This window comes from Amycolatopsis sp. La24 (assembly GCF_029087445.1).
Lineage (GTDB): Bacteria > Actinomycetota > Actinomycetes > Mycobacteriales > Pseudonocardiaceae > Amycolatopsis > Amycolatopsis nivea.
In genome coordinates, this window is sequence record NZ_JARACH010000041.1 from 1 (window position 1) to 54,704 (window position 54,704).

Here is a 54,704-nt window from a genome sequence, read left to right on the forward strand (position 1 = left end):
CGGCGAGGATTTCGTAGGCGCGGACCATCACGACGGGGTCGTTGTGCTTGACCGAGATCTTGATGTCGTGGAAGTCGTGCTCGGCGAAGAGGGAGGCTTCCCACATCGCCGATTCGGCGAGGGCTTCGGGGGTGGCCTTGCCGTATTTCTCGAGCAGCCGCTTGTCCAGCGAGCCGGCGTTGACGCCGATCCGGATCGGCGTGCCGTGGTCCTTCGCCGCCTGGGCGATTTCTTTGACCTGGTCGTCGAACTTGCGGATGTTGCCCGGGTTCACCCGCACGGCGGCGCAGCCGGCCTCGATCGCGGCGAACACGTATTTGGGCTGGAAGTGGATGTCGGCGATCACCGGGATCTGCGACTTCTTCGCGATCGCGGGCAGCGCCTCGGCGTCGTCGGCCGACGGGCACGCGACGCGCACGATGTCGCAGCCCGCCGCGGTCAGCTCGGCGATCTGCTGCAGGGTGGCGTTGACGTCGGAGGTCAGCGTCGTGGTCATCGACTGCACCGAGATCGGGTGGTCGCTGCCGACCCCCACCGACCCCACCATCAGCTGGCGGGTCTTGCGACGCTCGGCGAGAACGGGCGGGGGCAGAGCGGGCATACCTAACGCGACGGTCACGCTTCCAGCGTACCCACCCCACCCGGGCGCGGTTCAACGAAGTCAGCCGACGCGGTGAGCAGCGTTACCCCCGGTCGGGCGGCCGGGGACGCGCGCGTGACCCGCCAGGTGCGCGCGGTTACTGCAGGCGGATCGGATTGACAATGTCGGCCGTCACCGTGAGCAGCGTGACACCCCCGCCGATGACCACTAACACCATCGTGATCGCGGACAGCTTCGTGTAGTCGACCGGGCCGCCCGCGGGTTTGCCGCGCAGGCCGCGCAGCCAGTCGCGCACCCGCTCGTACCAGACGATCGCGATGTGCCCGCCGTCCATCGGCAGCAGCGGCAGCAGGTTGAACACGCCGATGAAGAAGTTCAGGCTGGCCAGCAGCAGCAGGAACACCTGCCACAGCCCGGCCTCGACCGCCTCGCCGCCGAGCCTGCTCGCGCCGACGACGCTGACCGGGGTGTCCGGGTCGCGCTCGCCGCCGAAGATCGAGTTGAAGACCGCCGGGATGCGCTTCGGGAAGGCCATCAGCCCGTCCCACGTGCGGGCGAACATGTCGCCGGTGAACGACGCCGCGCCGCCGAACGCGCCGAGCGGGCTGTACTGGATGCTCCGCGCGACCCCGACGCCGACCGCGCCGACCGATTCGGTGCCGCCGTTCGCGGCCGGGCGGGTCACCTTCGGCACGTCCACGACGAACGTCTCCTGCTTCCCGCCGCGGTCCACGACCACCGGGACCGGCCCGGAGACCGCCTTGACCTGGGTCACCATCGCGTCCCAGGTCGGCGTCGGCTTGCCCGCCACCGAGACCACGACGTCGCCGGGCAGCAGGCCCGCCTTCTTCGCCGGGGCCGGGTCGCCGGGCTGGCAGACCGGGTTGTTGACCTGCTCGACCGTGGTGCCGCCGCGCACGCAGTCCGAAATGGTCGAAACGATCGGCTTCTGGTCCACGTTCGGCAGGCCCATGGTCGCGGCCATGACGAACAGCACGATGAAACCGAGCAGGAAGTGCGTGATGGAACCGGCCGACATCACGACGGTCCGCTTCCAGGCCTTGAACCGCCACATCGCGCGCGGGGCCTCTTCCGCGGTGACCTCGTCGAGCGCGGTCATGCCGGCGATATCGCAGAAGCCGCCGAGCGGGATCGCCTTGAGGCCGTACTCGGTCTCGCCGCGCCGGAAGGAGAACACCGTCGGCCCGAAGCCGACGAAGTACCGGCGGACCCGCATCCCGAACATCCGGGCGGTGACCATGTGGCCCGCTTCGTGCAACGCGACCGAAACACAGATCGCGAGCGCGAAGAGCACCACGCCGATCACATAGGCAAGCACGGGCCCTGCACCTCACCCCTCAGCCGCGGCCCGCGATGCGGTGGCGGCAGGTTCGTCGTCTTCCACGGCTCCAGGCGGTGAGACCACCCGAGAAAGTTCCGGGTTCAAGTATCCGCCGCCAGCGTGAAACCAGTGTTGCATCGACCGGCGCGGCTTCGCGCACCGGTCGCGCTCATCCCAGCAGCTCGGCGGCCCGGGTGCGCGCCCACTGCTCCGCGGCCAGCACGTCCGCGACGTCGCGGGGTTCGCGCCGCCATTCGTCCGCGTCGGACACCACCTGCGTCACCGTGTCCACAATCGACAGGAACGATGCCTTGCCCGCCAGGAACGCGGCCACCGATTCCTCGTTCGCCGCGTTGTAGACCGCGGGGAGGCAACCGCCCGCGGTACCCGCTTCGCGAGCCAGCTCGACTGCGGGGAACGCCTCGTTGTCGACCGGTTCGAAGGTCCAGCTCGCCGCGGTCTCCCAGGAGCACGCGGCGGCCGCGCCCGGCACGCGATGCGGCCAGTTCAGCGCCAGCGCGATCGGCAGGCGCATGTCCGGCGGGCTGGCCTGGGCGATCGTGGAGCCGTCGGTGAAGGTGGCCATCGAGTGCACGATCGACTGCGGGTGCACGGTCACGTCGATCCGCGCGGGTTCGATGCCGAACAGCAGCGACGCCTCGATCAGCTCCAGGCCCTTGTTCACCAGGGTGGCCGAGTTGATGGTGATCAGCGGGCCCATCGACCACGTCGGGTGCGCCATCGCCTGTTCGACGGTGACCTCGCCGAGGTCCGCGCGCTTCTTTCCCCGGAACGGACCGCCGGACGCGGTGAGCACGAGCCGCGCGACCTCGTTGTCCTCGCCGGAACGCAGCGCCTGCGCCATCGCCGAATGCTCGGAGTCGACCGGCACCAGCTGTCCCGGCTTCGCCGCGGCGAGCACCAGCGGACCGCCGGCGATGAGGGATTCCTTGTTGGCCAGCGCGAGCGTCGCGCCGGTGGCGAGCGCGCGCAGCGTCGGGTCGAGGCCCTGCGAACCGGGCAGCCCGTTGAGCACGACGTCGACCGGCACCGATTCGATCAGCTCGGCCACCGCGTCCGCGCCGGCGAGGATGCGCGGGAGGCGGAACTCGCCCTTCGCGTACCCCCTGCGCTGGGCCTCGGCGTACAGCGCGAGCTGCACGTCTTCGACCGCCGTGGGCTTCGTCACGGCGATGGCCGCTACTTCGTGCGCGATCGCTTGCTGGGCGAGCGCCGCCGGATCGGAACCTCCGGCGGCGAGGCCGGAGACGGTGAACAAATGCGGATTACGTGCGGCGACGTCGAGCGCCTGGGTTCCGATGGACCCGGTGGAGCCCAGCACGAGGATGCTTCGCGAAGTAGTCATCAGCAAGCATTATGGCCCGGGTCGTGTCCGCGTGGCGGCCAGCGGTGTGGGATCATGCGAGGGCACAACGTCAGGCGGTTTGAAGGAGTGGTCGTGGCAGGCAAGGCGGTCGAGAAGCGCCCCGAGGTCGACCCGCGCGACGAGCCGTCGGCGGAGTGGGGCTGGCACGGCTCGTTCCCGAAGGCCACCCGCATCGCGGGCTGGGTGTCCGCGGCCATCCTGCTGGTGATGATCAAGGGCAACCACGAGAACAACACCGAGAACGTGTGGCTCGTCGGACTGGCCGCGTTCCTCGTCCTTCTCCTGCTGCTCGACCTGCGCAAGAGCCGCACCGCCTGGCGCAAGTAAGCCCTGGCGCGGGCGGCCCCGGATTCGCTAGTTTCCGGGCTCATGAAGCCACGCTGGGCCGCGCTCGCGGCCGCCGTCATCGCCGGTCTTTCCCTGTGCACCGCGGCCCCGGCCAGCGCTGCCCCCTCGGTGAAGCCGCCGGTGGTGAGCTGCACCTTCACGCCGACGCCGGACAACCCGGCGGCGCGTCCCGTGCTGCGTCCGCTGCCGTTCGCGTTCACCCGCGGGACGGTCGACGTCACCTTCCACTACAACTACGGCCCGGTCACCGTGCGGCTCAACCGCGCCGGGGCGGCCCCGTGCGCCGTCGCGAACATGACCAGCCTGGTGCTGCAGCACTTCTACGACCGTTCGCAGTGCTGGCGGCTGTCGAACTCCGCGCGCCTCGGCGTCCTGCAGTGCGGCGACATCTACGAGGTCGAAAAGGGCGGGCCGGGCTACAAGTTCCCGGACGAGGTCACCGGAGCCGAGACCTACGAGCGCGGCACCGTCGCGATGGGCAACCAGGGCCCCGGCACCAACGGATCCGAGTTCTTCATCGTGCATTCGTTCGCGCATATCCCGGCGAACTACTCGGTGCTCGGCAAGGTGGTGCGCGGCATGGAGGTCCTCGACCGGATGGTCGCCGACGGCATCATCCCGACCGACCCGAACGGCCCGCTCGACGGAGCGCCCAAGCACCCGGTGAAGATCCGCTCGGTCAGCTTCGGCTGGTGAGCCTGCAGGCCCGCAGGAAGACGCCGACGAACCGGCCGTGTACGGGAACCGAAACCCTCGCCTCACCAATACTCGTCGGGGTTGGCCACGACATCCCGCGCCAGCTCACGCACCTGAACACGGTCATCGTCCACCAGCGAAGCGATCACCGCCCTCGACTCAGGCGTGTCGATATGCAGCAACGCATCCATCGCCCCCAACGCGACGTCGTAATTCACAAACCGCTGCGACCCGCGTTCGACGCAAGCCCCGAGATCCTCGCACTCTCGCAGCCGCTCCTCCATCTCGTCGTGCGACAGAGAAGCGTCCATGACAACTTTCTCCACCTCCGCACAGGTAAGCATCAGCCCGCAAAACCCTTCAGCTCGTCATATCGATATCCGAGGATTCGCGTCCGGTGAAGATCCGCTCGGTCAGCTTCGGCTGGTGACGCCCGGCGCGTAAGCGCGCAGGAAAACGCCGACGCCGGACCGGACTAGCGCTTCCCAGTCCTCCCCCGGTTCGGCCGCGGCGGCGCTGCCCGCGGTGAGCTGCACGAGGTGCACCGCGGCCAGCGACGGGTCGTCCAGCTCGAGGCGGCCTTCCGCGGCGAGTCTGCGGAGATGCCCGGCCAGTGCCAGCCGTACCCGGGTCGGGCCGCGTTCCTTCCACGCGGCGACCGTTTCCGGAGCGATGTGGTCCAGGTCGGCCTGGATTTGGCGCACCAGCGCCCAGTGCGGTTCGGTTTCCGGATCGCGTTTCGCCCACTGGAGGCCGAACTCGACGAGGTCGGCCTCCAGGTCGGCGATCCGGCCGAGGAGCTTGTCCGCGACCGCGATCTGCCGCTGCGCGACCCGGTCCGAGCTGTCCAGGATCACGGCCCGGAAGAGCCCGGCCTTGTCGCCGTAGTGGTTGTAGATCGTCCGCGACGAGACGCCGGCCTCGGCCGCGAGCACGTCGATGCTGGCGCGCGAGTAGCCGTCCCGCGCGAAGACCCGCAGGGCGCCGTCGAGCAGAGCGCGTTGTTTGTCCGTCCGCACCGGCTCAGTATGCCGAAGTACAACGACCGTTGCAAAAACTACAACGAGCGTTGTACCTTCGGGGCATGACTTCTCCGCTTCGCATCGCCGTCGTCTCCGGAAGCACCCGTCCCGGCCGCCGGGCGACGCAGGTCGCCGAATGGACCCGCGCCCGCGCCGCCGCCTTCCTCAGCGACCGGGCCGAGGTGCGGGTGCTCGACCTCGCCGAAATCGACCTGCCGTTCCTGGACGAACCGCTGCCCGCCGCGCTCGGCGGCTACCGCAACGACCACACCCAGCGCTGGGCCGAACTGATCGACGGCTTCGACAGCTTCGTTTTCGTGACGCCCGAGTACAACCACTCCATGCCCGCGGCGCTCAAGAACGCCATCGACTTCCTGTTTTCCGAATGGGCCGACAAAGCCGCCGGTTTCGTCAGCTACGGCACCAACGGCGGCACGCGCGCGGTGGAGCACCTCCGGTTGACGCTCGCCGAGGTGAAGGTCGCCTGCGTGCGCTCGCAAGTCGCGCTGGGACTGTTCACCGACTTCGCCATCCCGGACATGGCCGAGCCCGGCACCTTCACTCCCGCCGAGCACCACGAAGGCATCCTGACCCGGATGCTGGGGGAACTTGTCGACTGGTCGACCGCGCTGCGCACCCTGCGAGCTTCGCGATGACCACCGTCGCCGCTCCCATCGACCGCGCGACGTGGCGGATCTGCTGGATCATCGTGTTCGGTGCGTTCGCGAGCGGACTCGACGCGTCCGTGGTGACGATCGGCCTCGACTCGATCAGCAGCGATCTGGGCGCGGATCTCTCGGTGACGCAATGGGTCGCGAGCGGCTACCTGCTCGCGCTCGCCCTGTCGCTCCCCTTGACCGGCTGGCTCGCGCGACGTTTCGGCGCCGGCCGCGTGTGGCTCGTCGCGCTGGCCGCGTTCACCGTGACGTCCGGCTTGTGCGCGGCCGCGCCGGACGTCGTGCTGCTCATCGCTTTCCGGTTCCTGCAAGGCTTGGCGGGCGGTGTCCTGATCCCCGCCGGGCAAACCGTTCTGGGACAACAGGTCGGCGCCGCACGGCTGGGCCGGGTGATGGCGACGCTCGGGATCGCGGTGAGCGTCGCGCCCGCGCTCGGCCCGCTCGCCGGAGGCCTGATCCTGCACGGGCTTTCGTGGCCGTGGCTGTTCCTGATCAACCTGCCGATCGGGGCGGTCGGCCTGGTTCTCGGCCTCCGGTACGTGCCGCGCGGCTCCCGCGAGAACCCTGGCGGGATCGATTTCGTCGGCCTGGCCCTGATCGCTGCCGGGCTGCCGTTGGTCCTCTACGCCATCACGACGTGGGGCGACACCGGGCAACTCGAGTGGCCGATTCTGGTGCCCGGTCTCGTTTTGCTGGTGTGGTTCGTGCGGCGACGGCATCCGCGTCCGCTGCTGGACTTTTCCCTGTACCGCAACCGGCTTTACCGTGCCGCCAGCCTCGCCGCGGCTTTCAACGGGGCGCTGATCTTCGGCAGCGGGATCGTGGTGACGTTGTATTTCCAGCTGGGTCGGCACCTGGATTTCGTTGACACCGGCCTGAGTTTGCTCGGTTTCGCCGGTGCTACGGCAGCGATCGCGCCGGTGACTGGGCGAGCGGTGGATCGGTACGGCGCCGCGCCGGTCGCGTTGGTGGGCGCGGTGCTGGCAGTGGTGTGCACGGTGCCGTTCGCGTTCCTGCCGGTGGACGCACCTGGTGTTCTCGTGCAGATTCTGCTTGCCGGGTATGGGGCTTCGGTGGCTTTGGTGAGCATGCCGATGGGGATCGCGGCTTACAAAACTGTTGAACCGTCCCGGCTTCCGGACGCGGCCGCGCAGGTGACGATCCTGCTGCGGGTGGGCGGCTCGCTCGGGGGCGCGGTGTTCGCGGTGCTGATCGCTGGACGGTTGCCGGACGTCGACGCGGCTTTCCGGCTGGGATTCGCGGCGATCAGCGTGGGAGCGGTGGGCGCGCTGGGGACGGCGTGGATGGTGCGGAGGGCCTCGTGAGCGGCACTCCGGTGAGAACCGGCGTCACCGCCCACGACATCATGACCGCATGAGCACACCCCCGGACGGTCTCCCCGTCTACCGAGTCCTCACCGGTCCCGACGACGCTGCCTTCTGCCGCCGGGTCAGCGAAGCCCTCGCGCTCGGCTATCGCCTGCACGAGGGCCCCGCGTTGACCTTCAACGGCGAGAACGTGATCGTCGCCCAAGCCGTGCTGTGGCCCGCTACCGATCGCTCCGGGGAGACACCAGCTCGCTAGGCCCGCCGCCGGATTCCCCGGCCACCGCGGCCAGTTCCTCGCCCACCGACTCCGACGACTTCTTCGTGTCCTTCGTCAGCAGCGACGCCACCGCGCCGATCAGGCACACCACGATCGCGAAGCCGAACGCCACCGCCAGGCCGTCCTGGAACGGGCCCGAGATCAGGTTCGGGAAGAAGCTGCGTCCGGTCAGGAAGCTCGCCTGGTCGGCGGGCAGGTGGGCGAGCTGGCCGCCCAGCAGCTGCTGGATCGGGTTGTATCCGAGGAACGCCGCGAACAGCACCGCGACCGCGGGCAGGTGAGCGACCTGCTGCGCGGCCGCCTCGGGGACGCCGTGCTGGGTCAGGCCCTGCGACATCGCGATCGGCAGGTGGTCCGACAGGCCGGCGATGATCAGGCTGAAGAAGAAGCCGATCGACAGCACCATCGCCGCGTTCTGGAAGGTCGTCATCATGCCCGCGCCGGAACCGCGCGCGTCGGCTGGAAGGCTGTTCATCACCTCGGCCCGGTTCGGCGAGGAGAACATGCCCATGCCGATGCCGTTGAGCAGCAGGATCCCGGCGAACGCCCAGTAGTCGAAGTTCACCGGCAGCAGCGTCAGCAACAGGAACGTGAGCGCGGTGATGACCAGGCCGCCGGAGGCGAGCGCGCGGCTGCCGATCCGGTCGGACAGGATGCCGGACGTCGGCGCGGCCACCAGGAAGCCGATGGTCAGCGGCAGCATGTAGATCCCGGCCCACAGCGGCGTCTGCTCGAAGGTGAAACCGTGCTGCGGCAACCAGATTCCCTGCAGCCAGATGATCAGCACGAACTGCAGCCCGCCGCGCCCGAGCGACGCGGTCAGGTTCGCCAGGTTGCCCCAGCTGAACGAGCGGATCCGGAACAGCGACAGCCGGAACAGCGGGTTCGGCACCTTCGTCTCGATCACCACGAACGCGATCAGCACCGCGACCCCGCCGATCAGGCAGGACAGCACCATCGGGCTGCCCCAGCCGGTCTGCGACGTGCCGTACGGCTGGATTCCGTAGGTGATCCCGACCAGCACCGCGATGAGGCCGACCGCGAAGGTGATGTTGCCCCACCAGTCCATTTTCGCGTGCTGGCGGACGCCGGTGTCGTGCAGTTTGACGTACGCCCAGATCGTGCCGATGACGCCGAAGGGCACCGACACCAGGAAGATCAGGTTCCAGTTCACCGGCGCGAGCACGCCGCCGACGACGAGGCCGAGGAACGAGCCCGCGATGGCCGCGACGCCGTTCATGCCGAGCGCGAGCCCGCGCTGGTTGGCCGGGAAGGCGTCGGTGAGGATGGCCGACGAGTTCGCCATCAGGAACGCGCCGCCGACGCCCTGCACGATCCGCCAGCCGATCAGCCATAGCGCGGCCGCGTCGCCGTCGAACCAGGTGATCGCCAGCATGATCGAGGAAACGGTGAAGACGGCGAAGCCGAGGTTGTACATCCTGGCCCGGCCGTACATGTCGCCGAGCCTGCCGAACGCCACCACCAGCACCGCGGTGACCACAAGGAAGCCCATGATCATCCACAGCAGGTAGCTCGTGTTCGACGGTTCCAGGGGGTTGATGCCGATGCCCTTGAAGATGTCGGGCAGCGCGATCAGCACGATGGACGAGTTGATCGTCGCGATCAGCATCCCGAGCGTCGTGTTGGACAGCGCGATCCACTTGTACCGCGGACCGAGTTCCGCGATCGAATACGTCCTGCGCTCCGCCACTGTCGAAAACCCCTCTCCCAGCCGTTCCCTTAGCTAGGCTAAGCAAGTTGCTTGCGGTAGGCAACCAACAAAAGAAAACGACTGGGAGACAAGGGTCACAAACGGATGACTATCCTTTGTGGACTGTTTACTTTCACTCGGTCGAGTTACCGCTGGACGGGACCGCCGACGACCTTTCCGGGGTTGAGGATCCCGTGCGGGTCGAGGGCGTTCTTGACCGCGTGGTGCAGGTCGAGAACCGCTGGTCCCAGCTCCTTTTCGAGGCCGGGCCGCTTCAGCAGGCCGACCCCGTGCTCGCCGGTCACCGTCCCGCCGAGTTCGAGCGCGTCGGCGACGATGTCGTCGAACGCGGCCTGCGCGCGGCGCTGCGCGTCGTCGTCCCCAGCCGGCGTGATCAGCAGCGGATGCAGATTTCCGTCGCCGATATGCGCGATATTGGCGATTTGCGTATTGTGCCGCTGCGCCGCCAGATCGATCCGGGCGAGCATTTCCGGCACCAGATGCGTCGGCACGCAGACGTCCTCGGTGAGCACCGGGCCGAGCCGTTCGAGCGCCGGGTACGCCAGCCGCCGGGCGGCGAACAACGCGTCCGCCTCGGCCTCGTCGGTCGACTGCGCGGCCCAGGTCGCGCCCGCCTTCTCGAAGCACTCCACCATCACCGCGGCCTCCTGCCCGCCCGGCACGTCGCTGCGGCCGAGCAGCACCACGTTCGCGTCGGCGGACAAGCCCATGTTCTTCCAGGCGTCGACCGCGGCGAGGCAATGCCGGTCCACCAGTTCCAGCGCCGACGGCACGATCCCGGCCGCGCGGATCGCCGCCGCTGCCTCCCCCGCCGCGACCGTCGAGTCGAAGTAGCCCGCGACGGTCGCCTCCGCCGCGCGTTTCGCCCGCAGCCGCACGGTGATTTCGGTGATGACGCCGAGCGTTCCCTCCGAACCGACCATCAACCCGGCGAGGTCGTACCCGGCGACGCCCTTCGCGGTGCGGCGGCCGAGCCGGACGAGCTCGCCGGTGCCGGTGACAACCTGCAGCCCGAGCACGTAGTCGCGGGTCACGCCGTACTTCACGCAGCACACGCCGCCCGCGTTGGTCGCGACGTTGCCGCCGATCGTCGACCACGGCGAGCTGGCCGGGTCCGGCGGATACCAGAGCCCGTGTTCCGCGCAGGCCGCGCGGAGATCGTCGTTGACCACGCCGGGTTCGACGACGGCGAGCCGTTCCACCGGGTCGATCTCCTTGATCTTGGTCATCCGGTCGGTCGCCAGCACGACGCAGCCTGCCAACGCGTTCGCGCCGCCGGACAGTCCGGTTCCCGCGCCGCGCGGGACCACCGGTGTGCCGTGTTTGATGCATTGCCGCACGGTCGCCTGCACCTCGTCCGCGGTGCGCGGGCGGACCAGGACCGCCGGTTCGCCGTAGGGGGCCCACTCCGCCTCGTCGTGCGCGAAGCTGCGCAGCACATCGGGGTCCCGCACGATCCGGTCGTCCGGCAGGACGGTGTGCAGGTCGTCGATCAGCATGGGGGCTCCCGTGTTCTTCCGGTCCGCTTTTCCCCGTCAGGTTAGGTCGAAATCCGGGCGGCTCGTTCGACGTATCGGTGAGAGCGAGCTTCGAGGAGGCAGCCATGAACCGCACCGACACCACCGTCACCCGCCGCGGGATCTCGATGCTGCGTGCCGTCGCCGCCGGGCGCGGGCGGCTGACCTGCAGCTGCGAGCCGGATCTGTTCGTGGACGGCCTGCCGTGCAGCGACCAGTTCACCGCGCACGCGCTGGCGCGCGCCGGTCTGCTGCGCGCGCGGGAGTCCGGGCCGTTCGGGCAGCCGGTGCCCGCCGTGCTGACCCCGGCCGGGGAAGCGCTGCTCGCCGCCGCCTGACCCGGCTACGCTGACCAGCGAGAAACGGGAGGGCGGAGCAGATGGCGTCCGGAGCATCCGGGACGGAGTCGGCGCGGCGCAGGCGGCGCACCACGGTGGCCCTCAAGGAGTCGCTGCGGGAACTGCGCAATCAGCTGTCGCTGCTGAACCACCAGGTCGGCGGGCGGCTGAAGCTCAAGGACGTCGACCTCGACTGCCTCGAACTGATCTCGACCGGCGGACCGCTGAGCCCGAGCGCGCTCGCCCGCCGCGCTGGTTTGCACCCGGCGACCGTGACCGGCATTCTCGACCGCCTGCAGCGCGGCGGATGGGTGGTGCGCGAACGGGATCCCGACGCGGCCGACCGGCGCGCGGTCACTGTGCGGGCGGTGCCGGGCCGTACGCAGGAACTGTTTCGGGTGTACGGCGGGATGAACTCGGCGATGGACGACCTGTGCGCCGGGTACACCGAAGACGAACTCATGCTGATCGCCGGGTTTCTGCGCCGCACCGCCGAAGCGGGCCGGGCCGCGACCGAGGAGCTCTCCGGGGAATGACAGAAGGGCCTCGCCGCTTCGCCCGAGCGCGAAACGACGAGGCCCCGGTATCTGTGCGGCTCAGCTGTCGAGCGTGCCGTACACGATGATGTTGTCGAGATAGCTCTTCTTTTCGGCGTCGAACGCGCCGCCGCACGTGATCAGGCGGATCTGCGAGTCGGTCGTGTTGCCGTACACGGCTTCGGTGGGGAACGTCTTCTTCGCGATCTGGTCCACCTTGGTCACCGTGAACGTGGCCTTCGACCCGTCCTTGCGGCCGATGACGACCTTGTCGCCCTTCTTCATCTCGTGCAGCCGCCAGAAAATGCCCTTCTGGTGGTTGCCGTCGATGTGGCCGAGGACGACCGCCGGTCCGACCTGGCCCGGTTTGGGCCCGAAGTGGTACCAGCCCGCCTGCAGCGGCTGGTCCACCGGCGGCACCTGCACGGTCTTGTCGTCGTTGAGGCCGAGCGGCACCAGCGACGAATGCGCGTCGATGCTGGGAACGTCGAGCGAGACCGGGTCCGCGACCTGCTGCGCGGCCGCCGCGGAACTCGCCGGGGCCGCGGCCGGCGGAGCCTGATCCGCCGAACCGCAGCCGAGGAGGGCGAAGTTCGCGACGAAAGCCAGCAGCAGCGCGAAAAGCCCGAACCGGGAACGCGTCACCGGGCGGTCACCGCGGCCAGCGTGCCGTCGCCGGTCTCCGGCGCGCCGACCGGCACGACCGTGACCTGTCCGGGGCCTTCGGCGGGCGGGGTGCCCGGCTTGCTCGGCTGGGTGGTCGGCGGCGTGGTGGGCGGGGTGGTCGGGTTGCCCGCGACCTTGGCGCAGGTGGCCGAGGCGAGGACGATGTCGCCCTTGCCGAGCGCGCCGGTGGCGGCGCCGCCGAGCAGCTTGACGTGCAGCGCGTTGACGGTGAGGCTGCCGTCGGAGTGCTTGATCTGCTCGTTGACGATCACCTGCAGCACGCCGTCGATGCCGAGCTTCTGGTTCGGCTTGGTCGACACCGGGAGCTTGCCGATCTTGCCGAGGTCGAGGCCGGCCAGCTCGGACGAGGCGGTGATGCCGTCCGGGGTGGACTTGCACTCGGAGCTGATCACGCGGGCCTTGGGGGTGGAGCCGGCGAGCGGGGCGAGCACCGGGAGCGCGGCGTCGACGATCGAGGCCTTCGCGTCGACCGGGCCGTTGCTGCCGTCCTGCTTCGCCGAGCTGCTGATCACCTTGGCCGTGACCAGGCCCTTCAGCGGCACGTTCACCACCTGCGCGGACTCCGGGCCCTCGGTCGAGGAGGGCGCGATCTTGCCGGTGTCGACGGTGATTCCCTTGTCGCCGAGCACGCCGGGCAGCAGCGAGACCGAGGCGGACGCGCCGTAGGCCGAGCCGGCCGGCGCGTCGGCGGCGAGCGCCGGCGGGGCGACGGCGGCGGCGAGCAAAGCCAGCGCGGGAACGGCGACCGCGACGGTCCGTCCGCGCAGCAGGGCAGAACGCATGAATTGTCCTTCCGAACATCAAGAATGGAGCCGCCGCACGGATCCCCGAATCCACGCGTGACCGAGCACAACTGTCGGTCCCTGGCAGGCCGCGACATTATCAAGATGCCCGGGAAACGCAAAGCAAGATCCGTCGCGCACCGCGCCCGCCCGCCGGTTCCGGTGACCACAATTATCGCAATTTCACCACTAAAGAGTGATGTAACGCGACGCTGGCTCCGCGGTTTTCTCACGCTGAGCTACCGGAACCGAGGCCCCGATGGCGGATTGCCCTTCGCCCCACCCGGAGGAGTGATCCTGCGGAGGGTATTCGTTGACCACCCTCCGCAATGTGACCGCTACCGTCGCCGACGCCGCCATTCCCGGTTCGCCAATTCGTCCCGCGACCGGGTTCCGGGCGGGCGGAAATTGTCCACAATGGAATCAGCGCGAACGGAACGAGCGAACGGGAAAAAGGGTACGATTTTCTTGCCCAGGGCGGTGACCTGCGGCGACGCGCGATTGTGGACAGTCCGAAAAGGACTTCGGGCGCGTTCTCGGCTACTCCACGGTGACGGTCACCTGATAGAAAATCCCGGTCCGGTCCGGGAACACGAGCGCGCCGCGTTCGTCGACCATCTTCCAGAGGACGTGGCAGACGCCGGTGCCGGTCGGCGTCACCGGGACGCTCACCTCCACCAGCTGCCCCGGCTCGGCGTCCGGGACCGGGACGCGCGGCGGTGACGGGCACAGCACGGTGGTGCCGCCCGCGACCTGCAAGAAGCGGCTGCGCCACGGGACCGAGCCGGTGTTCTTCAGCCGCCAGATCTTCGTGAACGTCTGGCCGTAGCGGGCTTTCGCGCCGTCCGGGAAGGTGACGTCGCCGGGCAGGCCGTCGCCGCCGAAGCCGGACGAGTCGCCGGGCAGCGGGTAGTGCGGGGCGGCGGCTTCCTTGTCACGGGCGGACGGCGTGGCCAGGACCACGACGGCGGCCACGAGTCCGAGGACGACCAGCACGGTCGCGGCGACGACGATCGAACCCCAGCGGCGGGTCTTGGTCTTCGCCGCGGATGCAGCGGGAACGGCGACCGGTTCGGGGACGGCGGACGCAGCCGGAACGGCGGGCGCAGCGGGGACGGCGGCCGGTTCGGCGGACGGAGCGGGCACAGTCGGATCGGCGTCGGGCGGCAGTTCCGGCGCGGGGGAAGGTTCGCCCGCCGACGGCATCCGCTCCCCCGCACCGGGCCGATCGGCGGAGGAAGCCCCTTCTGCCGAGTCAGAGCCCCACCTCGACTGCCCCTCGGCCGCCTCTTCCCAGCGCGCCAGCCACTCGCGGCGCACCGTCTCCTCGTCGCGGCCGAGGCCGGTCACCGCGAGGCTGCGGACGAACTCCCAGGTCGTCGGCCAGGACGGCGCGCTGCGGCCGCGCGTGGCGGCCGAAAGAGCGGACTTCGACGCCGCCGCGCCGAGTTCCGTGCGCATGCGGTCGTAGGACGGGTCGCCCGCTTCCCGCTTCAGGTCCAGCAGAGCGCAAGCGAAACGGGCCACCGGGCCCGAGCCGGCGTCGGGCACGATGTGCTTGCGACCCCGGCGGGCCCCGGGCTGCCCGGGCGCGGGCTCGCTCATGACACCTCCAATGATCGACATCGACCCTTGGAGGTTGCCAGGCGGCCCGGGGCGGCGCAGCCCCGGGCCCGCCCGGCGAATCAGCCGCGGAGGCTCAGAGCTTGCAGCCCTTCTGGATGCGCGCGACCGTGTGGTCCGCGCCGATGTGGAACTTCTTCTTGCCGCTGGTGCCGCCGTTGGTGGTCATGCACTGGACGCTCAGCGCGCCGTCCATGTCCTTGAGCACGATGCCCGCGGACACCTTGTGCGAACAGTGGTTGTTGAAGTAGACGGTGACGTTCGTCAACCCGTCGCCCCAGGAGTAGTTGGCCTTCTTCCCGGACGGCTTCGTGCACTTGATGCTCGCGGTGTGCTTGCTCTGCGCGCTCGCCGGAGCCGCGGTGTCCGCCGACGCGGCGGGCGCGGCGATCCCGGCGAGTGCGATCCCCAGCGCGGAGGCGGCCATCAGCGTCTTGCCGATCTTCATGGGTGTTCCCCTCGGACGAATCGGAATGGAGTACAGCCGGGAAATCCCGGTGCACTCATCCCAGCGCGCCGTCCGTTTTGTCCTCAACCGCTCGCTGTCCACGGTCAATGTCCGGGGCTGTCCACGCAGGTCAGCGAATTGTCCACGGCTCAGTCAGCCGGGCCGCGCAGGGTCAGGACGACGCGTAAGACGTGTTCGACCGCCGACTCGAACATCGCGGCGCGCAGTTCGCCGCGCGTCTCGAGGTTGCGCGCGGCGAAGTCGAGCATCCGTTCCGGTCCGGCGCGGCGGACGAGCAGCGCCGCGACCTCCTCGAGGTCGAGGCTCGGGTTGTCGAGCCGGGCGAGGGCGAACTCGATGATGAGCTCTTCGTCGGTCACACCTGTCAGGGTAATCACAAAGCAGGGGTCAGCCGTCGTTTCGATAGCGGCCGTAGGGATAAGCCTCGACCAGCGTCACCCGCACAAGCGCGCCGCTCGGCACCTCGTACTCGCGCTGCTCCCCCGGCTTCGCGCCATGCAACGCCCGCCCAAGCGGCGAGTCCGGCGAATAAACCTCCAGCCCGCCGCCCACCTCGTCGCGCGCGGCCAGCAGGAACGTCTCGGTCCCGCCGTCGTCGTAGCGGACCGTCAGGACCATCCCGGGCTCGGCGACCCCGTCGTCGGGCGGGTCCTCGCCGACGACCGCGTTCTGCAGCAGGTCCTGGAGCTGCCGGATCCGTGCCTGCCGGTGCTGCTGCCGGTCGAGCCGGTCGTGTTCGCCCGCGCCCTCGTCGAGGTCGGGTTCGCGTTGCAGGGCGGCGAGTTCCGCGGCGAGGCGGGCGTGCGCGTCGGCAGTCAGCCAGGGACGCGAAGAGGTCGTCGACATGAGAGGTGCCTTTCGGATGACGTCCGTGGGGGCCGGGCAAGCAGGAGGCGTCCAGCCCCCACGGACTTTCGAGGAGTCCCGCGGCGGTCAGCGGGGCTCGGGCTCGGTGCGGCGGTCGAGCACGCCGGCGTCGGCGGCGAACCAGCCCGCTGCTTTCACGAGGATGTCCCTTTCGGTGCGCAGCAAGGCGTTCTCCGCGCGGAGGAAGAGCAGTTCGGCGTGCTCGTCGCCGGTCAGCGGGACGGGTTCGGCGGACACGCGCGGGTCACCGCAGCGGGTCGAACGGCCGCAGCGCTTCCGGGAGCCTGCCGGTGACCATCTGCTCGGCGAGCAGCTTCCCGGTGACCGCGCCGTGGGACAGGCCCCACATGCCGTGCCCGCCCGCGACGTACATCCCGGGCGCGCCGGTCCGGCCGATCACCGGCCGCCCGTCGGCGCTGACCGGGCGCGAACCGACCCAGACGTCGGTGCGCTGGTCCCAGCGCAGGCCCTTGAGCAGCGGCCGGGCCGAGGCGATGATCGCGTCGACGCGGGCGGGGTACAGCGGGTCGTCCGGCTTGCGGAACTCCATCGTCCCGGCCACCCGCAGCCCGCCTTGGTACGGCGTGCACGCGACCCGGATGTCGGGCAGGTACATCGGGCTCGGCACCGGCTCGTCGGTCGGCACGGTGAAGGAGTACCCGCGGCCGGCGCGCACCGGTACGCGCACGCCCCACTTGCGCGCCAGCTCTCCCAGCCAAGCGCCGGTCGCGAGCACGACGGCGTTGGCGTTGACGGTCTGCCCGTTCGCCGACAGGACGGTGTAGGCGTACTCGTGCCGGCGGATCGCGGCGACCTCGAACCGGTGCCGGATCGTGCCGCCTCGGCTGACCACCGCGCGGGCGAGCGATTCGACGAACCGGCCGGGGTCGACGTACCGCTGTCCGTCGAGCCGGATGCCGGCCCCGATCCGGTCGGTGACCTGCGGGAAGTGCTCGCGCAGCTCCGGTCCGGCGAGCTGGGTCCAGGACACCTTCTGCCCGGCGTCGCCGAGCCGGTCCAGTTCCTTGACCAGCGTTTGTGCCTTATCCGAAGTCTCGAACAGGGCGGTGATGGGCGCGTCGATGGTCGGCGCTTCGACGCCGTTCGCGGTCAGGATGTCGAACGCTTCGAGGCATTCCTCGTTGAACGGCAGGTTCGCGCGCACCGCCCGGTTCCAGGACCGGTGGGTGCAGTTCGCCGCGAAGCGGGCGAGGAACTGCCACAGCCGCGGGTCCGGGGTGGCCGGGACGTGCAGCGGAGCCTGCCGGTCGAGCAGGGTGCGCAGGCCGTAGCGGAGGACGGCGGGTTCGTTGAGCGGGATCGCGAGCCCGGGCGAAAGCCAGCCCGCGTTGCCCCAGGACGAGCCCGCCGCGATGCCCTCGCGGTCGACGACGGTCACCCGCACGCCGCGTTCCTGCAGGAACCAGGCGGTCGACAGGCCGACGATGCCCGCGCCGACCACGATCGCCGAACGCGGCCCGCCGTCCTTCCGGTCGAGATCGCCCATGTGTTCCTCCGCCGATGCCGTGCCGCTGGTTGTGCTGGTGCGGCCAGGATGACCCGGATCCGGCGGACGGGCTTTGTCGAGTTCGGCCAAACGGATCAGGTCCGTTTGTCCGGATCGGTCAATCCTGCGGATCGGCGACGGCCAGTTCGATGATCATCGCCAGCCGTTTCGCGGGCAGATCGAGCCGCAGCGGCGTCACGTCGGCCATCTTCCGCAGCCGGTAGCGGATGGTGTTGGGGTGCACGCCGAGCCGTTCGGCGGCCTCGGTGAGATCGCCCTGGGTCTCGAGCCACGCGCGCAGGGTCGCGACGTAGCTGGTCGAGTTGGCCGCGTCGTGCCTGGCCAGATCGGCGATCGGACCGCGCGCCGGGGCTCGTCCCGCTGCCGCCGCGGCGCGCAGGCGGAGGATCAGGATGTCGTCCCAGGACTCGTCGTACGCGACGGTCGCGCCCGGCTTCGGGCGGACGTCGTGCAGCGCGAGGCACTCGTCGGATTCCCGCCTGCTCGCGGGCAGGTCCGCGGTGGACGCGGGCGCGCCGATCCCGGCCGCGACCGTGACCTGCGCGGGCAGTGCGTCGCGGATCCCGCCGATCCACGCGCGGGCGGTTTCGACGTCCTCACCGGGCAGAACGGTGTAGACGGTGTTGCTGAACAGCGTGCTCCGGCCTGGCCGCGACCAGCCGAACCCGGTGGTCGCGCGCTCGAACGCGAGCAGCAGCGCGGCGTGCCGTTCGTCGGCGATGTGCGCCTGGAGCGCGACCACGCGGAACCGGCCGGGCGGCAAACCGAGCCTGCTCAGCACGGCCGCCGCGTCCGGAGTGCCTTCCAGCAGGCGGATCACCAGGTCCGATTCGACCTGCCGTTCGAGGTCGGCGCTCGCTCGCGACCGCAGCAGGTGCAGCCCGACCGTGCGGGAACTGTCGTGCAGGACGGTGCGCCGGACGTCGGACAGCGGCTCCTCGCACTCCACCCAGATCGACCCGAGCGTCTCGCGCCCGGCCCGGACCGCGACGACCATGCGCCCGGTGAGCCCGTGCCCGGGATCGGCCTCGACGAACAACGGCTCGTCCGAAACGGCGAGATGCGCGAACACGCCGCGGCGCTCGAACAGCTCGCGCACCTGGTCCGGGACTCGCCTCCCAAGGATCGTCTCCAGCCGCACGCGGTCCGCGCCCTGCTGACGGCTGGAGTACGCGAGCACGCGCGACAGCTGGTCCTCGATGGTGACCGCGCTGCCGAGTGCGTCGGCGAGGCTGTCGGCCAGCGCGAACAAGTCGGTCGGCCCGCGGCCGGATTCCGTCTCGCGGCCTTCGAGCACCAGGCCGTAGACCACGCCCGCGAGCTGTCCCCACGACACTTCCGGGTCCACGAGCAGCACCGCGACCTGGCTGTCCACCTCGGGTCCCGGCGGCGTCACTCCCCGCACCAGCACCACCGACGCCCGTGCTTGAGCGGCCCGTTCGACGGCTTCCGCCACCGAATCGACGCCGACCGCGAGGTAGACGTCGCCGCGCAACTCGCGCGGGTCGGCGGGGTCGTCCATCACCACGTCCCGCAACGCCGCTTCGCGCGCGACGGGACAGCAGCACAACCGCGCGCCGTACCCACCGAGGACGTTGACGAGCCGATCCAGCGTGACCATGCCCTGTTCATACCTGACGTATCGTGGGGGGTCATGCGAGCGCGGGTCGAGGACGTGCACGAGCTGGCGCTGGGGATGCCCCACGTCACGGTGGTGCGCGGCTCGAAGGAAAACCCCGTCTACCAGGTCGGCGGCAAGTCGTTCGTGTTCTTCCGGACGCCGCGGCCGGACGCTTTCGATCCGGAGACCGGCGAACGGTATCCGGATGTGATCGTGATCTGGGTGCCGTCCGAATCGGACAAGCAGGCCCTGGTCCAGGACCCGGACAGCCCGTTTTTCACCACTCCGCACTTCGACGGCCACCTGTCGGTGCTGATCCGCGCCGCGCATCTGGGCTCGCTGACGCGGCAGGAACTGGCCGAGGTCGTCGAGGACGCTTGGCTGTCCCGAGCGTCACCGCGCCGGCGCGAAGCGTGGCTGGCCGGGACTCGGGCTCGGTAAGCGATCAGGAATCAAGAAGCATCCGGGGTGGCGCCGGATTTAGCGTTTACCGCATGACCTCCTTCGAATTCGTCACCCTGGACGTTCCCGATGTCGCCGCCGCCGAGCGCTTCTACACCGCCGCGTTCGACCTGGGCGACCGTCTCCGCTTCCGGCATGCCTCCGCGCCGAGCACCGGTTTCCGCGGATTCACCTTGTCGCTCACCGTTTCCCAGCCCGCGAACGCCGTCGCTTACCTGGACGCTGCCCTCGCCGCGGGTGCCACCTCGCTGAAGCCGGCGGCCAAATCGCTGTGGGGTTTCGGCGGAGTGGTGCAGGCTCCCGACGGCGCGATCTGGAAGGTCGCAACCTCCACGAAGAAGGACTCCGGCGCGGGAGTCCGGGAATACGACCAGATGGTTTTGCTGCTGGGCGCGTCGGATGTGGCGGCGACCAAGCAGTTCTACGTCCAGCACGGGCTCGCGGTCGGCAAGAGCTACGGACGCAAGTACGTGGAATTCGAGACGAGCCCGATCAAACTGGCGCTTTACGGCCGGAAGGCGTTGGCGAAGGACGCCGGTGTGCCGGAAGAGGGCTCCGGCGCGCATCTCCTGACCATCGGCGGGGACGCGGGACGGATCACGGACCCGGACGGGTTCGCTTGGGAGACTTCGGTTCTTGCCGAGTGAGGGGCGCGGGGTCGTGAGTGTTCATGCCGGTGAGAACCGGCGTAAACACTCACGAGAACACGCTCAGCGCGCCCCGCTCTCCGGGCAATAACCGGAACACAGCAACACCATCCGCGTGAACTGCCCGTCCGCGTCGTCGTCCACGTATGCCTGCTGTTCCACCGCGAACCACCCCTCGCCGAGCCGTTCCGCTCGCACTCGTGCCCGCCAGCGCAGGTGCAGTCGCGGGCCGACCCGGTCCACCTCGCCCTCGGCGAGTTCGAAGTCGTCGACCTCGCCGAACCACTGGGTGAACGCGGCGGTGATCTCGGCCGGTCCGTGGAATTCGCGCAATCCCGGCGGCAGCAGGGCGGTCAGCCGCACCGCACTGTCCATTGCGGACGAAATCCGCGCGAAGTCCTGTCTGCTCAATGCTTCGATGAAGGCGCCCGCTCGGGAGATGCGGGAGGCCTGGAGTTGTGTAGTCATGCCTCAGGTTTACGGCGCGCCGCACCGCCGGGGATCGGGCAACTGCCCGATCTTTCACCCGGTCAGCCCGCGGCGCATCGCGACCAGCGCGGCCTGCGTCCGAGTCGTCACCCCGAGTTTCGCGTAAATGTGCTCCAGATGCGTCGAAACCGTCTTGCGGGACACCGTGAGCGCGGCGGCGATCTCCGGATTCGAGAGTCCGCGAGCCAGGTGCAGCAGGACCTCGGTCTCCCGCGCGGTCAACCCGTCCGGCGTTCGACGGACCCGCTGACCCGCCGCTGCCAGAACCGCGCTCACCGCATCGGGATCGAGACGTCCGGCGCGGGCTTCGGCGGTCAGCACCTGCGCGGCCGCGTCGGGAACCAGCGGCGCGCGGTGCGGACGTGGTTCGCCGAGTGCGTGGTAGACGTCGGCGGCGGCGAGAACCCGGGACGGCATCGGCAGGGCGTCGCCGGAAAGCCCGTGCGGGTAACCGGAACCGTCGAGGCGTTCGTGGTGGTGCGCCGCGCAGCGGGCGACCGCGGCGAGGCCGGGCATTCCGGCGAGCATCCGTTCGGTCAGGTACGGATGCGTGCGGGCGCGTTCGGCCTGCGCGAGCGACCACGGCCGGGTCGCGTTCCAGATCGCGCTCGGGACGCCGATCATCCCGATGTCGTGCACCCAACCCGCGCGCCGGACCAGCCGGACGTCCGGCACCGGGAGACCGAGCCGGGTCGCGCCGTCCGCGGCGAGTGAAGCGACTCCGCAGGAATGCCCCAGCCGCGGCGGGGATTTGAGGTCGGCGAAGTCGGCGAACGCCTGCAATGCGCGGTCGAGTTCGTCCTCGGTCAGCTGCGCGCCGAGCCTCGGGTCGAGGGCGATGACCTCGTCCCAGGCCTGGATCCGGTCCAGTTCGGCCAGGATGTCGCCGCGGTGGTTCAGGAAGCAGTCGACCAGCTCCGGATCGAACTGGGTGCCGCGGCGTTCCCTGGCGACAGTAACCGCGCCGTCGACGCCCGCGCTGTCGTGGAAAGCCTCGACGTTGTCGGCGAGCTGCACCAGCCGGATCGCCGGGTCGAGGTCCGCGCCGCCGGCGTCGCCGGGGACGCCGCGGCCGTCCCAGCGTTCGAAGGACTGCAGCAGCGGACGGCAGACGTCCTCGCCGAGGTCGAGCCGTCCGGCCAGTTCGCTCGCGCTTTGGCAGTGCGCCTGCAAGACCTGCTGCACCGACCGGCCCGCCGTCGCGAGGAACCGGCCGACGAGCGCGGCGCGGCGGAGTCGCGGACCGCCGCGGCCGAGGTGCCGCAGGACGAACATCGCCATCGCGACCCCGGCGAGGTCGCCGTCGTGGCTGTCGGCGTACAGCTCGGTCTCGTCGCCGAACAGCTCGGCCAGCTCGCTGGTGTCGGCGGCGCAGCCCACCCAGGTCAGCAACGACGTGTAGTACGCCGCCGCGCGCACGCTGTCGTCGGCGCCCGCCGCGTCGGCCAGCCGCAGCGCGATCACGGTCTGCCGCAGCACGCGCTCCATCGGGCGGCCCATGCCGAGATCGGCCACCAGCGACAGGGTGGCGACCAGCTCGGACAACCGCACCGGCGCGGCGTTGCTCACCCCGGAAAGTCGCCGCTGAAACTCCCGCTGTTACGCCGGACGGGGCAGGGCCGACTTCCAGGCAGAGTCCGGAGGTGCGCGATGGCGACCGAGGTGCCGACGTTCTGCCCGCTGTGCGTGTCGAGGTGCGGGGCCACCGCGACGGTCGAGGACGGGCGGCTGCTCGCGCTCCGCCCGCTGCCCGGCCATCCGACCGGTGCCGCGATCTGTGTCAAAGGCAAGGCCGCGCCGGAGATCGTCGCGCATCCGGACCGGCTGTTGCATCCCCTTCGCCGCACCGCTCCGAAAGGTGCGGCCGACCCCGGATGGGAGCGCGTCAGCTGGGAGGAAGCACTGACGACGATCGCGTCCCGGCTGAACGCGATCGCGGAGGAATCGGGTCCGGAAGCGGTGGTGTTCGGCAGTTCCTCGCCCTCGACGTCGGCGATGTCGGACACCGTCGAATGGCTGACCCGGCTCCGGCGCGCCTTCGGGAGTCCCAACTTCGTCAGCTACATGGAACTCTGCGGCTGGGGGCGCCGCCTCGCCACGCTGTACACCTGGGGCGAGCCGGTCCCCGGCGCTTACCTGCCCGATCTCGAGAACGCGCAGTGCATCCTCTACTGGGGCTACAACCCGTCGGTCTCGCGGCTCGCGCACGCCACCGCGACCACCGCCGCGCTGCGGCGAGGGGCCAAGCTCGTCGTCGTCGATCCCCGGCGCGCCGGGCTGGCGAGCAAGGCCGACGAATGGCTGCGCGTCCGCCCCGGAACGGACGCGGCGCTGGCGTTGTCGCTCACCCACGTGATGATCGAGAATGATTGGTACGACAAGGAATTCGTCGAACGGTGGACCAACGCGGCGAAACGGGTCAGCCCGTCGCGCCGGGTCTGGGACCTGATCGCCGAGGAGTGCGCGAAGTACCCGCCCGAGGTCGCGGAGGAGATCACCGGCGTGCCCGCGGAGCAGATCGTCGCCACGGCCCGGCTGCTCTGGGAACACCGTCCGGTCGCGTTCTACACCTGGAGCGGGCTGGAGCAGCACAGCAACGCGACCCAGACCGTGCGCGCCATCGGCCAGCTCTACGCGCTCACCGGATGCATCGACGCGCCCGGCGGTAACGTGCTGTTCACGCCCGTGCCGACCAACCCGGTCGACGGCCGGGAGCTGCTGGCGCCCGAGCAGCGCGCCAAGACCATCGGGGTGCGGGAGCGTCCGCTCGGACCCGCCCGGTTCGAGTTCGTCACCGGCGAGGACCTCTACCGCGCGGCGCTGGACGGCGTGCCCTACCGGGCCCGTGCGCTGGTCAACTTCGGCGGCAACCTGGTCATGGCCCACGGTGACAGCGCGCGAGGCCGGGACGCTCTCCGTGCGCTGGATTTCTTTGTCCACACGGATTTGTTCCTCAACCCAACCGCGGAGCAAGCAGACCTCGTGCTGCCCGCGACGAGTGCGTGGGAGACCGAAGCGCTGCGGGTCGGTTTCGAGACCAGCCAGGCCGCGCAGTCGACTGTCCAATTGCGACAGCCCCTGGTCGCCGCGCGTGGCGAGGCTCGGCCGGATCTGCGGATCATCTTCGATCTCGCCGTCGCGCTCGGAGTGGGCCATCAGTTCTTCCACGGCGACATCGAGGCGGCCTGGCGACACCAGCTCGCGCCCAGCGGTCTCACGCTCGACCAGCTGCGCGCCGCCCCGGAAGGAATCCGCCTGCCGTTGCGGACGGTCTACCGCAAGTACGAACGGAGCGGCTTCCAGACGCCGTCCGGGTTGGTCGAGTTGTACTCAGAACCGTTGCGGGTACATGGATATCCGCCGCTGCCGACCTTCGCCGAACCGTCGATCAGCCCGCGGTCCCGGCCGGATCTGGCGACGCGCTACCCGTTGATCCTCACCTGCGCGAAGTCGCTGTTCTTCTGCGAAACCCAGCACCGGGAAATCACCAGCCTGCGCAAATCCGCACCCGATCCCGTCGTCGAACTCCATCCCGAAACCGCCGCGGACCGGGGAATCTCCGCCGGGGATTGGGTTCGGTTGGAGACGCCGTTGGGGAGAATCCGCGCGAAGGCGAAGTTCAACGGCAACCTGCGCCCTGACGTCGTGTGCGGACAGCACGGCTGGTGGCAGCCCGCCGACGGACTCGGCCAGCCCGGCTACCCGCCGTTCGGCGACGACAGCGCGAACCTCAATCTCGTGCTGAGCCAAGGCCCGAGCGACCCGACCAGCGGCAGCTCGCCACTGCGCGCTTCGCTGTGCGAGATCACCAAAGACGGCTAGCTCCGAGCCCGCGACAGCGCACCCAAGCTGATGTCGACGATCGCGCGAAGCTGCTTCTGGTTCGCCCCAGCCCGGCTCATCACCGCCAACGACTGGTTGACCGCCGCGAGGTGCACGGCGAAGTCATCCGCGTCGGGCACCTTCCCGGCACGCAAGGCGGTCCGCAGCCGCGCGTGCTGACGGCCCAGGACTTCGGTCGCGCGCGCCGCGATGCCCGGGCTCAGCACCGGGATCGCCATCGCCGTCTGGGCGACGAGACATCCGTCCGGCACTTCGGGGTCAGCGATGCGGTTCAGCGTGACATCGAAGAACTCCCGGACCGCCCCCAGCGGTTCCTCAGCCGCCTTCGCCAGAGCTTGGTCGTACCTGTCCCCGTAGCGCGTCGCGTACCGGTCCAGGCAGCGCAGGTACAGCGCGTCCTTGTCGCCGAGCGAGGAGTAGATGGAACTGCGGTTCAGCCCGGTCGCCTTTGAGAGGTCGTCGAGCGACGTGTCGGCGTATCCGGCTCGCCAGAACTGGACCATCGCCGCGTCGAGCGCGACGTCCACATCGAACTGCTTCTTCCCGGCCATCTGCCCAGCGTAGCGCATCTTGAACTGATCGGTTCAAGATGCGCTACGCTGGAGTCATGACTGCCGCCGCGAACCCGATTTCCGCACTGCCGCTGCCCGACCTGCCCGGCTTCACGCACCGCTGGGTCGACGCGGACGGCATCCAGCTGCATGCCGTGGAAGGCGGTCAGCCGACCGGCCCCGCCCTCGTCCTGCTCGCCGGATTTCCGCAAACCTGGTGGGCCTGGCGCAAAGCGATGCTGGGCCTCGCCGAGCGATTCCGCGTCGTCGCGATCGACCTGCCCGGGCAAGGACATTCCGACCGTCCGCACGACAGCTACGACACCCACACCGTCGCCTCGCAGGTCCAGGCCGCGGTGACGGCGCTCGACGTGCCGAAGTACTGGCTCGCCGCCCACGACGTCGGCGCCTGGGTCGCTTTCTCGCTGGCCCTTCAGCACGAAGCGCACCTGCACGGGGTCGCGCTGCTGGACGCCGGCATCCCCGGAGTCACCCTCCCCGAGTCCATCCCGACGGATCCCGAGCGGGCTTGGAAGACCTGGCACTTCGCGTTCCACCTGGTGCCCGACCTTCCCGAGACCCTGCTCACCGGTCGCGAACGCGAGTACGTCGACTGGTTCCTGAAAGCCAAAACCCTTTCCCCGGACACCTTCGACAGCGCCGAAACCGACCATTACGCCGCCGCCATCGCCGCCGAGGGCGGTCTCCGGGCTTCGCTCGCCTACTACCGCGATGCCGCCGAGTCAGCGCGGAAGAACCGCGCCACCCTGGAACAACGGCGTCTGACCGTCCCGGTCCTGGGCATCTCCGCCTCCCACGGCTCGATCCCCGACATGGCCGCTTCCCTCAGCCCGTGGGCGGACAACACGACCGGCGTCGTCATCCCGGATTCCGGACACTTCATCCCGGACGAACAGCCCGATGCCGTCGTGGCCGCGTTGACCGAGTTCATCGAGCGCTAGTGCGACGTCGGATTTGCGCCAGCGCACGACGCCCTCGCGGCGACAGACTGGCGGGCATGATCGACGTTCTCGACCGATTCCTCGCCGCCAGCACCGAATTCGGCCAGCGCTTGCCGTCCGTCCGCCCCGGCCAGTGGACTGCGCCGACGCCCTGTGCGGAATGGAACGTGCGCCAGCTGGTCAACCACATGGTGCGGGGGAATCTCAACTACGTCGATCTGCTGGCCGGGAGCAGCCGGGAGGACTTCCTGCGCATGCGCGACGCCGACGCCCTCGGAGACGACCCGCTCGCTGCTTATGCCGCGTCAGTGCGGCTGGTTGCCGATGCCTTCGGCCGTCCGGGCGCGCTGGATCAGGTGCTCGACTACCCGTTGGGGAAGGTAACTGGGTGCCAGGCGCTGGCCGTGCGTGCTACGGATTCCGCCATTCACGCTTGGGATCTCGCCCGAGCGCTTGGGGTGGATGACCGGCTTGATGCTGACCTGGTCGCTTGGATCAGCGACGGGCTTGGGGAGATTTACGCCGGGTTGGCGGAATCCCCCGTCGCGGCTGAGACGACGCATCGGTTCTTCGCCGCGCCGGGGGTGGTCAGCGGGCCGGTGTCTCGGCAGGAGGGGTTGTTGAACTTGATGGGTCGGAACCCTGGCTGGCACGCGGACTGACCCGCTGCCACCGCGTCGACCCGCTCACTCACCCGAGCCGGGCCGTCTGCGGCTTGCCCGCCGAGGTTTCGTTCAGATCCGCCGAACTCAGACGGATTCGCGATACACCCGTCGGGCGATCTGCTCGACTTGTTCGACGGTGAGCACCGGAGCGTCCGATCGCTGCACTGCTTGGGTGAGGATCCGCCGCACCAAGGCAGAGGTGGGAATGTGCTCGGCCGCGGCGCGAGCCTTCAGTTCGGCCGCGAGCGCCGCGGGCACTCGCAGAGACAGCGCGGACTGCTCGTTCTCGGCGATGTCATCAGCGACCGCGTCCGCTTCTTCCTCGACGTAGTCGTGCCGGGACCGTGCGTGCCGCAGCATGCGCTCGCGCTTGACGGGATCGGCTTCCTGCCGCGCCGCGGCTTCCTGCTCGGCGATCTCTCCCCGAATCCCGGCCAGCACCTGTTCACGGCTCATGGGCTCAGTCATGATGCATCGTCCTCTCCTCCCAGTGCCGCTCGGTACGCACGCAGGTCAGCGCCGCTGGTCTTCCAGGCGTTGACACCCGAGTGATCCACGTGATCGATGATCACCGTGATCACGAATCCCGCTGCGGACGAGTAGCCGATCACGCGAATGTCCCCCCAATGACTCTTCGGGTCTGGATCGCGGGTGATCCGATAAGGATCGGCTGCCGCCTCCAACGTCCAGGCCGGCTCGATGTCACTGGCACCGGGATATCGAGCCGATCGTGTGCGGATGTACTCACCACCAGCTTCCTCCCACCACAGCCCGATGATCATAGCGAAATGTAACACATCTGCACACAGCTGCACACAGCCGTCTTCGCGAAGCTTCGCGAGCGAGCATCGGAACAGCGGCTCCGCCAGAAGCCGCTCCGAGATCACAACCGGCGCAGCACCCTCTCCAGCGCCTCCCCCGTCGCTTCAATATCCGACCCTGCATGCGCCGTGCTGAGAAAAACCTTCCCCGACGGCATCAACAGCACCCCCTCCCGCACCATCCCCTCCAGCAGCACCGTCCACAGCCCACCCGTGCCGTGCAGACCCGTCGCCCCACCCGCGGGTACGTACTGCAGCAGCGACCCGACCCGGTTGAAGCTCCCGCTGCCAGGAACCGAACCGAGAACCCCGCCGACCAGGGATTCGAACTCGCCCGAGGTCTTCTCCAGCGTCTCGTAGACAGCCGGATCAGCCAGGACCCGCATCGTCGCCTCGACGGCCGCGAGCGCGATCGGGTTGGCGTTGAAAGTCCCGGCATGAGTGACGCCATCCGTCACCTGATCGACCAACTCTGCCCGGCCGACGACGGCGCTCTGCGTGAACCCACCGGCCATCGCCTTTCCGTAGACGGACAAGTCCGGAAGCACCCCGTACTTCTCCGCCGCGCCACCGCGCGCAATGCGGAATCCAGCGATCACCTCGTCGAAGATGAGGACAACGCCATGCCGATCGCACAAAGTTCGCAGCGTGGACAGGAACTCCGGCGAAGGTGCCTCGACCCCGGCATTGCTCATCACCGGATCGACGAGCACCGCGGCGATGTCGCGTTCGACAGACTCGTTCAGAAGCCGCGAAGCCAGCGCGACGTCGTTGAAACGCGCGACCACCAGATCGTCCAGAACGCTCGGCGACTGCCCTTTGCTTGCTGGCTCCGCAGAACGGTCGCCGTCGGACATCCCGGCGTAAACGGTGTCGTGCCAACCGTGGTAGCTCTTCGCGAATTTCAGGATGCGACGCCGGCCCGTCGCGGCTCGGGCCAGGCGCAGGGCTACTTGCACCGCTTCGGTTCCGGTGTTGCTCCACAACAGCCGCTCGCCGTGGGGCACGGCTTCGAGGACCGCCTCCGCGGCGAGGTACTCGAGGGCGTGACCCGTGCCGACTACCTGCATCTTCTTCGCGGCCTCGGACACGGCGTCCAGCACGCGCGGGTCGCCGTGTCCGAGTACCAGTGGGCCCCAGGCCATCACGTAGTCGACATAACGATCTCCGTCCAGGTCCCAGACATGCGCGCCTCGGGCCTCCCGCACGAAGAGCGGATGAGGACGCATCGCGGCGCGCAGGCCTGACCCGACCCCGCCGCCGACGCTGCGCCGGGTCCGTTCGTAGGCGATCCGCGAAGATTCCAGAGCCATGCGGCGAATCCGTGCCTTTCTTCAGCAGGGCTTCAGTACTTGATCACCGAGCGGATGCCGATGCCGCGCTTCATTTCGTCGAACGCCTCGTTGACCTCCGCCAGGTCGATCACGCGCGTCACCAGCGAGTCGAGGTCGAGGCGGTGGTTCATGTAGTGGTCGACCAGCAGCGGGAAATCGACGTCCGGCTTGCTCGAGCCGTAGTTGGAGCCGACGAGCGAAAGCTCCTGATCGGACATGACAAACGGGTCGATCGAGATCCGCACGCCGTCCGCCACCTGCCCGGCCACCACGGCTTTTCCGCCTCGCGCGAGCACCTCGTAAACCGCCTCGATGGTGCGCGGCAACCCGATCGCCTCGATGGCGACCTCCACCCCGCGTCCGTCGGTGAGCTGGCGCACCCGGTCCGCGAGGTTCTCCCGCCCGCTGTTGACCAGGTCGGTCGCCCCGAAAACGCGGGCCTGCTCGAGCTTCTCGTCGGAAAGGTCCGCGGCGATGATCTTCCGCGCACCGACCAGGCGAGCACCCTGGATCGCGTTCAAGCCAACCCCGCCGCAACCCAGCACCAGGACGGTGTCGCTCGGCCGGATCTGCGCGGTGTTGACCGCCGCCCCGACGCCGGTCGTCACGGCGCATCCGACCAGGGCGGCCTGCTCGAACGGCGCGTCGTTCCGGATCGCGATCGCGGCCGATTCGGGCACGAGCGTGTACTGGCCGAACGTTCCGAGGCCCGCGAAGCTGTAGACGTCCCGTTCGTCCGTCGACGTGACGCGGGTCCGGCCGTCGAACGACAGGTGGTTGGCCGAGTGCTGGCTGACCATGTCGCAGAGGACGGGCCGGCCGCTGACGCAGTAGCGGCATCGCCGGCACGAAGGCGTCCAGGACAGGACGACGTGGTCGCCCTTCGCCAGGGTCGTGACTCCTTCGCCGACGCTCTCGACGATTCCGGCGCCTTCGTGGCCGAGAATCATCGGCGCAGGCGTCTCCCATTCGCCGACGAGGACGTGGAAGTCGCTGTGGCACACCCCGCTCGCTTTGAGCCGCACCAGCACCTCGCCCGGCGGCGGCGTGCTGGGAAGCGAAACACGCTCGACGGTCAGCGGCGCGTCCGGCGAGGTGAAGACGGCGGCGTCGAATTCAACAGTCATCAGAGATTCCCTCCGGGTTCACGCCCGAGCCGTGCGGATGAGCTTCTTGTTGGCGAACTCGTCGATCCCCGCCCGGCCGAGTTCCCGGCCGAATCCGGACCGTTTGACCCCGCCGAACGGCAGTTCCGCGCCTTCGAGGCCGACGCCGTTGACGAAAACCATGCCCGCCTCGATCCGGTCGGCGACCCGCATCGCCTGCTCCGGATCCGTGGTGAACACGTACGAGCCCAGTCCGTACGGGGTGCTGTTGGCCAGTTCGACGGCCTCGGTTTCGGATTCCGCGCGATAGACGGTCGCGACCGGGCCGAACAATTCCTCGGCGGCCGACGGCGAATTCGGCGACACCCCGGTCAGCACGCCTGGCGGGAAGAACGCGCCCTCGCGCCGCCCTTCGCAAACTAGGGTCGCGCCGTCGTCGACAGCCCGCTGCACCTGTGCTTCGAGACGCTCGGCGGCCGCCACCGAGGACAGCGGAGCCAGTCCGTCGGCTGCGGCGAGCACCTTTTTCGTGAATATGCCTAGGAATTCGTCGTAGAGTTCGGCGGCGACGATGACCCGTTTGCCCGCGTTGCAGGCTTGCCCGGCGTTCTCGAATCGAGTGTCCACAGCGGCCTGCGCCGTCGCGTCCAGGTCGGCGGAAGACAGCACGAGGAACGGATCCGAGCCGCCCAGTTCGAGCACTACCTTTTTGAGGCTGCGGCCCGCTTTTTCGGCGATTTCCGCGCCAGCCCGTTCGGAACCGGTGAAGGACACGCCGCGCACCCTGGGGTCGGCGATGGCGTCGGCGGCCTGGTCGTTGGTCGCGTAGACGTTGACGTAGCAGCCCTCGGGACAGCCCGCGTCGGTGAAGATCCGCTGCAGAGCCGCGGAAGATTCCGGACATTGCGGCGCGGGCTTGAGCACGATGGTGTTGCCCAGCACGAGATTCGGCGCGGCGAACCGGGCGACCTGGTAGTACGGGTAGTTCCAGGGCATGATGCCGAGCAACGTGCCGATCGGCTGGCGGCGGACGAACGCCGTGCCCTCCCCCTCGAGCAACTCGACCGGCTCGTCGGCGAGGAACTTGTGCGCGTTCGCGGCGTAGTACGCGTAGATCGACGCGCTGAACTCGACCTCAGCGGCGCCTTCTTCCAGCGGCTTGCCCATTTCCCGTTGTGCGATGCGGGCAAGTTCGCCACTGCGCTCGTTGTGCAACGCAGCGACAGCGTTCAGCACCTCGGCGCGCTCAGCCAGGGTCGTCTCTTGCGACCACTGCCGGTACGCGTTCGCGGCCGTGTCGAGGGCCTGGTCCACAGCCGCGTCAGTCGCGGCCGGATACTCCTGCACCAGCTCACCGGTAGCCGGGTTGACCACGGCGTACAACTGCTTGCTCATGACGGCGCACCCGCTTCCTGCACCGTCTTCACGCCTGAGGCCGCGTTGTAGTTATGCAGCGCGCGGTAAGCGAAGTAGTAGACGAATCCCTGAGTACCCCACGTCGCCAGTGCCGCGGTGTAGAAGAACGTGCGGTTCGCGTCGTCGAACGGGAAGGGAAAGAAGTCGTAGGTGAACGCGATGGTCGTTGCGGCGGCGGTCACCAGCCCGGTCCAGATCGCCGGCCATTTCGCGCCGGCGTTCCAAAGCCGTTTGACGAAGTACGCCAGGAAGACCGCCGTGGCGAGGTTGACTGCGACGTAGAACGCGGCGACAGCGAACGCACCGTGGTCGACGCGGGGGTCTTCGCCGTGGAACTGCCGGAGGAACAGCCCGGCCGCGGTGGCGAGCGCGAACACGCCGACGTCGACAGCAGGGCTCGGCTTGTAGTTCCGGGTCACCTTCATCAGACCCATCACGAGGATGAGCGTGACGCCGAGCGACCGCGAGAACGCGTCGAAGAAATACGCGATGTCGTAGAGGATGCTGCCCGGGTTGGCGCCGAGCAGCGACCAGACGAGAAAGTTGGTGCCCGAAGTCGCGACGACCATCAATTCGAGACCGAGCAGGTAATTGCCGTAGCGGCGGATTAATTTCCAGCCGAAGAAGTAGCCGACGAAAATCATCCACACATCGGCGAGCAGGAAAAGAATGTCCTTCATCGCGCCAGCACCTCCTGGGATTCGCGCGCCACCGCGGCCGCGATGCGCTCGGCGGCGCGCTGCCCGGTCAGGACTGCGCCGTTCATGCAGCCGGCCCACTCGCCCGCGGTTTCGGTGCCCGCCCAGTGGACTCGCCCGTGCGGTTCGGTGAGAGCGGGACCGTAAGTCGTGGTCGCGTAAGGACCGACAGTCGGGTTCGGGCCTCCCGGCGCGAACGGTTCCTCTCCCCAGCAGTGGTCCAGATAGTCGATCGGCGCGCCCGCTTGCGTGCCGTACAGCTGGACGAGCTGTTCGAGGACCATGCTGCGGCGCCGTTCGGGGCTGAACCCGTCGAACACCCGAGGGTCGCAGAACGTCATCAGAATGCCCGGTCCGCCGGCTTCGGGCGAAACGTCGAAGGTGATGAACACGGTCCCGGTATCGGTCAATCCTTCGCCGGAAAGTCCGTTGGCCCGCCAGAACGGCTTTTCGTACGCGACGAATGCCTTGCTCAGGATGCCCATGCGCCAGTTTTTCGCGAGCCCAGCCGCCTGCTCGGGCAGGGCGGGGCTGAATTCAATCTCGGCGCGCTGCGGAGTCGCGACGGTGACAATCGCGTACTTCGCCGTGATTTCTTCCGAATCGGTGCTCACTGTGACGCCGTTTTCGTCTTGCGCAATCCGGCGAACCGGCGTCCCGAGGACAACGCGGTCACCCAGTTGCTCCGCGACGCGCTTGGCGATCTCCTGGGTGGTTTCGACGTACCGTTCCTGTTGCTGGCCGCCCTCCACGTCGAGCATGTGGTCGACCCCGCCCACCGCGCGGATGTAGCGCAAGGCGTGCAGCAGCGAAACGTCTCCCGGGCTGCACCCCCACTGCACCTTGCTGACGATGGTCATCATGGCGCGGGTGGCCGGCGTCGCATGCTTCCGGTCGAGCCATTCGCCGAACGAGATCGCGTCGAACTCGCTTGCCTGGGGAGAATTCCAGGCCGCTTCGACGTCGATGCTCGCGACCAGCTTGTTCAGCGCCAGCTGCACGCGCGCCATGTCGACCAGCACCGCGGGCGAGACCTTGGGAATCGTGCCCTGATAGGTACGGCGCCGCCCGGCCATCCACAGCACGTTGCGGCCTTCGGCGAACTGGGCGGTCAGGGTGCAGCCCGCCCGGCTCGCGAGGTCGCGGATCGCCGTGTGCCTGCGGGAAACCCAGGTCGCGCCGAGATCGACCCGCACCCCGGCCACCTCGCCGGAGAACGACCTGCCGCCGACGCGGTCGCGCCCTTCCAGGACGAGGACGGACTTGCCCATGCTCACGAGCCGGTCGGCGGCGCTCAGCCCGGCGAATCCGGCGCCGACGACCACGACATCGACCGAAACGGCCTTGGTGCGCGTATTCCGGGAACTCGACATGATTTCCTCCTTTGCCCACGCAGATGCGTGCAGCGAGATGTAGTGCGGGTGAGGCCAGCAGCCGCGGGCCGGCCGTCGCGAAGGGAGGGAATTTCGGCTTCTCCGCCCAAATCCCGTCAAAAATCCTCGTGCCGCGAACCGTCCGCGATTAGCGACCCGGCGTACGGGCAGATGTCGCCCTCAGGAGATCCGGGCGTGGTTCCCTCCTTCGGTCACCCGCTTGGCGTGTTCCGCGATGTACTGCGTGATGGGCTCGACCAGCGCCTCGGGGATGTGGTGCCCCATGCCGGGAATGACCACGTGCTGCGCGGAGCGGATCGCCCGCACGGTCGCCGCGCCGCCGCTGGGGGCGACCAGCAGGTCCCGGTCGCCGTTGATCACCAGAGTGGGAGCGGTGATCCGGCTCAGCTGGGCGGTCCGGTCCCCGGAGGCCTGGATCGCCTGGATCTGCCGGGCCGAGCCCGCGGCCAGGTCGCCCGCGGCACGGTCCCAGCCGCCCGCCGCGACGGCTGCCTCGGCCGCGTCGTCGATGGGGTATCCCGTTCCGGCGATGTGACTGGTGATCCGCAGGTGGGCGCGCACCGCCGCGGTCCGGGTCCGCGCCGGCGGGGCCGCGAGCAGCCGCATCGTCGACCAAGCCGGCTGACCGATCTTCTTCGCACCCGTGGTCGAGAAGATCGAGGTCAGGGACAGGACTCGCGCGGGTTCGGCCGCGGCGACCGTCTGCGCGATCATCCCGCCCATGGACCGGCCGGCGAGGTGCACCTGCCCGATCCCGAGGTGGTCGAGGACGCCGACAGCGTCAGCGGCCATGTCCGCCAGCGAGTAGGCGTCCGCGCGGGGGCGGGCGAGCAGCTGCCGCCACAGCGCGGGCGGCGGGGTGGCCGCGAACGTGGACTGGCCGACGTCGCGGTTGTCCAGCGTGACGACGCGGAAGCCCCGGTCCACCAGCGAACTGACGAACGAGCCGGGCCAGAAGGTGAGGTCCTCGCCAAGGCCGGCGATCAGCAGGATCGCGGGATCGGCCCGGTCGCCGTGGTCGCGGAAGCAGATCGTCGTGCCGGACGGCAGGGCCGCGTACTGGTCGATGGCTTCCTCAGACATGGGCTGACCGCCTCTCTCCGGGCAGCGCGACCACGCGGGCGCTGCCGAACTCGAGGTTTTCGTCGGCGACCGGGCCGCGCAGCGCCTTGGCGTCCTCGGGGAACGACATCGCCATCCGCCACGGGGCGGCGGGTCCCTGTTTGGGCAGCCGCTTCTCGGCCCGTTTGGCGTAGCCGGCCTTCAGGTCCATCACCGGCTTGCGCGGCATCCCCGGCACCGCGACCGGGACCACCCGGTCGTGGCCGTGTGCGTCCATGTGCCGGACCAGGTCGATGAAGTAGCGGCACATGAGGCTCACCTTGAGGGTCCAGGACGAGGTCGTGTAGCCGAGCGCCATCGCCCAGTTGGGAATCCCGCTCAGCAGCATCCCGCGGTAGGAGACCGAGTCCGCGATGTCGATTTCGCGCCCGTCGACCACGATCGGCATCCCGCCGAAGAGCCGCATGTTCAACCCGGTCGCGGTGACGATGATGTCGGCTTCGAGCTCCTCGCCCGATTTCAGGACGATGCCGCGCTTGCTGAACCTGGTGATGGAGTCGGTGACGACCGAGGCGGTGCCCGCCGAGATCGCGTCGAAGAAGTCGCCGTCCGGGGCCAGGCACAGCCGCTGGTCCCACGGGTCGTACGGCGGGTTGAAGTGCTTGTCGACGTCGAACCCCTTGGGCAGCCGCTTGAGGTTCTCCCGCCGGATCAGCGCGCGCCCGATCTTCGGGAACGCGCGCAGGCCCTTGACGATCCCGTGTTCGATCCAGATGTTCTTGAACCTGGTCGCGGCGTACCCGCGCTTTTCTCCCAGCAGCTTCGTGAGAGTCAACGCGAGCCGGTCGACGCGGGCCAGCGACATGATGTAAGTGGGCGTGCGCTGCAGCATCGTGACGTGCTGGGCAGTTCCCGCCATCGCGGGCACGAGCGTCACCGCGGTCGCGCCGCTGCCGATGACGACGACCTTCTTGCCGCTGTAGTCGAGGTTCTCCGGCCAGTGCTGCGGGTGGACGATCGTCCCCTCGAAGTCTTCGCGGCCGGGGAATTCCGGGGTGAATCCCTTGTCGTAGCGGTAATAACCGGTCGCGGCGAAGACCCAGCCCGCCCGGATCGTCTTCGTCGTGACCGACCCGGTGACCGGGTCCGCCGCCTCGACGCGCAGCGTCCACCGCGAATCCACTGTGGACCATTCCGCCCGGACGACCCGGTGGCGCAGCCTGATCAGCCGCGCCAGGTCGTTCTCCGCCACCGTTTCCTGGAGGTACTCCCGGATCAGCGGAGCGTCGGCGATCGCGGCCTCGTGGCGCCACGGCTTGAACTCGTAGCCGAACGTGTGCAGGTCCGAGTCCGACCGGATGCCCGGGTAGCGGAAAAGATCCCAGGTGCCGCCGATGTTGTCGCGGCCCTCCAGCACGACGAGCGATTTGCCGGGAAGCTCCCGGCTGAAATACGCGGCCGCGCCGATCCCGGAGATTCCCGCACCGATGACGACGACGTCGAACTCCTCGATCGCGTCCGACACCTCATCTGTCATGTCTGCCTCTCCTCGCTGAGCCGGCTGCTGATGTGCGCTCCACTGTCGCGAGACGCGACGCCGGTCACAACGACAGCGGGCACCGGCTTCGCCGGGAGCCGGTGCACGATGCACTCCCCCGGCGCGTGCCGTGCCGATTCGCCGGAGCCGAGGCACACTTCGGGGATGGAAGAGCTGTGGCCCCCGCCCACCGCCGAGGCCGCCGAAGCGATCCGGGCCGTGTGCCAGCGGCTCCTGGCGGACGCCGAAGCGCTGGCCGACGCCGTCTCCGCGTCCACCCGCCGGGTGCAGTACAACCCGATGGCGCTCACGGACGCGTCGCTGGGCGAAGAGGACCACGAGCTCAACCGCTCGGACCTCGTGCAGTGGCTGACCTCGAACATCCAGCGTCCGGGACAACGGGTGGAGCCCTACGTCGGGCCGAGGATCACCGCGTACATCGGCGATCTCGTCGCCCGCGGCATCGCACCCGACTTCGCCGAGGGCTGGCGCGCGGCGCTGGGGCTCGGCTGGCGCCGCTGGCTGGAGGAATGCTCGGCGCACTGCGCGGACCGGGACCTGCTCGTCGACGTCCTGGACGTGTCGGCGAAGTCGCTGATGCAGTACGCGCTCGACTCGGTCGCGACCCTGCACGAGACCAGCCTTGCCGCCGCGATGGGCAACGCGGACGCCGAGGCGATCGCCCTGATCCAGATGATCGCCAGCGGCACGCCGGTGTCGGAGGATCTGGCCGAGCGGCGGTTGCGCTACCGGATGGGGCGGTGGCACGTGGGTCTCGTGCTGTGGGTCGACGATCCCGGCCGGCAGGACTGCCTGGAGGAAGCGACCGCGGCCCTGCGCTCCTCCGACGCGAGCCGGAGCACGCTGGTCGCCCGTGCCAGCACCAGCTCGCGCTGGATCTGGCTGTCCGGAGCGGACGTCCCGGACCTGCATCCGGCGGAGAAGATCTTGTCGGTCAACGAGGTTCGCGTCTCAGCGGGACGGCCGGGACGCGGGCTCGACGGGTTCCGGTCCAGCCACCAAGACGCGCTCTCGGCGCAGGCGCTGATCGTCCGGCTCGGCTCCGACCGCCGGTTCACGGCTTACGCGGATGTCGAATTGATCGACGCGCTCACGAAGGATCGCGACAGCGCACGCCGGTTCGTCGTCAACACTCTCGGTCCGCTGGCCGAAGCCGACCCGGCGCTGCGGCAGGCACTCCTCACCTATGTGCAGTGCGGCTTCAACACCACTCGGGCGGCCGCCAACCTCTACGCACACCGCAACACCGTGGAGCGGCGAGTCTCGCGCGCCAACGAACTTTCGGTCGTCAAGGTCGAGAACAACCCCACGCATGTCGCGGCCGCGCTGCTGGTGCTGGACATCGCGCCGGAAGTCATGGCCGACGGTTCCGACTGAGCTTGTTACTGCTCCAGCTTCCGGAACCAGTGCAGTGCCGGAAGCGCGAGCAGGGTCGCCCCGGCCAGCGCCGCGAACGCGATGGCCGGGCTGGCGACGAGGAAGCCGACGACCGTCGCCAGCAGCACTCCGCCCAGATTGCCCGCCATCCAGATGAGTCCGGCCGCGGTGCTCTCCGCGTCGAGGGCGTGCCGCTCGCTCAGCGAAAGCACGATCGGCAGTGCGGGCAGCAGCACGAAACCGGTTCCCAGCAACGCGAGGTAGGCCATCGGGACACTCGGCACCAACGCCAGGTGCAGGCACGCCACGGCGGTGAACGCGATCCCCGCGCCCATGAGCCCGACCTCGCGGCCCCGCCGATCCGCCCACACCGGCACGACCGCACAGCCGAGCACACCGGCGATCATGGTGAACGCGAGAATGAGCCCCGCGGTGGACTCCGGAATTCCCGCCGGAGCCAGCAACGGTTGCGCGAACGTCGCGAGAGCGATGAACGTGCCCATCGGAATGGCGACCACCGCGCACAACCGGCGGACGTACCGATTCCCGAACGCCGCGCGGAAGGCCCGCAGGCCGCCGCTCGGGTTTGCCTGCGCCGGTGGCAAGCGCAGCGCTCCGATGACGCACAGCCCGGCGTCCAATGCGATCAGCGCGGTGATGAGCGTGAGGGTGCGGATGTTGTTCTCGCCGGGCAGGAACGCGCCAAGCAGATACCCCAGGACCATGCCGCCGAAGGTGGCCGACGACGCGGCGGCGATTCCGGTCGCGCGATCCTTCGCCGCCAGGTAACCGACCGCGAGCCCCGGAATGGCGTTGAGGATGAGCGGCTGGCCCACCGCGGCGACGACCTGTCCGGCGAAGGCCCAGGTGAAGTCGTCGTTGACCAGGCGTAGGAAGGCCCCGCACGCAGTGAGGACCGCACCCGCGATCAGCGCCGGCCGGAGAAACCGGTCGAGCGCGATCCCGGCCGGGATGGCGAGAACGACGTAGATCAACGGGAAAACCTGGGACAGCCACCCGATCTCCCCGACGGAAACCCCGAAATGCCGCGCGGCATCCGCGGTCACCGGCGCGTAATTCACGAAAAGCGCCTGGCTCGCGGCGGCGAGCAACCCGTAGGCGAGAAAGACCGACCACCGGCTCTTCACCTGCGGCAGCGCCGTGGGGATCTTGCGCACGACCCGGGCCTTGCGAGGCCGCGCCTGCAGACCGAACGACTCGTCACGCCTGCGGGCATTGCTTCCGATCAAAACGGTGGCGACCGCGACCACGCCTGCGGCGGCAGCACCACGCACTCGTCGTTGAGTGGGCATCTGAGTGTCCTTGTCGGTCGAACGTGAGGACTCACTGTCGCCATCGCGTTCGCCCTTGGGTACGACACCCTGCACCCCGATTCGAGCCAGACGGTGCACCCGGCACCACCCGACGGAACGACTACGGCCGTTGAGGCACGAAACGGTCAGCGGGCAAGCCAGGAGTCGCCCGACCCGGTCTTGTCCGGAATGCTCACGCCGCCTCGGCCTGCAGGGCGGGACCAAGGAGGAGCCCGCCGTCGATGACGTACTCCGACCCCGTGACGAACGACGCGTCCGACGACGCGAGGAACAGCAGAAGACGGCTGACGTCAGCAGGCTCCCCGAGCCGTGGGACAGCGAACGGCTCAGGCGAGTAGAAATCGGCGATCGCCACCGCGGCACCGACTGCCGGTTCGTGGATGAACGGAGTCGAGATCACGCCGGGATGGATGGTGTTCACGCGGATGCCGTCGCGGCCAAGCTCGAGCGCGGCCGTCTGGGTGAGACCTCGCACGGCCCACTTGCTGGCGACGTACGGCGCGTAGTGCGCTGTGCCGCCCAGGCCCATCACCGAGGCGATGTTGACGATGGCTCCCCCAGCCGCGCGGCGCAGAGCGGGGGCTGCGGCCTTGATGCCGAGGAAGGTCCCGGTGAGGTTGATGTCGAGGATGCGCGACCACGTGGCCTGGTCCGTGTTTTCGATTGTCGCAGGCGGATTCTGCACACCCGCGTTGTTGACGAGGACGTTCAGCGCCCCGAAAGCGTTCTCCGCGGCCAGCACAGCGGCGGACCACGAGCTCTCGTCTGCAACGTCAAGACGGACGAAGCGTGCGCGCGTCCCGAGCTCGTCGACGAGCGCGGCACCGCGTTCCGCATTGAGGCCGCCGATCACCACGTTCGCTCCCTCCGCGTGAAAGGCGCGCACGTGGTTCGAGCCCTGGCCGCCGGTCCCGCCGGTAACGAGCACGGTCTGATTTTCGAAGCGGGGCATCAGATGTTCCTTCGGTACGAGGGGAATGGCCGGCTTCGATGAGCGACAGCCGATGGTGAGCCGGTTGACTCACCTCTCCGAGGCTAGGTCGGCGGCAGTGGCGAGTCAAGCCACTCACCTCGTATGCTCGGCTCATGAGCAAGGTCGTGCCGACGTATCACCAGCGCGTCGCCCAGGAGAAGCGCGCGCTGATCGTGACGGCCGCGACCGCCCTGTTTCTCGAGTTGGGCTACGACCGGACATCGCTGGCGCGGATCGCGGAGCGCTCGGGCGTTTCGCGGGCCACTTTGTTCAAGCAGTTCCCGAGCAAAGCCGCGCTGTTCGACGCCATCGTGACCGAGTCCTGGTCGACCGCTGACGAGGTGGATCCCCCGCCGCCGGGCAACGTCGTCGACGGGCTCGGCATCATCGGCCGCCGTTACGCCGAACTGCTCGGCCGCGCCCAGATGACCGACCTGTTCAGGATCGTCATCGCCGAACTGCCGCGGTTCCCCGAACTGGCCCATGCGCAGTTCTCGCAGGGAAAGATGCCCTACTTCGAGTCCGTGCGCAGCTACCTCCTGGCCGAACACGAGGCGGGCACGGTGCGGATCGAGGACGCGGACCTCGCGGCCACCCAGTTCCTGGGCATGATCTCGAACTACGTCTTCTGGCCGACGCTCCTGGTGCCAGGCTGGGAAGTGAGCGCCGAACGCGTCGCGCAGGTAGTCGACGAGGCCGTCCGCACCATCGCCGCCCGGTACGCCGTGACCGGGCCCGGGGCGTCCGCCGACGACTGAGTCCGCCGTGAAACTCGTGCCGCCGCGACGCCGTGTACTCCACTTCGAACGCCCGCATCAACACATACATGAAGGCCACCGAACTGAAGCGCTCGCCCAGCAGAGTCCGCGCCTCGCGCGCGACCTCGGTCGCACCACATCAGCGAGCCACAGCTCCAGAAGGCGATATCCGTTGGCACGGCGCGACCGCACCCAGCGCAGGCATCGTGCCGGATACGCTCACAGTCGCCATTGAAGCTTCATGGATGCGGCAAATCGCGCGCGGACCTCGGCCGTCTGATGCTCGTTTCGGCCGTAGTCCCGCAATTTCGGCTGGGCTGGTTTCCCGCGTCCACCACCGGTGCTGGCGCGGACGTCGGGAATACGGCGTCCTCCGAAACCCCACCCAGCCCGATCTCCGCGCTGGAGTCACGCATCGGCAATGTCGTGAACGCCCTGTGCGGCCTTCCGATGCATAACGAGGTGAAGAACGTGAAGCTGTCGTTTTCCGGATTGGCCGCCCCGGACCTGGACGGCCGTTCGCGAACGGAAGTGTTCGTCAACGTGGAAGCCGATCTCACGGTGCTGGACGGCGGCCGGGAGGTTCTCCGGGCAGGTGCCTTCCCGGTGGTGGAACTCGCGTCAGCATTGTGTGCTTGGAAGGCGCTGCCATCGGATGACCGCGGTGATTTCACGTTCACGAGCCTGTCGCTGGAAGGCCACTGGCGGCTGCGACTGCTCCGTTCAACTGACGGCTGGCACGTAGTAGACGACGGCGATCCCGACGCCTTCGCCGGTGCGCCTCATTCCGCCGTCTTCACCGGTGCGCCCGCTCTGCCGCTGAGGTCGACGCCGCGATCGACGAATTCGCTACCCGTTTGCGGGGCGACTGCCTACGGCTGCTCGGCCCATGGATCGAGCCCTACTTCGACTAAGACACCGATAGCCGGTTCAGGGGCGCGGTCGCCCGTCGTGCAGTGTCTAAATCAGCGGGCAAGCCACGGAGCGAGCAGCTTCTCCAGCGCATCGTCCGACAGCGCCGCCGCTCCACCATGGAATTCGTGCCACCGCGACGCCTCGCGGGCCGCGTGGTAGTCGACCTCGAAGGCGCGCATCAGGACGTACATGAAGCTTCCCGAGTCGAACCGCTCGCCCAGCAGGGTACGAGCCGTCCGGGCCACGTCCACCGCGGTGTGAGGGCCGTTGACATCAGCCAGCTTCAGTTCCTCAGCCGCCGGATCGAGCAGGCTCGGCGCACACAACAAGACAACTACTCCACTCTGAACTGTTCGCTCAACCTTCGGCGGCAAGCTGCCCGCAGGCCGCCGCGATGTCCTGCCCACGCGTGTCCCGCACCGTGCACGCCACCCCACCGGCATTCACCAGCCGCACGAACTCGCGCTCCACCGGCTTCGGCGACGCATCCCACTTCGAACCCGGCGTCGGGTTCAACGGAATCACGTTCACATGCACCAGCTGGCCCAAGTGCTTCCGCAACCGCTTCGCCAGCAACTCCGCCCGCCACGGCTGGTCATTAATGTCCCGGATCAACGCATACTCGATCGACACCCGCCGACCCGACGTGTCCGCGTAATACCGGGCGGCCGAAAGCACCTCGTCCACCGACCACCGGTTGTTCACCGGCACCAACGTGTCCCGCAGCTCATCGTCCGGCGTATGCAAGGAAACCGCGAGACGAACCTGCATCCGCTCGTCCGCCAGCTTCCGAATCGCCGGAGCCAAACCCACCGTCGACACCGTCACCGAACGCTGACCAATCCCCAAACCCGAAGGCGCAGGCTCGGTGATCCTCCGTACCGCGTTGACTACCCTCCGATAGTTAGCTAGAGGTTCGCCCATGCCCATGAAGACGATGTTCGACAGCCGCCCCGGGCCGCCGGGCATCGAGCCGTCTCGCATGACCGCGGCGGCGTCGCGGACCTGGTCCACGATTTCCGCGGTCGAGAGGTTGCGGTCGAGGCCGCCCTGGCCGGTCGCGCAGAACGGGCACGCCATGCCGCAGCCGGCCTGGCTCGAGATGCACAGCGTGGCGCGGTCCGGGTAGCGCATGAGCACGCTTTCCAGCAGCGTCCCGTCATGCGCGCGCCACAGGGTCTTGCGGGTCGCACCGCCGTCCGCGGCCAGTGCGCGGACCTCGGTGAGCAGCGGCGGCATCAGGTCCGCGACCAGCTTCTCGCGCGAGGCGGCCGGGATGTCGGTCATCTCCGCCGGGTCGACGGTGAGCCGCGAAAAGTAGTGGTTCGACAACTGCTTGGCGCGGAACGCCTTCTCCCCCAGTTCGACGACCGCCTCCGCTCGCTCGGCCACCGTGAGGTCGGCGAGATGGCGCGGCGGCAGGCCGCGCTTGGGCGCGTCGAAAACAAGAGGGAGGGCAGTCATGACCGATCAAGTGTCTCATACGCGCGAACCCGGCGCTCCGCCCCCTCGCGAGCGGCGGGCGAACCGGGTCAGCGGGCGGCCTCGGCGCGATCCGGCCGCCGGGTCGCCGGAACGGCGGCCGACGAAGGACGGGCGGGATTCAACGGAAAAACACCCTACGAAAGTCGGATTGCCGAATGCTTTCCGGGATGAATTCCCTTATAGTCGACGCCGGGCGCACAAATAATCGACCGGCGTAGAAATATCCGGCGCGGCACTTCGGCAACGGAATACCCCCGTTAGTCGGTAGTCGCCGCAAACTTCGCGCGCGTACCGTTCGCGGCGCATCTCCCCTTCCCCACCGGTCCGGAATTCCCCGGGCCGGCCGGGCTTCCCCGTTGGAGGATCCCGTGAAAGTGCGTTCTTCGATTCTGCGCGCAATAGCGGCGGTCGCGACCGCCGCGGCCGCCGCGCTCGCCGTTCCCGCCGCCGCGGACGCGGGCGAAACGAACATCTCGATGCAGGCCCAGCAGAAAGACCAGTGGTGCTGGGACGCCAGCGGCAACACCATCGCCGCGTACTGGGGCTATTCCCTGACCCAGACCCGGTTCTGCCAGATCGCGCACAACGAGTCCGGCAGCGACTGCGCGAACAACCAGGGCTATCTCAGCGACCAGCAAAGAGTTTTCCGCTACCTCGGGTTCCGCAGCGTCGGCTCCTACAATTCCAACGGCTACCGGCTCTCCTTCTCCGGCATCAAGAACCAGATCGACGCCGGGCAGCCCATCGGCACGCGGATCGGCTGGACCTCCGGTGGCGGCCACATGCACGTCCTCTACGGCTACGACGACTCCAACGGACGCAGCATCGTCGAATACGGCGACCCGTGGCCCTCGAACAACCGCTACAACTCGATGAACTACAGCTCCTACGTCTCCAACAACCAATTCGCCTGGACCCACACCGTCTACGGAATGGTGGGCTGACTCATGCTGCGAACCATCCTCCGCACCGCTGTCGCATCGGGAGCCATCGCTGCCGCCGTGTTCGCCGCGAACCCGGCGTCCGCCGCGCAGTCGCCGACCGGGCCGTCCTCCTCGGACACCGCGGCGATCTCCGGTCTGCTCGCCAGCCCGGACACCGCCGCCCGCCTCGCGCACACCAAGTTCCCCGGCGCGGCCCCGGCGGCCGCGCACGCCACTCGGGCCGCGGCTGACGCCAACACCCAGATCCCGGTCTACGAACCGACCGCGGCGTTCATCAATGGCGAATCCGACGTCCCGGCCGCCCTCGCGTACGTCGCGTCTCCGGCCCACCTCGCCGACGGACGCGCGGCGACCGTGTGGGCGCAGCCGAGCAAGGCCGGATGGCAGGTCATCAACGTCGCTTCCGGCAACGACGAACAGGTCCACGCGGCGGCCGCGCACGGCGGCTATCTGCTGCACGAACCGCAGGTCAACGCCTGGTACTCGGTCAACGGCGACACCGTGACCGTCCTCGACGGCGCGGTCTCCGGCGTCCCGGCAGGCACCCGCGTCACCGTGGCGGCCTACCGGGCCGAACTGCAGAAACGCTACGGCGACAAGCTGCCCGGCTCGACGTATGACAAGACCGGCGCGGGCGGCGGTTATGCCGTCACCGCCCCGAACACCGGCGGGGACGGAAGCCCGGCCACCGCGCTCGCCGTCGGCGGAGCGGCCGCGGCAGCCGCGGGCGGCGCGTTCCTCCTGCGCCGCCGTTCCCAGCACAGCAAGTGATCCGTCGGCGGCAGGGGTCCGCCCCTGCCGCCGATCACTCGCCGCCGTCGAGCGACGCGGCCCACCGATCCGCCCACGACACGAGCGGCCGCAGCGCGTCGAACGCCTCGCGGCCCAGCGTCGTCAGCGCGTAATGCGATTCGCCGGTCTGGTGCACCAAACCAGCCTCGCCGAGTTCGACCAGGCGTTGCCGCAAGACGCTCGAAGACATCCCGTCGCACCGTTGTTGCAACGCGCGAAAACCGAGCGTGCCGACCTGCAGCTCCCACACGATCCGCAGGCACCACCGCCGCCCGAAGAGGTCGAGCGCGGCCATCAGCGGACGGCCGGTCGTGGAGCCCCGGACCGGCTGTCCCGGCTTCGGCGTCGCCATCCGAATCTCCTTGTGCTTCGATTTCCGAAACACTAACATCGGCCGCCATGATTCGATTTCCGAAGCAGGTCTGCGCCGCGCTCGGCATCGACGTGCCGATCGCGCAGGCTCCGATCGGCTCCGCCTCGACCCCGGCGCTCGCCGCGGCGGTCTCGAACGCGGGCGGACTGGGGACCCTCGCGCTCACCTGGACCGACCCGGACGAGGCGGTCCGCCGGATCCGCGAAGTGCGTCGCCGCACCGACCGTCCGTTCGCGGTCAACCTCGTGCTCGACTTCCCGATCGACGACGTCCTCGACGCCTGCCTCGCCGAAGATGTCCCGATCATCTCGACGTTCTGGGGCGACCCCGCCAAGGTCGCCGCCCGCGCGAAGGACACGCGGCTGATCCACACCGTGGGCTCGGTCGCCGAAGCACGACAGGCGGCGGAGGCAGGCGTCGACGTCGTAGTCGCGCAAGGCTGGGAGGCGGGCGGACATGTCCGCGGCCAAGCGTCGACTCTCGTGCTGGTGCCCGCCGTCGTGGACGCGGTCGGTCCGATTCCTGTGCTCGCCGCAGGCGGAATCGCCGACCGCCGCGGGCTCGCCGCAGTGCTCGCCCTCGGCGCGCAAGGCGGCTGGCTGGGCACCCGATTTCTGACCGCGACCGAAGCGGCGACCCACGATTCCTACCGCGAAGCCGTGCTCGCCGCGGAACTCGAGGACGCCGTCCACACCCGCTGCTTCGACGGCGGTTGGCCCGACGCGCCGCACCGCGTCTTGCGCAATTCGACGCTTACGCATTGGGAAGCGGCAGGCCAACCACGCACGGACCGCCCCGGCGAAGGCGACGTCGTAGCAACGGATGCGGCCGGGAACCCGTGGCAGCGCTACGACGACATGATTCCCGTGCCAGGCATGACCGGAGACCTCGAAGCCTTGGCGCAGTACGCCGGACAGGCCGCGGGATTGGTCCGAAACGTCGCTCCAGCCGCGCAAATCATGGCGGACCTCGTCGGCTAAACCTGTTCCACCGCCGCCGGAAGCTCGACCGGTTGCTGCAGCGCGTCGAGCACCGCGTTCACCGCCGCCCGCCGCGGCGATCCGCGCCGGGTGACCGCGACGATCGTGCGCGTCACCGGCGTCGACAGCGCCTTCGTCGCGACCCGGTACCGCGGATCCACCGCCAGCCCGGGCAGCAGCGCGATCGACAGCCCGGCCTCGACGTGCTGCAACGTCATCAGATAGTTGCTGAACCGGCACACCGCGCGCGGCTCGAAGCCCGATTCACGGCAGAGCCGCAGCGTCAGAGTCGCCATGTAGGACTGGGGAATGTCGAGCGCCCACGGTTCGCCCGCGTAGTCCGCGAGCACCGCCGGCCCGGGCGGCTCCGGCCGGTCGAGCGCGGTGACCAGCACGATCGGATCGGTCGCCAGCCGGATGATCTCGAGGTCGGGACCGAGCGGCAGGTCGACGAAATCGGTGGTGGTGATGATGACGTCGCTGTCGCCCGCCCGCAGTGCCGGGACGCTTTCGTGCGGTTCCCGTTCCGCCAGTTCGGTTTCCAGCCGCGGATAAGCCTGCGCGAGGCGGGTCGCGGCGGGCACCGCGAAGGTGTGGATCGCGCTCTGGAACGCGCCGATCCGCACCAGCCCGGCCGGTTCGTCGCCGCGCAGTTCGGCCTCGACCGCGTCGAGATGGTCGAGGATCGCCCGCGCCTGCCGGGCCAGTTTCTCCCCGGCGGGCGTCAGCCGGACGCGGCGGCCGGTGCGTTCCAGCAGCCGGGTGCGGGTTTCGGTCTCCAGCAGCGCGAGCTGATGCGACACCGTGGAGGCGCTGAGATTCACGTCCTGCGCGACCGCGCGAACGGTGCCCAGCACGGCGAGCCGGCTCAGCAGCCGCAGCCGCCACGGGTTCAACATGCCCCCATCGTTGTTCGATGCCATCGCACAGGCAAGCGGAAACTGTGAGATGGACGCGGCGCTCGGTCCGGCCCTACCGTCGAAGCCATGGCCACCGACACCTTCTGGTCCGACGTAGACCGGCACCTCGTCCGCTACGCCGGCCCCGGCTCGTTCACCGGCGAAATCATCGACCGCGCCGAGGGCAGTTTCGTCTTCACCGAGGACGGACGGCGCATCCTCGACTTCACGTCCGGGCAGATGAGCGCGATCCTCGGGCACGCGCATCCGGAGATCGTCGAGACCGTCCGGAAGCAGGCCGCGAAGCTCGACCACCTGTTCAGCGGGATGCTGAGCCGTCCGGTGGTCGACCTTGCCCGGCGGCTCGCGGAAACGCTGCCAGCCCCGCTGGAGAAGGCGCTGCTGCTCACCACCGGCGCCGAGTCCAACGAGGCCGCGCTGCGGATGGCCAAACTGGTGACCGGCAAGCACGAGATCGTCTCGTTCGCCCGGTCCTGGCACGGGATGACGCAGGCCGCGGCGAGCGCCACCTACAGCGCGGGCCGCAAGGGTTACGGTCCCGGCGCGCCGGGCAACTTCGCCATCCCGGTGCCCGGTGCGGACTGGGAGCACCAGCTGGACCTCGCGTTCGACCTGATCGACGCGCAGTCGGTCGGCAGCCTCGCCGCGTGCCTGGTGGAGCCGATCCTCAGCTCCGGCGGGATCCTCGTTCCCCCACCGGGTTATTTCCAGGCGCTGCAACGGAAATGCCGGGAACGCGGCATGCTGCTGATCCTCGACGAAGCACAGACCGGGTTGTGCCGCACCGGAACCTGGTACGCCTTCGAGCACGACGGCGTGGTCCCGGACATCCTCACGGTGTCCAAGACGCTCGGCGCCGGACTGCCGCTGGCCGCGGTGCTGACGAGCGCGGAAATCGAGCAGGAAGCCCACGAACGCGCGTACCTGTTCTTCACCACGCACGTCTCGGACCCGCTTCCCGCCGCGGTCGGGAACACGGTGCTGGACGTCCTGATCCGCGACCGTCTCGACGAACGCGCCCGCGACCTCGGCACCCGGCTGCGCACCGGATTGGACGAAATCGCGACGCGGCACGAGGCAGTCGGCGAGATCCGCGGCCGAGGCCTCCTCGCCGGACTGGAACTGAGCGGCGGCGGCCCGGACGCGGACAAGCTCGGCGCGCGCGTGACGCAGCGCTGCCTCGAACTCGGGCTGCACATGAACATCGTGCAGTTGCCGGGGATGGGCGGGGTGTTCCGGATCGCGCCGCCGCTGACCGCCGCCGACAGCGAGATCGACCTCGGACTGTCCATTCTGGACGAGGCGATCGGGGACGTCTCGTAGCTCAGCGCGGAACGCGGCCCGCGACGGCGGTCGCCGCCTTCTTGGCGAGGCCGCAGGTGTCCACGGCGACGGTCACCAACTCGCGGGTCGTCACCGCGCCGACGACCCCGTAGCCGCTGCCCTGGCACCAGCGGCCGACCGTCTTGGGCGCGGTACCGCTCCCGTGGCTGAGTTCGGGCACAGCACGGCCCCCGAAGTCCGGTTCCCCCTACTCGTCCCGGTTCAGGGGTGGGGCCCCGCGCCCGCCGCGATTAGCGTGCGCGGGGTCAACGCTGCTGCCGGGGGTGGGGAAATGCGGTCCAAAGCTACCGTCCTGATACTCGTTCTGACGCTGCTCGGCACCGCCCCGGCCGCGTCGGCGAGCAGCGGGCACACCGTCGCGCTGGACGGTCTTTCCCGCCCGGTCGACCTGCTCGTCGACAAGTGGGGCGTCCCGCACATCTACGCCGCCAACACCGCGGACCTGTTCTACGCGCAGGGATTCACCGTCGCCCGCGATCGGCTCTTCCAGCTCGACACCTGGCGCCGCCGGGGGCTCGGGTTGCTCAGCGAGGTCCTCGGCGAGTCCTATGTGGACCAGGACCGCGCCGCCCGGCTTTTCCTCTACCGCGGCGACATGCAGAAGGAATGGGCCTCCTACGGTCCCGAGGCCAAACTCGCCGCCACCCGGTTCGCCGCGGGGATCAACTCCTACCTCGACTGGCTCGCCAAGCACCCCGAGGCCGCCCCGCCGGAGTTCGCCAGGCTCGGCTACCAGCCGTCGCGCTGGCAGCCCGAGGACATCGTCCGCATCCGCTCGCACGCGATCGGCGAGAACCTCACCTGGGAGGTCGCCCGCGCGCAAATGGTGTGCCATGCCGGGCCGGGCGCGAGCAAATACCTCCGCAGCCTGCACCCCGACCACGAGCCCGCGGTGCCCGAAGGCCTCGACCCCTGTTCGATCCCCGGCGACGTGCTTTCCGTGTACAACAAGGCGACCGCCGGCGTCACGTTCCCGAAGGGCGTCGCCTCGGACAGGGACATCGCCGACGCCACCAGCGGCAGCAACTCGTGGGCGATCGGCCCCGGCCGCACCGCCACCGGACGGCCGATCCTCGCCAGCGACCCGCACCGCCGCTCCGACTCGTTGCCCTCCGGCCGTTACGTCGCCCAGCTTTCCGCGCCCGGCTTGAACCTCACCGGCGCGGGCGAGCCGTGGAACCCGGGCATCGCCATCGGGCACAACGATTCCGTCGCGTTCGGCCTCACGAACCTGCCGGTCGACCAGACCGACCTCTACGTCTACGACCTCGATCCCGCCGACCACAGCCGGTACCGCTACCGCGGCGGCTGGGAGCCGATCACCAAGCTCACCGAAACCATCCCGGTGCTCGGCGGACAGCCGGTGACCCGCGAACTGTCCTTCACCCGGCACGGCCCGATCGTGAAGGTCGACGAAGCGGCCCACCGGGCATTCGCCGTGCGCACCGTGTGGACCGAACCGGGCAGCGCGGCGTATCTCGGCAGCCTGAACTACCAGCGGGCCCGCAACTTCACCGAATTCACCGCCGGAATGCGCGAATGGGGCACGCCCGGATCGAACCTCGTCTACGCCGACGTCCACGGCGACATCGGCTACGTCCCCGGCGCGCTGACCCCGCGCCGCACCGGGACCGCATACGACGGTCTGCTGCCCGTCCCCGGCGACGGCCGCTACGAGTGGAACGGCTTCCACGCCAACTCCGAACTCCCGTGGCAGCACAATCCGCCTGCCGGGTTCTTCGCCTCCGCCAACGACTACAACCTCCCGCCGGGCTTCCCGGTGGTGTCCAACTACGAATGGCAGCAGCCGTACCGCAAGGAGCGGATCGACGAGCTGATCAAGTCCACGCCGCGCGCCCGCGTCGCCGATTCGCTCGCCATCCAGCGCGACGAAAAGTCCTTGCTGGCACCCCGGCTCGCGCCGTTCCTGCGGAACCTCTCCTCCACGGATCCGGACACCGCGAAGGCGCTCGAAGTGCTGCGCGGTTTCGACGGCGTCGCCTCGGTGGATTCCGCACCGGCCCCGCTGTACGAAACCTGGCTGCTGAAGTACCTCCACGGCGGCTGGGCGCACGCGACGCTCCCGCAAGCCGCCGCGGATGTCCTGGCCAGCACCATCAATCCGGACTTCAGCCTCGTGCTCGCGTCCTTCGCCGACCCGGACGCGTGGTTCGGCCCCGGCGGCGCGGCCAAACGCGACAAACTGATCCTCGACACTCTCCAGCTCGCTTTCCGCGACGTCGCCGGAAAACTCGGCAACGACCCGGCGAAGTGGCGCTGGGGCGCGCTGCAGCACCAGGAATTCGTGCACCCGGCGGGCGGCCCGAACGTCGGCCCGAACCCGGTCGGCGGCGACTACCAGACCGTCCACCCGTCGTTCTTCCACCCGTTCACCTACCAGCAGCTCAACGGCGCGACCTTCAAAATGGCGCTCGACGTCGGCGACTGGGACGCGTCGCGGGCGATCAACGCGCCCGGCCAGTCCGGCGACCCGCGCAGCCCGCACTACCGCGACCTGAACGACCTGTGGGCGTCCGGCGGCTCGTTCCCCCTGCTCTCGAACCGCTCGGCCGTCGAACGCAACCTCGACACCCGGATCAGGCTGGTTCCGAGGTCCGCTTCGGGAAGTTAGCCCGCATCCGGACGAGCGGGACCGCCGCGCCGGCCAGCAGCACCGCGCAGGCGGTCTGCAGCAGCAGGAACCAGACCGGGCACGCACCCGGGATCAGGTCGACGCCGACGAGCGCGACCGGAGCGACGATCGAGATGAACCGGGCCCGCTCATAAGCCCGGCGCGACCCCTTCGCCGCGAGCGTGACCAGCCAGTACATGATCGCGGCGCTGACCGGCACCAGTGCGGAGCGCGTCCACATGAAGCCGGTCGCGCTCCCGTCGACGACGGCCAGCGCGACGATCGTGCCGAAGACGGCCGCGCCCATCGCTCCGTAGGCCACGACGAACTTCTTCGTCAAGCCGAACCGGTCTTGCACGGCGGGGCGTTCGATGGTCTGCATCGCTGTTCTCCCTTGTGGTTTCCCGTTGTGCCAGCAACGCTAGGAAGCCGCGGCCCGGCCCGGTATGGGTCTGGCCGCACAAGGGGGTGGGGCTGGACCCACTCCTGTCCCGCGACGGCGGGAATCCGGCGTTTCGTGGTGCACAGTGGACCGCGAAGCCGGATGGACAGGGGGAAGAAACGATGCGACAGCTACGGTCCTGGGTGCACGACTGCGGGGTGGGATTCGTGCGCGCCGCCCAGGCGGCGGGCGTGGCGCTGCTGATCCCGGTCGTGTGGGCGGCCGCGGTCGGCCTGTGGCAGCTGTGGGGCGGCAGCCCGTGGTCGTGGATCGCGCCGTTCATCTGGGCGGCGATCGGGACGCTGGCGCTGGCGCGTCCGGTGTGCCGGATGACGCGGGTCATGGTCGCGAACTGGACCGGCATCGTGCTCCCGCCCGGATACCGGAAGCTTCCGCCGATCACCCAGCTGTCGACCGGATACTGGTGGAACGGCCACTCCTACTCGCGCACCCAGGAAGAGGCCCGGCGCGAGCAGCGCTTGAAGAACTGGCGCTACGACCCGGCGACCTGGCGGGACCTGCGGTTCGCGCTAATCGCACCGGTCTCGTTCGGCCTGGTCGCGCTCGTGCCGCTGCTCGGGGTCGTCGCGGCGGTCCTGCCGCTGGTGAACCTGCCGGAGGGATATCTCGCCGGTCTGCTGGTCACGATCGCGACCGCGCCGTACGCCTGGCGCAGCGTCATCCCGGTGGCCACGCGGTTCCTGGGCGCGTCCGCCACGATGGAACTGGCCGACCGGGTCGACACCCTGACCGCCCTGCGCGCGGACACGACTATCGCGCAAGCCGCGGAAATCCGGCGCATCGAACGGGATCTGCACGACGGCGCACAAGCCCGGCTGGTCGCGCTCGGCCTCGCGCTCGCGACGGCGGAGAAGCTGATGGAGACCGATCCCGAACAGGCCAAGGAATTGCTGCGCGACGCCCGGGCCGGTGCCGCCACGTCGCTCACCGAATTGCGCGAACTGGTCCGCGGCATCAGCCCGCCGGTACTGAACGAACGCGGGCTCGCCGACGCGGTCCGCGCGATGGCGATGGACCTGCCGCTCGACGTGACGGTCGAAGCCGATCTGCCGCAGCCGCTCGATCCGCCGATCGAATCCGCGCTGTACTTCGGAATCGCCGAACTGCTCGCCAACACGGTCAAGCACGCGCACGCGTCGCACGTCCAGGTTTCCCTGGTGCAGGAAGGGAATCGGCTGTGCGCCGCGGTCGAGGACGACGGTCTCGGCGGGGCCGGGATCCACCCGGACGGCGGGCTTGCCGGGCTGCGCCGCCGCCTCGCGGTCTTCGACGGCACGGTGGAGATCACCAGCCCGGCGGGCGGGCCGACCCGAGCGTGGATGATGGTGCCATGCGCATCGTCGTAGCCGAAGACCTCTACCTGCTGCGGGACGGTTTGGTCCGGCTCCTCCAGGCCTACGGCCACGAGGTGGTGGCGACCGCGACGACCGGCCCGGAAACCGTCGCCGTGCTGCGCGAACACCGGCCGGACGTCGCCGTGGTCGACGTCCGGATGCCGCCGACGCAAACCGACGAAGGCCTCCGTGCGGTCCTCGCCGCGCGCCGCGAGACGCCCGGGCTGCCGGTGCTGATCCTGTCGCAGCACGTCGAACAGCTCTACGCCCGCGAACTGCTGGTCGGCGGGGCCAGCGGCGTCGGATATCTGTTGAAGGACAGCGTTTTCGAGGCCGAACAGTTCATCGACGCGCTCGAACGCGTCGCGGCCGGCGGCACGGCGATGGACCCGGCGGTGATCTCGAAACTGCTCACCAGCGGATCGCCGGACCAGCGCCTCGGCTCGCTGACCGAGCGCGAGCGTTCAGTGCTGGAGCTGATGGCGGAAGGCCTGTCGAACGCGGAGATCGCCCGGCGGCTGTTCCTGAGCGAAAGCGCGATCAGCAAGTACACGACGTCGCTGTTCGGCAAACTCGGCATCACCGACGACGACACCGGCAACCGGCGCGTCCTGGCGGTGCTGACCTACCTCAACTCGTGAGTGCTGAGGCCGCCCAGAACCGGCCTCAGCGCTCACGATCTGGTCAGCTCACCAGATTGTCGAAGCGGCGCAACGTTTCCTCCGCGCCCAGCGCCTGCGTGATCGAGTGCAGGTCCGGGCTGCGGGTCGACCCGGTGATCGCGATCCGGATGATCTGCGAGGCCTCGCGGATCGAACCCGGGTACGCGTCCGGGTCCTTCTTGTATTCCTTGGCGTTCTTGGCGAACCCGTGCTTCGCCGCGACCTCGCGGATCTGCTGGAACCACTCCTGGCCGTCGTCGAGCTGCTGGTACGCGGACACGAAGTCCGACGCCACCGCGCGCACGACGTCCGCCGGAACGCCCAGCGCCGCGATCCGCTCGTCGTCCGGACCGGTCGCCGCCTGGTGCAGCTGTGGGAAGAAGAACCCGTAGACGGCGCGGAACTCGCTCCACTTCTTCAGGTCCTTGCGCGGGTTCTCGACGCCCTCGCGCTCCACCGCCAGCGCACGCAGCGCCAGCTCGCGGGAGGACTCCAGAACCGCCTTGAGCTCCGGGTCGAATCGCTCAGCCCACTCCAGCACCGACGCGAGGATCTCCTCGCCGGACAGCGTCGCGACGTAGTCGGCGGCGAGGTCGTCCAGCTTCACCAGGTCCACGAGCGGACCGGCGACGCCGCACTCGTCGAGGTTGATCGGCGCGTCCAGCGCTTCGGCGAGCGGCATCTCGGCGAGCCGTCCGTTCGCCAGGCCGCGCAGGTAGTACAGCACCGCCGGGACCGGGTAGCCGGCTTCGAGGTAGAAGTCGACGGAGGCTTCCGGGTCCTTGCGCTTGGACAGCTTCCGCTTGCTGCCGCCCTCCTGCTTCATCAGCGGCGCGATGTGCGCGTACTGGATCGGCTCGAAGCCGAGCGCTTCGAAGAGCTGCTGGTGCGTCGGCACCGACGAGATCCACTCGTCGCCGCGGATCACGAGGTTCACCCGCATCAGGTGGTCGTCGACGGCGTGCGCGAAGTGGTAGGTCGGCAGCCGCGGGCTCTGGTCGGAGCTCTTGAGGATCACCACGTCGTTGCGGT

58 protein-coding genes (1 of these 58 running past the window's edge) are annotated in these 54,704 nt (G+C 69.2%); 21 read left to right on the top strand and 37 right to left on the bottom strand.

The genetic code is table 11. The features are described 5' to 3' along the window. The 3 genes from PUT80_RS30630 to dxr form a co-directional block, all read right to left on the bottom strand. Positions 1-619: flavodoxin-dependent (E)-4-hydroxy-3-methylbut-2-enyl-diphosphate synthase (locus tag PUT80_RS30630; protein WP_275294268.1), on the bottom strand; the 619-nt coding region annotated here is incomplete at its 3' end. A 118-nt stretch (positions 620-737) separates the two neighbouring features. After that, positions 738-1,940: a site-2 protease family protein gene (locus tag PUT80_RS30635; RefSeq protein ID WP_275294269.1), complete on the bottom strand. Its 1,203-nt coding sequence runs from the start codon at positions 1,938-1,940 to the stop codon at positions 738-740. Between the two features lie 172 nt (positions 1,941-2,112). Then, positions 2,113-3,309 carry a 1-deoxy-D-xylulose-5-phosphate reductoisomerase gene (gene dxr, locus PUT80_RS30640; protein ID WP_275294270.1) on the bottom strand — a complete coding sequence of 399 codons (1,197 nt, stop codon included), beginning with the start codon at positions 3,307-3,309 and terminating at the stop codon, positions 2,113-2,115. Positions 3,310-3,402: 93 nt separating this feature from the next. Between dxr and PUT80_RS30645 the strand changes: the two genes are divergently transcribed. After that, complete coding sequence (locus PUT80_RS30645) at positions 3,403-3,657, top strand: DUF2631 domain-containing protein (RefSeq protein WP_037810410.1); 255 nt, start codon at positions 3,403-3,405, stop codon at positions 3,655-3,657. Between the two features lie 42 nt (positions 3,658-3,699). Beyond that, positions 3,700-4,374, top strand: coding sequence for a peptidylprolyl isomerase (locus tag PUT80_RS30650; protein WP_275294271.1), 675 nt, complete (start codon positions 3,700-3,702; stop codon positions 4,372-4,374). A 62-nt stretch (positions 4,375-4,436) separates the two neighbouring features. Here the strand turns inward: PUT80_RS30650 and PUT80_RS30655 are convergent, their stop codons facing one another. Both PUT80_RS30655 and PUT80_RS30660 read right to left on the bottom strand, forming a co-directional pair. Beyond that, positions 4,437-4,685, bottom strand: a complete 249-nt coding sequence (locus PUT80_RS30655) for a hypothetical protein (RefSeq protein WP_158714435.1) — start codon at positions 4,683-4,685, stop codon at positions 4,437-4,439. Positions 4,686-4,787: 102 nt separating this feature from the next. Further along, positions 4,788-5,393 (bottom strand): TetR/AcrR family transcriptional regulator, encoded by a 606-nt coding sequence (locus PUT80_RS30660; protein ID WP_275294272.1) that lies wholly within the window; start codon positions 5,391-5,393, stop codon positions 4,788-4,790. A 65-nt stretch (positions 5,394-5,458) separates the two neighbouring features. Between PUT80_RS30660 and PUT80_RS30665 the strand changes: the two genes are divergently transcribed. Genes PUT80_RS30665 through PUT80_RS30675 form a run of 3 tightly spaced genes read left to right on the top strand, consistent with a single transcriptional unit; the run spans position 5,459 to position 7,657 of the window. Then, positions 5,459-6,052 carry an NAD(P)H-dependent oxidoreductase gene (locus PUT80_RS30665; RefSeq protein ID WP_275294273.1) on the top strand — a complete coding sequence of 198 codons (594 nt, stop codon included), beginning with the start codon at positions 5,459-5,461 and terminating at the stop codon, positions 6,050-6,052. Further along, a complete protein-coding gene (locus PUT80_RS30670) occupies positions 6,049-7,398 on the top strand; it encodes a DHA2 family efflux MFS transporter permease subunit (protein WP_275294274.1) in 1,350 nt (449 codons plus the stop codon). Before PUT80_RS30665 ends, PUT80_RS30670 begins: the two co-directional genes overlap by 4 nt. 49 nt (positions 7,399-7,447) lie before the next feature. After that, positions 7,448-7,657, top strand: coding sequence for a DUF1737 domain-containing protein (locus PUT80_RS30675; protein WP_134734563.1), 210 nt, complete (start codon positions 7,448-7,450; stop codon positions 7,655-7,657). On the opposite strand, the gene PUT80_RS30680 is transcribed toward PUT80_RS30675, so the two are convergent. After that, entirely contained in the window at positions 7,623-9,389 is a 1,767-nt protein-coding gene (locus PUT80_RS30680) for an MFS transporter (protein ID WP_037810399.1), read from the bottom strand. The two genes, PUT80_RS30675 and PUT80_RS30680, sit on opposite strands and share 35 nt — an antisense overlap. Positions 9,390-9,535: 146 nt before the next feature. After that, on the bottom strand, positions 9,536-10,909 hold the full coding sequence (locus PUT80_RS30685; RefSeq protein WP_275294275.1) for an FAD-linked oxidase C-terminal domain-containing protein: 1,374 nt from the start codon (positions 10,907-10,909) through the stop codon (positions 9,536-9,538). A 104-nt stretch (positions 10,910-11,013) separates the two neighbouring features. Here PUT80_RS30685 and PUT80_RS30690 point away from each other — a divergent pair, with 104 nt between their 5' ends. Further along, entirely contained in the window at positions 11,014-11,265 is a 252-nt protein-coding gene (locus tag PUT80_RS30690) for a hypothetical protein (protein ID WP_037810395.1), read from the top strand. A gap of 41 nt (positions 11,266-11,306) precedes the next feature. Next, a complete protein-coding gene (locus PUT80_RS30695; protein ID WP_037810394.1) occupies positions 11,307-11,801 on the top strand; it encodes a MarR family transcriptional regulator in 495 nt (164 codons plus the stop codon). A gap of 60 nt (positions 11,802-11,861) precedes the next feature. Here the strand turns inward: PUT80_RS30695 and PUT80_RS30700 are convergent, their stop codons facing one another. From PUT80_RS30700 to PUT80_RS30740, 9 genes are all read right to left on the bottom strand, one after another. After that, positions 11,862-12,446 (bottom strand): class F sortase, encoded by a 585-nt coding sequence (locus PUT80_RS30700; RefSeq protein WP_037810391.1) that lies wholly within the window; start codon positions 12,444-12,446, stop codon positions 11,862-11,864. Continuing rightward, entirely contained in the window at positions 12,443-13,270 is an 828-nt protein-coding gene (locus tag PUT80_RS30705) for a choice-of-anchor P family protein (protein ID WP_275294276.1), read from the bottom strand. The genes PUT80_RS30700 and PUT80_RS30705 overlap by 4 nt, the downstream gene beginning before the upstream one ends. A gap of 540 nt (positions 13,271-13,810) precedes the next feature. After that, positions 13,811-14,875, bottom strand: a complete 1,065-nt coding sequence (locus PUT80_RS30710) for an NBR1-Ig-like domain-containing protein (RefSeq protein WP_275294277.1) — start codon at positions 14,873-14,875, stop codon at positions 13,811-13,813. Positions 14,876-14,969: 94 nt separating this feature from the next. Next, positions 14,970-15,341 (bottom strand): hypothetical protein, encoded by a 372-nt coding sequence (locus tag PUT80_RS30715; protein WP_051728743.1) that lies wholly within the window; start codon positions 15,339-15,341, stop codon positions 14,970-14,972. A 149-nt stretch (positions 15,342-15,490) separates the two neighbouring features. Then, positions 15,491-15,721, bottom strand: a complete 231-nt coding sequence (locus PUT80_RS30720) for a hypothetical protein (RefSeq protein WP_037810389.1) — start codon at positions 15,719-15,721, stop codon at positions 15,491-15,493. 28 nt (positions 15,722-15,749) lie between these two features. Then, complete coding sequence (locus tag PUT80_RS30725; RefSeq protein ID WP_275294278.1) at positions 15,750-16,208, bottom strand: GreA/GreB family elongation factor; 459 nt, start codon at positions 16,206-16,208, stop codon at positions 15,750-15,752. An 87-nt stretch (positions 16,209-16,295) separates the two neighbouring features. Then, positions 16,296-16,466 carry a hypothetical protein gene (locus tag PUT80_RS30730; RefSeq protein ID WP_037810387.1) on the bottom strand — a complete coding sequence of 57 codons (171 nt, stop codon included), beginning with the start codon at positions 16,464-16,466 and terminating at the stop codon, positions 16,296-16,298. Between the two features lie 7 nt (positions 16,467-16,473). Beyond that, a complete protein-coding gene (locus tag PUT80_RS30735; protein WP_275294279.1) occupies positions 16,474-17,736 on the bottom strand; it encodes an FAD-dependent oxidoreductase in 1,263 nt (420 codons plus the stop codon). Between the two features lie 118 nt (positions 17,737-17,854). Continuing rightward, on the bottom strand, positions 17,855-19,378 hold the full coding sequence (locus PUT80_RS30740; RefSeq protein WP_275294280.1) for a helix-turn-helix domain-containing protein: 1,524 nt from the start codon (positions 19,376-19,378) through the stop codon (positions 17,855-17,857). 33 nt (positions 19,379-19,411) lie between these two features. Between PUT80_RS30740 and PUT80_RS30745 the strand changes: the two genes are divergently transcribed. Both PUT80_RS30745 and PUT80_RS30750 read left to right on the top strand, forming a co-directional pair. Continuing rightward, complete coding sequence (locus PUT80_RS30745; RefSeq protein WP_275294281.1) at positions 19,412-19,819, top strand: MmcQ/YjbR family DNA-binding protein; 408 nt, start codon at positions 19,412-19,414, stop codon at positions 19,817-19,819. 53 nt (positions 19,820-19,872) lie between these two features. Further along, entirely contained in the window at positions 19,873-20,487 is a 615-nt protein-coding gene (locus PUT80_RS30750) for a glyoxalase (RefSeq protein ID WP_275294282.1), read from the top strand. 63 nt (positions 20,488-20,550) lie between these two features. Here the strand turns inward: PUT80_RS30750 and PUT80_RS30755 are convergent, their stop codons facing one another. Together PUT80_RS30755 and PUT80_RS30760 are read right to left on the bottom strand one after the other, a co-directional pair. Continuing rightward, positions 20,551-20,955: a hypothetical protein gene (locus PUT80_RS30755; RefSeq protein ID WP_275294283.1), complete on the bottom strand. Its 405-nt coding sequence runs from the start codon at positions 20,953-20,955 to the stop codon at positions 20,551-20,553. Positions 20,956-21,009: 54 nt separating this feature from the next. Next, complete coding sequence (locus PUT80_RS30760; RefSeq protein WP_275294284.1) at positions 21,010-22,545, bottom strand: HD domain-containing phosphohydrolase; 1,536 nt, start codon at positions 22,543-22,545, stop codon at positions 21,010-21,012. A gap of 81 nt (positions 22,546-22,626) precedes the next feature. Between PUT80_RS30760 and PUT80_RS30765 the strand changes: the two genes are divergently transcribed. Next, a complete protein-coding gene (locus tag PUT80_RS30765) occupies positions 22,627-24,798 on the top strand; it encodes a molybdopterin-dependent oxidoreductase (protein ID WP_275294285.1) in 2,172 nt (723 codons plus the stop codon). Here the strand turns inward: PUT80_RS30765 and PUT80_RS30770 are convergent. Continuing rightward, a complete protein-coding gene (locus PUT80_RS30770) occupies positions 24,795-25,370 on the bottom strand; it encodes a TetR/AcrR family transcriptional regulator (protein WP_275294286.1) in 576 nt (191 codons plus the stop codon). The genes PUT80_RS30765 and PUT80_RS30770 overlap by 4 nt on opposite strands. 56 nt (positions 25,371-25,426) lie before the next feature. Between PUT80_RS30770 and PUT80_RS30775 the strand changes: the two genes are divergently transcribed. Both PUT80_RS30775 and PUT80_RS30780 read left to right on the top strand, forming a co-directional pair. After that, positions 25,427-26,332 carry an alpha/beta hydrolase gene (locus PUT80_RS30775; RefSeq protein ID WP_275294287.1) on the top strand — a complete coding sequence of 302 codons (906 nt, stop codon included), beginning with the start codon at positions 25,427-25,429 and terminating at the stop codon, positions 26,330-26,332. A 56-nt stretch (positions 26,333-26,388) separates the two neighbouring features. After that, on the top strand, positions 26,389-26,994 hold the full coding sequence (locus PUT80_RS30780; RefSeq protein ID WP_275294288.1) for a TIGR03086 family metal-binding protein: 606 nt from the start codon (positions 26,389-26,391) through the stop codon (positions 26,992-26,994). An 87-nt stretch (positions 26,995-27,081) separates the two neighbouring features. On the opposite strand, the gene PUT80_RS30785 is transcribed toward PUT80_RS30780, so the two are convergent. The 9 genes from PUT80_RS30785 to PUT80_RS30825 form a co-directional block, all read right to left on the bottom strand. Continuing rightward, a complete protein-coding gene (locus PUT80_RS30785; protein ID WP_275294289.1) occupies positions 27,082-27,465 on the bottom strand; it encodes a ribbon-helix-helix protein, CopG family in 384 nt (127 codons plus the stop codon). Next, a complete protein-coding gene (locus tag PUT80_RS30790; protein WP_275294290.1) occupies positions 27,462-27,779 on the bottom strand; it encodes a hypothetical protein in 318 nt (105 codons plus the stop codon). The genes PUT80_RS30785 and PUT80_RS30790 overlap by 4 nt, the downstream gene beginning before the upstream one ends. 101 nt (positions 27,780-27,880) lie before the next feature. Next, positions 27,881-29,131: an aminotransferase class III-fold pyridoxal phosphate-dependent enzyme gene (locus PUT80_RS30795; protein ID WP_275294291.1), complete on the bottom strand. Its 1,251-nt coding sequence runs from the start codon at positions 29,129-29,131 to the stop codon at positions 27,881-27,883. A gap of 32 nt (positions 29,132-29,163) precedes the next feature. Further along, positions 29,164-30,279, bottom strand: coding sequence for a Zn-dependent alcohol dehydrogenase (locus PUT80_RS30800; RefSeq protein ID WP_134733213.1), 1,116 nt, complete (start codon positions 30,277-30,279; stop codon positions 29,164-29,166). 18 nt (positions 30,280-30,297) lie between these two features. After that, the gene (locus tag PUT80_RS30805) at positions 30,298-31,653 is read right to left on the bottom strand and encodes an NAD-dependent succinate-semialdehyde dehydrogenase (RefSeq protein WP_275294292.1); all 1,356 of its coding nucleotides are present in this window, start codon (positions 31,651-31,653) and stop codon (positions 30,298-30,300) included. Then, complete coding sequence (locus PUT80_RS30810; RefSeq protein ID WP_275294293.1) at positions 31,650-32,354, bottom strand: transporter; 705 nt, start codon at positions 32,352-32,354, stop codon at positions 31,650-31,652. Before PUT80_RS30810 ends, PUT80_RS30805 begins: the two co-directional genes overlap by 4 nt. Next, positions 32,351-33,745, bottom strand: coding sequence for a flavin monoamine oxidase family protein (locus PUT80_RS30815; protein ID WP_275294294.1), 1,395 nt, complete (start codon positions 33,743-33,745; stop codon positions 32,351-32,353). Before PUT80_RS30815 ends, PUT80_RS30810 begins: the two co-directional genes overlap by 4 nt. A 180-nt stretch (positions 33,746-33,925) precedes the next feature. Further along, complete coding sequence (locus PUT80_RS30820) at positions 33,926-34,849, bottom strand: alpha/beta hydrolase (RefSeq protein WP_037810350.1); 924 nt, start codon at positions 34,847-34,849, stop codon at positions 33,926-33,928. After that, complete coding sequence (locus PUT80_RS30825; RefSeq protein WP_275294295.1) at positions 34,842-36,365, bottom strand: NAD(P)/FAD-dependent oxidoreductase; 1,524 nt, start codon at positions 36,363-36,365, stop codon at positions 34,842-34,844. The genes PUT80_RS30820 and PUT80_RS30825 overlap by 8 nt, the downstream gene beginning before the upstream one ends. 165 nt (positions 36,366-36,530) lie before the next feature. Between PUT80_RS30825 and PUT80_RS30830 the strand changes: the two genes are divergently transcribed. Continuing rightward, on the top strand, positions 36,531-37,763 hold the full coding sequence (locus PUT80_RS30830) for a helix-turn-helix domain-containing protein (protein ID WP_275294296.1): 1,233 nt from the start codon (positions 36,531-36,533) through the stop codon (positions 37,761-37,763). 5 nt (positions 37,764-37,768) lie between these two features. Here PUT80_RS30830 and PUT80_RS30835 read toward each other — a convergent pair whose 3' ends face one another. Both PUT80_RS30835 and PUT80_RS30840 read right to left on the bottom strand, forming a co-directional pair. After that, positions 37,769-39,076, bottom strand: coding sequence for an MFS transporter (locus tag PUT80_RS30835; protein ID WP_275294297.1), 1,308 nt, complete (start codon positions 39,074-39,076; stop codon positions 37,769-37,771). A gap of 193 nt (positions 39,077-39,269) precedes the next feature. Beyond that, positions 39,270-40,049, bottom strand: a complete 780-nt coding sequence (locus PUT80_RS30840; RefSeq protein WP_275294298.1) for an SDR family oxidoreductase — start codon at positions 40,047-40,049, stop codon at positions 39,270-39,272. 134 nt (positions 40,050-40,183) lie between these two features. Between PUT80_RS30840 and PUT80_RS30845 the strand changes: the two genes are divergently transcribed. After that, complete coding sequence (locus PUT80_RS30845) at positions 40,184-40,828, top strand: TetR/AcrR family transcriptional regulator (protein ID WP_275294299.1); 645 nt, start codon at positions 40,184-40,186, stop codon at positions 40,826-40,828. Positions 40,829-41,793: 965 nt separating this feature from the next. Here PUT80_RS30845 and PUT80_RS30850 read toward each other — a convergent pair. Beyond that, the gene (locus PUT80_RS30850) at positions 41,794-42,072 is read right to left on the bottom strand and encodes a hypothetical protein (RefSeq protein WP_078870335.1); all 279 of its coding nucleotides are present in this window, start codon (positions 42,070-42,072) and stop codon (positions 41,794-41,796) included. A gap of 28 nt (positions 42,073-42,100) precedes the next feature. Then, a complete protein-coding gene (gene rlmN / locus PUT80_RS30855) occupies positions 42,101-43,207 on the bottom strand; it encodes a 23S rRNA (adenine(2503)-C(2))-methyltransferase RlmN (RefSeq protein WP_275294300.1) in 1,107 nt (368 codons plus the stop codon). 389 nt (positions 43,208-43,596) lie between these two features. Here rlmN and PUT80_RS30860 point away from each other — a divergent pair, with 389 nt between their 5' ends. Further along, entirely contained in the window at positions 43,597-44,172 is a 576-nt protein-coding gene (locus tag PUT80_RS30860) for a papain-like cysteine protease family protein (protein WP_051171572.1), read from the top strand. A gap of 3 nt (positions 44,173-44,175) precedes the next feature. Continuing rightward, positions 44,176-44,943 (top strand): LPXTG cell wall anchor domain-containing protein, encoded by a 768-nt coding sequence (locus PUT80_RS30865; protein WP_275294301.1) that lies wholly within the window; start codon positions 44,176-44,178, stop codon positions 44,941-44,943. A 34-nt stretch (positions 44,944-44,977) separates the two neighbouring features. Here the strand turns inward: PUT80_RS30865 and PUT80_RS30870 are convergent, their stop codons facing one another. Then, positions 44,978-45,316 carry a helix-turn-helix domain-containing protein gene (locus PUT80_RS30870; protein WP_037810336.1) on the bottom strand — a complete coding sequence of 113 codons (339 nt, stop codon included), beginning with the start codon at positions 45,314-45,316 and terminating at the stop codon, positions 44,978-44,980. 47 nt (positions 45,317-45,363) lie between these two features. Between PUT80_RS30870 and PUT80_RS30875 the strand changes: the two genes are divergently transcribed. Continuing rightward, positions 45,364-46,317 carry a nitronate monooxygenase gene (locus tag PUT80_RS30875; protein WP_275294302.1) on the top strand — a complete coding sequence of 318 codons (954 nt, stop codon included), beginning with the start codon at positions 45,364-45,366 and terminating at the stop codon, positions 46,315-46,317. Here PUT80_RS30875 and PUT80_RS30880 read toward each other — a convergent pair. Then, a complete protein-coding gene (locus tag PUT80_RS30880; RefSeq protein WP_037810332.1) occupies positions 46,314-47,216 on the bottom strand; it encodes a LysR family transcriptional regulator in 903 nt (300 codons plus the stop codon). The two genes, PUT80_RS30875 and PUT80_RS30880, sit on opposite strands and share 4 nt — an antisense overlap. Before the next feature lie 87 nt (positions 47,217-47,303). Here PUT80_RS30880 and PUT80_RS30885 point away from each other — a divergent pair, with 87 nt between their 5' ends. Beyond that, entirely contained in the window at positions 47,304-48,560 is a 1,257-nt protein-coding gene (locus PUT80_RS30885; protein WP_037810331.1) for an aspartate aminotransferase family protein, read from the top strand. 1 nt (position 48,561) lies between these two features. Here PUT80_RS30885 and PUT80_RS30890 read toward each other — a convergent pair whose 3' ends face one another. Next, positions 48,562-48,741 (bottom strand): hypothetical protein, encoded by a 180-nt coding sequence (locus PUT80_RS30890; RefSeq protein WP_037810329.1) that lies wholly within the window; start codon positions 48,739-48,741, stop codon positions 48,562-48,564. A 111-nt stretch (positions 48,742-48,852) separates the two neighbouring features. On the opposite strand from PUT80_RS30890, the gene PUT80_RS30895 reads away from it, so the two are divergent. Further along, on the top strand, positions 48,853-51,213 hold the full coding sequence (locus tag PUT80_RS30895; RefSeq protein WP_275294303.1) for a penicillin acylase family protein: 2,361 nt from the start codon (positions 48,853-48,855) through the stop codon (positions 51,211-51,213). Here PUT80_RS30895 and PUT80_RS30900 read toward each other — a convergent pair. Further along, positions 51,179-51,595, bottom strand: a complete 417-nt coding sequence (locus tag PUT80_RS30900) for a hypothetical protein (protein WP_275294304.1) — start codon at positions 51,593-51,595, stop codon at positions 51,179-51,181. The two genes, PUT80_RS30895 and PUT80_RS30900, sit on opposite strands and share 35 nt — an antisense overlap. A 182-nt stretch (positions 51,596-51,777) precedes the next feature. Between PUT80_RS30900 and PUT80_RS30905 the strand changes: the two genes are divergently transcribed. Both PUT80_RS30905 and PUT80_RS30910 read left to right on the top strand, forming a co-directional pair. Beyond that, on the top strand, positions 51,778-53,022 hold the full coding sequence (locus PUT80_RS30905; protein ID WP_275294305.1) for a histidine kinase: 1,245 nt from the start codon (positions 51,778-51,780) through the stop codon (positions 53,020-53,022). Continuing rightward, positions 53,007-53,651 carry a response regulator transcription factor gene (locus PUT80_RS30910; RefSeq protein ID WP_037810323.1) on the top strand — a complete coding sequence of 215 codons (645 nt, stop codon included), beginning with the start codon at positions 53,007-53,009 and terminating at the stop codon, positions 53,649-53,651. Before PUT80_RS30905 ends, PUT80_RS30910 begins: the two co-directional genes overlap by 16 nt. A 43-nt stretch (positions 53,652-53,694) precedes the next feature. Here PUT80_RS30910 and PUT80_RS30915 read toward each other — a convergent pair whose 3' ends face one another. Next, positions 53,695-54,704 carry the 3' portion of a glutamate--tRNA ligase family protein gene (locus PUT80_RS30915; RefSeq protein WP_037810321.1) on the bottom strand. It continues 643 nt past the right edge of the window, so 1,010 of the gene's 1,653 nt are visible here — the last part of the coding sequence; its start codon lies beyond the right edge, outside the window; its stop codon occupies positions 53,695-53,697.

Excerpts from the sequence above, each read along its gene's own strand:
- dxr (WP_275294270.1), bottom strand. The coding sequence starts at position 3,309 with ATGACTACTTCGCGAAGCATCCTCGTGCTGGGCTCCACCGGGTCCATC.
- PUT80_RS30650 (WP_275294271.1), top strand. The coding sequence starts at position 3,700 with ATGAAGCCACGCTGGGCCGCGCTCGCGGCCGCCGTCATCGCCGGTCTT.
- PUT80_RS30655 (WP_158714435.1), bottom strand. The coding sequence starts at position 4,685 with ATGGACGCTTCTCTGTCGCACGACGAGATGGAGGAGCGGCTGCGAGAG.
- PUT80_RS30665 (WP_275294273.1), top strand. The coding sequence starts at position 5,459 with ATGACTTCTCCGCTTCGCATCGCCGTCGTCTCCGGAAGCACCCGTCCC.
- PUT80_RS30670 (WP_275294274.1), top strand. The coding sequence starts at position 6,049 with ATGACCACCGTCGCCGCTCCCATCGACCGCGCGACGTGGCGGATCTGC.
- PUT80_RS30675 (WP_134734563.1), top strand. The coding sequence starts at position 7,448 with ATGAGCACACCCCCGGACGGTCTCCCCGTCTACCGAGTCCTCACCGGT.
- PUT80_RS30685 (WP_275294275.1), bottom strand. The coding sequence starts at position 10,909 with ATGCTGATCGACGACCTGCACACCGTCCTGCCGGACGACCGGATCGTG.
- PUT80_RS30690 (WP_037810395.1), top strand. The coding sequence starts at position 11,014 with ATGAACCGCACCGACACCACCGTCACCCGCCGCGGGATCTCGATGCTG.
- PUT80_RS30695 (WP_037810394.1), top strand. The coding sequence starts at position 11,307 with ATGGCGTCCGGAGCATCCGGGACGGAGTCGGCGCGGCGCAGGCGGCGC.
- PUT80_RS30705 (WP_275294276.1), bottom strand. The coding sequence starts at position 13,270 with ATGCGTTCTGCCCTGCTGCGCGGACGGACCGTCGCGGTCGCCGTTCCC.
- PUT80_RS30710 (WP_275294277.1), bottom strand. The coding sequence starts at position 14,875 with ATGAGCGAGCCCGCGCCCGGGCAGCCCGGGGCCCGCCGGGGTCGCAAG.
- PUT80_RS30715 (WP_051728743.1), bottom strand. The coding sequence starts at position 15,341 with ATGAAGATCGGCAAGACGCTGATGGCCGCCTCCGCGCTGGGGATCGCA.
- PUT80_RS30725 (WP_275294278.1), bottom strand. The coding sequence starts at position 16,208 with ATGTCGACGACCTCTTCGCGTCCCTGGCTGACTGCCGACGCGCACGCC.
- PUT80_RS30735 (WP_275294279.1), bottom strand. The coding sequence starts at position 17,736 with ATGGGCGATCTCGACCGGAAGGACGGCGGGCCGCGTTCGGCGATCGTG.
- PUT80_RS30740 (WP_275294280.1), bottom strand. The coding sequence starts at position 19,378 with ATGGTCACGCTGGATCGGCTCGTCAACGTCCTCGGTGGGTACGGCGCG.
- PUT80_RS30745 (WP_275294281.1), top strand. The coding sequence starts at position 19,412 with ATGCGAGCGCGGGTCGAGGACGTGCACGAGCTGGCGCTGGGGATGCCC.
- PUT80_RS30750 (WP_275294282.1), top strand. The coding sequence starts at position 19,873 with ATGACCTCCTTCGAATTCGTCACCCTGGACGTTCCCGATGTCGCCGCC.
- PUT80_RS30755 (WP_275294283.1), bottom strand. The coding sequence starts at position 20,955 with ATGACTACACAACTCCAGGCCTCCCGCATCTCCCGAGCGGGCGCCTTC.
- PUT80_RS30765 (WP_275294285.1), top strand. The coding sequence starts at position 22,627 with ATGGCGACCGAGGTGCCGACGTTCTGCCCGCTGTGCGTGTCGAGGTGC.
- PUT80_RS30770 (WP_275294286.1), bottom strand. The coding sequence starts at position 25,370 with ATGGCCGGGAAGAAGCAGTTCGATGTGGACGTCGCGCTCGACGCGGCG.
- PUT80_RS30775 (WP_275294287.1), top strand. The coding sequence starts at position 25,427 with ATGACTGCCGCCGCGAACCCGATTTCCGCACTGCCGCTGCCCGACCTG.
- PUT80_RS30780 (WP_275294288.1), top strand. The coding sequence starts at position 26,389 with ATGATCGACGTTCTCGACCGATTCCTCGCCGCCAGCACCGAATTCGGC.
- PUT80_RS30785 (WP_275294289.1), bottom strand. The coding sequence starts at position 27,465 with ATGACTGAGCCCATGAGCCGTGAACAGGTGCTGGCCGGGATTCGGGGA.
- PUT80_RS30790 (WP_275294290.1), bottom strand. The coding sequence starts at position 27,779 with ATGATCATCGGGCTGTGGTGGGAGGAAGCTGGTGGTGAGTACATCCGC.
- PUT80_RS30795 (WP_275294291.1), bottom strand. The coding sequence starts at position 29,131 with ATGGCTCTGGAATCTTCGCGGATCGCCTACGAACGGACCCGGCGCAGC.
- PUT80_RS30800 (WP_134733213.1), bottom strand. The coding sequence starts at position 30,279 with ATGACTGTTGAATTCGACGCCGCCGTCTTCACCTCGCCGGACGCGCCG.
- PUT80_RS30805 (WP_275294292.1), bottom strand. The coding sequence starts at position 31,653 with ATGAGCAAGCAGTTGTACGCCGTGGTCAACCCGGCTACCGGTGAGCTG.
- PUT80_RS30810 (WP_275294293.1), bottom strand. The coding sequence starts at position 32,354 with ATGAAGGACATTCTTTTCCTGCTCGCCGATGTGTGGATGATTTTCGTC.
- PUT80_RS30815 (WP_275294294.1), bottom strand. The coding sequence starts at position 33,745 with ATGTCGAGTTCCCGGAATACGCGCACCAAGGCCGTTTCGGTCGATGTC.
- PUT80_RS30820 (WP_037810350.1), bottom strand. The coding sequence starts at position 34,849 with ATGTCTGAGGAAGCCATCGACCAGTACGCGGCCCTGCCGTCCGGCACG.
- PUT80_RS30825 (WP_275294295.1), bottom strand. The coding sequence starts at position 36,365 with ATGACAGATGAGGTGTCGGACGCGATCGAGGAGTTCGACGTCGTCGTC.
- PUT80_RS30830 (WP_275294296.1), top strand. The coding sequence starts at position 36,531 with ATGGAAGAGCTGTGGCCCCCGCCCACCGCCGAGGCCGCCGAAGCGATC.
- PUT80_RS30835 (WP_275294297.1), bottom strand. The coding sequence starts at position 39,076 with ATGCCCACTCAACGACGAGTGCGTGGTGCTGCCGCCGCAGGCGTGGTC.
- PUT80_RS30840 (WP_275294298.1), bottom strand. The coding sequence starts at position 40,049 with ATGCCCCGCTTCGAAAATCAGACCGTGCTCGTTACCGGCGGGACCGGC.
- PUT80_RS30845 (WP_275294299.1), top strand. The coding sequence starts at position 40,184 with ATGAGCAAGGTCGTGCCGACGTATCACCAGCGCGTCGCCCAGGAGAAG.
- rlmN (WP_275294300.1), bottom strand. The coding sequence starts at position 43,207 with ATGACTGCCCTCCCTCTTGTTTTCGACGCGCCCAAGCGCGGCCTGCCG.
- PUT80_RS30865 (WP_275294301.1), top strand. The coding sequence starts at position 44,176 with ATGCTGCGAACCATCCTCCGCACCGCTGTCGCATCGGGAGCCATCGCT.
- PUT80_RS30870 (WP_037810336.1), bottom strand. The coding sequence starts at position 45,316 with ATGGCGACGCCGAAGCCGGGACAGCCGGTCCGGGGCTCCACGACCGGC.
- PUT80_RS30875 (WP_275294302.1), top strand. The coding sequence starts at position 45,364 with ATGATTCGATTTCCGAAGCAGGTCTGCGCCGCGCTCGGCATCGACGTG.
- PUT80_RS30880 (WP_037810332.1), bottom strand. The coding sequence starts at position 47,216 with ATGTTGAACCCGTGGCGGCTGCGGCTGCTGAGCCGGCTCGCCGTGCTG.
- PUT80_RS30885 (WP_037810331.1), top strand. The coding sequence starts at position 47,304 with ATGGCCACCGACACCTTCTGGTCCGACGTAGACCGGCACCTCGTCCGC.
- PUT80_RS30895 (WP_275294303.1), top strand. The coding sequence starts at position 48,853 with ATGCGGTCCAAAGCTACCGTCCTGATACTCGTTCTGACGCTGCTCGGC.
- PUT80_RS30900 (WP_275294304.1), bottom strand. The coding sequence starts at position 51,595 with ATGCAGACCATCGAACGCCCCGCCGTGCAAGACCGGTTCGGCTTGACG.
- PUT80_RS30905 (WP_275294305.1), top strand. The coding sequence starts at position 51,778 with ATGCGACAGCTACGGTCCTGGGTGCACGACTGCGGGGTGGGATTCGTG.
- PUT80_RS30910 (WP_037810323.1), top strand. The coding sequence starts at position 53,007 with ATGCGCATCGTCGTAGCCGAAGACCTCTACCTGCTGCGGGACGGTTTG.